This is a genomic window from Mycobacterium sp. ABE4_509 (assembly GCF_056160785.1).
This window is the reverse complement of record NZ_JBSWXU010000026.1, coordinates 1-48343: the sequence shown is the minus strand read 5'-3', so window position 1 is coordinate 48343 and position 48343 is coordinate 1. Positions and strand designations below refer to the sequence as shown.

42 protein-coding genes and 1 tRNA gene are annotated in these 48343 nt (G+C 65.7%); 18 read left to right on the top strand and 25 right to left on the bottom strand.

Translation table 11 applies throughout. From position 1 onward, the window contains the following. Both ACXAID_RS08590 and ACXAID_RS08585 read left to right on the top strand, forming a co-directional pair. A partial coding sequence (locus ACXAID_RS08590; RefSeq protein ID WP_475021774.1) for a DUF2339 domain-containing protein occupies positions 1–684 on the top strand: 684 nt, incomplete at its 5' end. A 38-nt stretch (positions 685–722) separates the two neighbouring features. Beyond that, on the top strand, positions 723–1220 hold the full coding sequence (locus ACXAID_RS08585; RefSeq protein WP_475021773.1) for a Dps family protein: 498 nt from the start codon (positions 723–725) through the stop codon (positions 1218–1220). On the opposite strand, the gene ACXAID_RS08580 is transcribed toward ACXAID_RS08585, so the two are convergent. Further along, positions 1195–2460 carry an adenylate/guanylate cyclase domain-containing protein gene (locus ACXAID_RS08580; RefSeq protein ID WP_475021779.1) on the bottom strand — a complete coding sequence of 422 codons (1266 nt, stop codon included), beginning with the start codon at positions 2458–2460 and terminating at the stop codon, positions 1195–1197. The two genes, ACXAID_RS08585 and ACXAID_RS08580, sit on opposite strands and share 26 nt — an antisense overlap. Positions 2461–2602: 142 nt before the next feature. Here ACXAID_RS08580 and ACXAID_RS08575 point away from each other — a divergent pair, with 142 nt between their 5' ends. Continuing rightward, positions 2603–2782, top strand: coding sequence for a hypothetical protein (locus tag ACXAID_RS08575; protein WP_475021772.1), 180 nt, complete (start codon positions 2603–2605; stop codon positions 2780–2782). Positions 2783–2799: 17 nt separating this feature from the next. Here the strand turns inward: ACXAID_RS08575 and ACXAID_RS08570 are convergent, their stop codons facing one another. Beyond that, positions 2800–3879 carry a PE-PPE domain-containing protein gene (locus ACXAID_RS08570; RefSeq protein WP_475021771.1) on the bottom strand — a complete coding sequence of 360 codons (1080 nt, stop codon included), beginning with the start codon at positions 3877–3879 and terminating at the stop codon, positions 2800–2802. 531 nt (positions 3880–4410) lie between these two features. Further along, positions 4411–5406 (bottom strand): AraC family transcriptional regulator, encoded by a 996-nt coding sequence (locus tag ACXAID_RS08565; RefSeq protein WP_475021770.1) that lies wholly within the window; start codon positions 5404–5406, stop codon positions 4411–4413. Positions 5407–5704: 298 nt separating this feature from the next. Here ACXAID_RS08565 and ACXAID_RS08560 point away from each other — a divergent pair, with 298 nt between their 5' ends. The 3 genes from ACXAID_RS08560 (at position 5705) to ACXAID_RS08550 (ending at position 7080) form a co-directional block, all read left to right on the top strand. Then, a complete protein-coding gene (locus ACXAID_RS08560; protein ID WP_475021769.1) occupies positions 5705–5938 on the top strand; it encodes a hypothetical protein in 234 nt (77 codons plus the stop codon). Positions 5939–6010: 72 nt separating this feature from the next. Continuing rightward, positions 6011–6304 (top strand): hypothetical protein, encoded by a 294-nt coding sequence (locus tag ACXAID_RS08555; protein ID WP_475021778.1) that lies wholly within the window; start codon positions 6011–6013, stop codon positions 6302–6304. 482 nt (positions 6305–6786) lie between these two features. Further along, positions 6787–7080, top strand: a complete 294-nt coding sequence (locus ACXAID_RS08550; protein ID WP_475021768.1) for a hypothetical protein — start codon at positions 6787–6789, stop codon at positions 7078–7080. Positions 7081–7409: 329 nt separating this feature from the next. Here ACXAID_RS08550 and ACXAID_RS08545 read toward each other — a convergent pair whose 3' ends face one another. The 5 genes from ACXAID_RS08545 to ACXAID_RS08525 are packed head-to-tail and all read right to left on the bottom strand — an operon-like array spanning position 7410 to position 15717. Beyond that, a complete protein-coding gene (locus ACXAID_RS08545; RefSeq protein ID WP_475021767.1) occupies positions 7410–8399 on the bottom strand; it encodes a DUF4917 family protein in 990 nt (329 codons plus the stop codon). A gap of 10 nt (positions 8400–8409) precedes the next feature. After that, positions 8410–11508, bottom strand: coding sequence for a type I restriction endonuclease subunit R (locus ACXAID_RS08540; protein WP_475021766.1), 3099 nt, complete (start codon positions 11506–11508; stop codon positions 8410–8412). Next, positions 11505–12401: a GIY-YIG nuclease family protein gene (locus tag ACXAID_RS08535; RefSeq protein ID WP_475021765.1), complete on the bottom strand. Its 897-nt coding sequence runs from the start codon at positions 12399–12401 to the stop codon at positions 11505–11507. The genes ACXAID_RS08540 and ACXAID_RS08535 overlap by 4 nt, the downstream gene beginning before the upstream one ends. Positions 12402–12403: 2 nt before the next feature. Continuing rightward, a complete protein-coding gene (locus ACXAID_RS08530; protein ID WP_475021764.1) occupies positions 12404–13744 on the bottom strand; it encodes a restriction endonuclease subunit S in 1341 nt (446 codons plus the stop codon). Further along, the gene (locus ACXAID_RS08525) at positions 13741–15717 is read right to left on the bottom strand and encodes a type I restriction-modification system subunit M (RefSeq protein ID WP_475021762.1); all 1977 of its coding nucleotides are present in this window, start codon (positions 15715–15717) and stop codon (positions 13741–13743) included. Before ACXAID_RS08525 ends, ACXAID_RS08530 begins: the two co-directional genes overlap by 4 nt. 176 nt (positions 15718–15893) lie before the next feature. Here ACXAID_RS08525 and ACXAID_RS08520 point away from each other — a divergent pair, with 176 nt between their 5' ends. Together ACXAID_RS08520 and ACXAID_RS08515 are read left to right on the top strand one after the other, a co-directional pair. Then, complete coding sequence (locus ACXAID_RS08520) at positions 15894–16538, top strand: DUF7255 family protein (RefSeq protein ID WP_475021761.1); 645 nt, start codon at positions 15894–15896, stop codon at positions 16536–16538. Between the two features lie 70 nt (positions 16539–16608). Next, the gene (locus ACXAID_RS08515; RefSeq protein ID WP_475021760.1) at positions 16609–17271 is read left to right on the top strand and encodes a hypothetical protein; all 663 of its coding nucleotides are present in this window, start codon (positions 16609–16611) and stop codon (positions 17269–17271) included. Positions 17272–17280: 9 nt separating this feature from the next. Here ACXAID_RS08515 and ACXAID_RS08510 read toward each other — a convergent pair whose 3' ends face one another. Further along, positions 17281–17556, bottom strand: coding sequence for a helix-turn-helix domain-containing protein (locus tag ACXAID_RS08510; protein WP_475021759.1), 276 nt, complete (start codon positions 17554–17556; stop codon positions 17281–17283). A gap of 19 nt (positions 17557–17575) precedes the next feature. Continuing rightward, a protein-coding gene (locus ACXAID_RS08505; RefSeq protein ID WP_475021758.1) for an IS3 family transposase occupies positions 17576–18738 on the bottom strand; the annotation gives its coding sequence in 2 pieces (ribosomal slippage) (positions 17576–18451 and positions 18454–18738; 1161 coding nt in all). A gap of 44 nt (positions 18739–18782) precedes the next feature. Between ACXAID_RS08505 and ACXAID_RS08500 the strand changes: the two genes are divergently transcribed. Continuing rightward, positions 18783–19946, top strand: coding sequence for a hypothetical protein (locus ACXAID_RS08500; RefSeq protein ID WP_475021757.1), 1164 nt, complete (start codon positions 18783–18785; stop codon positions 19944–19946). Positions 19947–19995: 49 nt separating this feature from the next. On the opposite strand, the gene ACXAID_RS08495 is transcribed toward ACXAID_RS08500, so the two are convergent. The 5 genes from ACXAID_RS08495 to ACXAID_RS08475 all read right to left on the bottom strand — a co-directional run bounded on the left by ACXAID_RS08495 (position 19996) and on the right by ACXAID_RS08475 (position 23745). Next, positions 19996–20628, bottom strand: a complete 633-nt coding sequence (locus tag ACXAID_RS08495) for a DUF6308 family protein (protein ID WP_475021756.1) — start codon at positions 20626–20628, stop codon at positions 19996–19998. A gap of 103 nt (positions 20629–20731) precedes the next feature. Further along, a complete protein-coding gene (locus tag ACXAID_RS08490) occupies positions 20732–21184 on the bottom strand; it encodes an LppA family lipoprotein (RefSeq protein ID WP_475021755.1) in 453 nt (150 codons plus the stop codon). Positions 21185–21272: 88 nt separating this feature from the next. Then, positions 21273–23081 (bottom strand): alpha/beta hydrolase, encoded by a 1809-nt coding sequence (locus tag ACXAID_RS08485; RefSeq protein ID WP_475021754.1) that lies wholly within the window; start codon positions 23079–23081, stop codon positions 21273–21275. After that, the gene (locus ACXAID_RS08480) at positions 23081–23380 is read right to left on the bottom strand and encodes a WXG100 family type VII secretion target (protein ID WP_475021753.1); all 300 of its coding nucleotides are present in this window, start codon (positions 23378–23380) and stop codon (positions 23081–23083) included. The genes ACXAID_RS08485 and ACXAID_RS08480 overlap by 1 nt, the downstream gene beginning before the upstream one ends. Before the next feature lie 291 nt (positions 23381–23671). Continuing rightward, a tRNA-Leu gene (locus ACXAID_RS08475) sits at positions 23672–23745 on the bottom strand. An 85-nt stretch (positions 23746–23830) separates the two neighbouring features. On the opposite strand from ACXAID_RS08475, the gene ACXAID_RS08470 reads away from it, so the two are divergent. Then, positions 23831–24460, top strand: coding sequence for an ANTAR domain-containing response regulator (locus ACXAID_RS08470; RefSeq protein ID WP_475021752.1), 630 nt, complete (start codon positions 23831–23833; stop codon positions 24458–24460). A gap of 169 nt (positions 24461–24629) precedes the next feature. Continuing rightward, positions 24630–25961 carry an ABC transporter substrate-binding protein gene (locus tag ACXAID_RS08465; RefSeq protein WP_475021751.1) on the top strand — a complete coding sequence of 444 codons (1332 nt, stop codon included), beginning with the start codon at positions 24630–24632 and terminating at the stop codon, positions 25959–25961. Between the two features lie 72 nt (positions 25962–26033). On the opposite strand, the gene ACXAID_RS08460 is transcribed toward ACXAID_RS08465, so the two are convergent. Genes ACXAID_RS08460 through ACXAID_RS08445 form a run of 4 tightly spaced genes read right to left on the bottom strand, consistent with a single transcriptional unit; the run spans position 26034 to position 30050 of the window. Then, positions 26034–26846, bottom strand: coding sequence for an ABC transporter ATP-binding protein (locus ACXAID_RS08460; RefSeq protein WP_475021750.1), 813 nt, complete (start codon positions 26844–26846; stop codon positions 26034–26036). Continuing rightward, positions 26843–27799: an ABC transporter ATP-binding protein gene (locus ACXAID_RS08455; RefSeq protein ID WP_475021749.1), complete on the bottom strand. Its 957-nt coding sequence runs from the start codon at positions 27797–27799 to the stop codon at positions 26843–26845. Before ACXAID_RS08455 ends, ACXAID_RS08460 begins: the two co-directional genes overlap by 4 nt. Further along, positions 27792–28781 (bottom strand): branched-chain amino acid ABC transporter permease, encoded by a 990-nt coding sequence (locus ACXAID_RS08450; RefSeq protein WP_475021748.1) that lies wholly within the window; start codon positions 28779–28781, stop codon positions 27792–27794. The genes ACXAID_RS08455 and ACXAID_RS08450 overlap by 8 nt, the downstream gene beginning before the upstream one ends. Before the next feature lie 6 nt (positions 28782–28787). Continuing rightward, positions 28788–30050 carry an ABC transporter permease subunit gene (locus ACXAID_RS08445; RefSeq protein WP_475021777.1) on the bottom strand — a complete coding sequence of 421 codons (1263 nt, stop codon included), beginning with the start codon at positions 30048–30050 and terminating at the stop codon, positions 28788–28790. Positions 30051–30537: 487 nt separating this feature from the next. Between ACXAID_RS08445 and ACXAID_RS08440 the strand changes: the two genes are divergently transcribed. Continuing rightward, positions 30538–31746, top strand: a complete 1209-nt coding sequence (locus tag ACXAID_RS08440) for a branched-chain amino acid ABC transporter substrate-binding protein (protein WP_475021747.1) — start codon at positions 30538–30540, stop codon at positions 31744–31746. A 12-nt stretch (positions 31747–31758) separates the two neighbouring features. On the opposite strand, the gene ACXAID_RS08435 is transcribed toward ACXAID_RS08440, so the two are convergent. The 3 genes from ACXAID_RS08435 to ACXAID_RS08425 all read right to left on the bottom strand — a co-directional run bounded on the left by ACXAID_RS08435 (position 31759) and on the right by ACXAID_RS08425 (position 35080). Beyond that, positions 31759–33279: an MFS transporter gene (locus ACXAID_RS08435; RefSeq protein WP_475021746.1), complete on the bottom strand. Its 1521-nt coding sequence runs from the start codon at positions 33277–33279 to the stop codon at positions 31759–31761. A 161-nt stretch (positions 33280–33440) separates the two neighbouring features. After that, a complete protein-coding gene (locus ACXAID_RS08430; protein ID WP_475021745.1) occupies positions 33441–34637 on the bottom strand; it encodes a lipid-transfer protein in 1197 nt (398 codons plus the stop codon). Further along, positions 34634–35080, bottom strand: a complete 447-nt coding sequence (locus ACXAID_RS08425; protein ID WP_475021744.1) for a Zn-ribbon domain-containing OB-fold protein — start codon at positions 35078–35080, stop codon at positions 34634–34636. Before ACXAID_RS08425 ends, ACXAID_RS08430 begins: the two co-directional genes overlap by 4 nt. A 190-nt stretch (positions 35081–35270) precedes the next feature. On the opposite strand from ACXAID_RS08425, the gene polA reads away from it, so the two are divergent. After that, positions 35271–37943, top strand: a complete 2673-nt coding sequence (polA, locus tag ACXAID_RS08420) for a DNA polymerase I (protein WP_475021776.1) — start codon at positions 35271–35273, stop codon at positions 37941–37943. 4 nt (positions 37944–37947) lie between these two features. Further along, positions 37948–39159: a threonine/serine exporter family protein gene (locus ACXAID_RS08415; protein WP_475021743.1), complete on the top strand. Its 1212-nt coding sequence runs from the start codon at positions 37948–37950 to the stop codon at positions 39157–39159. Between the two features lie 132 nt (positions 39160–39291). On the opposite strand, the gene ACXAID_RS08410 is transcribed toward ACXAID_RS08415, so the two are convergent. Then, entirely contained in the window at positions 39292–40497 is a 1206-nt protein-coding gene (locus tag ACXAID_RS08410) for a PrsW family intramembrane metalloprotease (RefSeq protein ID WP_475021742.1), read from the bottom strand. A gap of 178 nt (positions 40498–40675) precedes the next feature. Between ACXAID_RS08410 and rpsA the strand changes: the two genes are divergently transcribed. Both rpsA and coaE read left to right on the top strand, forming a co-directional pair. Continuing rightward, entirely contained in the window at positions 40676–42127 is a 1452-nt protein-coding gene (gene rpsA / locus ACXAID_RS08405) for a 30S ribosomal protein S1 (protein WP_475021741.1), read from the top strand. A 95-nt stretch (positions 42128–42222) separates the two neighbouring features. Then, positions 42223–43440 carry a dephospho-CoA kinase gene (coaE, locus tag ACXAID_RS08400; protein ID WP_475021740.1) on the top strand — a complete coding sequence of 406 codons (1218 nt, stop codon included), beginning with the start codon at positions 42223–42225 and terminating at the stop codon, positions 43438–43440. Here coaE and ACXAID_RS08395 read toward each other — a convergent pair. Together ACXAID_RS08395 and ACXAID_RS08390 are read right to left on the bottom strand one after the other, a co-directional pair. Further along, complete coding sequence (locus tag ACXAID_RS08395) at positions 43437–44021, bottom strand: hypothetical protein (RefSeq protein ID WP_475021739.1); 585 nt, start codon at positions 44019–44021, stop codon at positions 43437–43439. The genes coaE and ACXAID_RS08395 overlap by 4 nt on opposite strands. 142 nt (positions 44022–44163) lie before the next feature. After that, positions 44164–44670 carry a ribonuclease FAU-1 family protein gene (locus ACXAID_RS08390; protein WP_475021775.1) on the bottom strand — a complete coding sequence of 169 codons (507 nt, stop codon included), beginning with the start codon at positions 44668–44670 and terminating at the stop codon, positions 44164–44166. Between the two features lie 91 nt (positions 44671–44761). Between ACXAID_RS08390 and uvrB the strand changes: the two genes are divergently transcribed. Further along, entirely contained in the window at positions 44762–46921 is a 2160-nt protein-coding gene (gene uvrB, locus ACXAID_RS08385; RefSeq protein WP_475021738.1) for an excinuclease ABC subunit UvrB, read from the top strand. Positions 46922–46959: 38 nt separating this feature from the next. Further along, the coding region (locus ACXAID_RS08380) for an MFS transporter (RefSeq protein ID WP_475021737.1) at positions 46960–48343 on the top strand (1384 nt) is incomplete at its 3' end.

Sequence of the window (48343 nt, the reverse complement as noted above, 5' to 3'; positions counted from 1 at the left end):
TACACCGCCAACCCGGCTGTCACCGCACAGGCGCTGGCGACCATCAGCGAACTCAGCAACGGAAGGACCACCCTGGCGATCGGGGCCGGCGTCGCGCGCTGGGCCTCGCTCGGGTTCGCGATAGCGGGTGCGTTGGCCCATCTCAGTGCCGCGCCGCTGTTCGTACTGCTCGAGCCGGTCAAGACCAGTGCCGCGGCCGGGGCGTCGACGCTGGTCTCCAGCGTGTTGCTGGCCGCCGCCGCGGTGGCCATCACGTGGTCCTGGCGCAGCAGGGACCGCAGTGTGTGGCTGATCGCCGGCGTGGTGGTCGTTTACAGCGTGACCTCCTTCGCGGTCACGGCGGGGGTCATGATCGCCGGTGACCGCGGCGGTTTCTATGCCGGGCACATGGTCGCCACCATCTGCTGGATCGCTCTGGCGGCCGCACTGTTCGGCTACGCGGCCCGGGTGCCGCGCACGCAGCGTTCGGTGCCGATCGCCGGAGGTCTGGGGCTGGTCGCGGCGGCGGTGGCGAAACTGTTCCTGTTCGACCTCGGCACCCTCGACGGGTTCTTCCGGGTGGCGGTGTTCATCGTGGTCGGGCTGGTCCTGCTGGGCATGGGCGCCGGGTATGCGCGGCTGCTGGAGAAGCAGGACAGGCAGGACCAGCAGGGGGGCGACGGTGTGGCGACACCCACAGAGTAATCTGGACTCATTCCAGAAAGAAAGGTGTTGATCAAGACATGGGTACAACAGCGAATCTCCGTAGGACCGACTCCGACATCACCGGGTTTCAGGCCACCCCCGAGCTGTCTTCGGCTTTGCAGCGGGTACTGGTCGATCTGATCGAACTGCACCTGCAGGGCAAGCAGGCGCATTGGAACGTCGTCGGTACCAACTTCCGCGACCTGCACCTGCAGCTCGACGAGGTCGTCGACTTCGCCCGAGAGGCCAGCGACACCGTCGCCGAACGGATGCGTGCGCTCGATGCCGTGCCGGACGGCCGGTCCGACACCGTCGCAGCCGGAACCTCGTTGCCGGAGTTCCCGGCCTACGAACACAGCACCGGCGAGGTCGTCGACCTGATCAGCGGCCGCATCTACGCCACCGTGGACACCCTGCGGACCGTGCACGACAGCGTCGACGCCGCGGACCCCAGCACCGCCGACATCCTGCACCAGCTCATCGACGGACTGGAAAAGCTGGCCTGGCTGCTCAAGTCGGAGAACCGGAAGCTCTGAGCACGCCGGGCCGGTGGCCCACCAGGTACCAGGTGTGCATGGCGCCCTTGCCCTTGATGTCCACCATGCCCCGTTCCTCCAACACGAAAGTGTGCCGTAGCCGGTCATAGACGTTGTCGGGCACCTGAATCCGCCCTTCGACGTCGGTGGTCTCCATGCGGGAGGCCAGATTGACCGCATCGCCCCACACGTCGTAGAAGAACTTGCTGGCGCCCACGACTCCGGCGACGACGGGTCCGGTGGCCATCCCGATCCGCAACGGAACATCGCGCCCGCGTGGATCTTTCAGATCGGCGACGGCTTCGGCCATGTCGAGGGCGAGGGCGGCCAGCGCCTCCAGATGGTCGGGCCGTGGCGTCGGCACCCCGCTGACCACCATGTAGGAGTCGCCGCTCGTCTTGACCTTCTCCAGGCCGTGCCGGTCGACCAGCGCGTCCAGGTCGGTGTAGAGCAGGTCGAGGAACCGGACCAGGTCCGCCGGCGCAGTGTCGCTGGCCCGCGAGGTGTATCCGGCGATGTCGGCGAACAGGATTGACGCATCGTCGTACTTGTCGGCGATCACGCTGCGCGACGGGTCTTTGAGCCGCTCGGCGATGGAGGCCGGCAGAATGTTGGCCAGCAGCCGTTCGGAGCGCTCATGCTCGGCCTGCATGGCTGCCTCGGCACGTTCGATCTCGCGCAGCGTGTACCAGATCGTGGCAACGACCATCACCGCTGAAGCCACCACCGAGCTGATGAAGCCGGCCGTCAACGTCCACGGTGGGCCGAGCCCGCGATCGTAGGGGACGCTGAACTCCAGGATGATGGTCAGCGCCACCCCGGCCGCGGCGATCGCCGAGGCCAGGGCGATGCGCTCGATGCCCAGCACCAGCACCATCAGCGACGCCGAGACCAGGAAGTAGAACTGCAGTCCCGAGCCGGTGCCGGTGGTGTAGCAGATGAAGCCCACCGAGGCGTAGGCGAACACCGCGAACGTCAGCGGCGCGAGGAGCTCGCCCTTCGAACAGAGCCGGGGAATCGTCAGGAACACCATCGCGCAACCAACGTTGGCCACCCCGAGCCACCACAGCGTGCCGCCGAGGGTGAGCTGCAGGATCCCGAAGGCGCCGGCTACCGCGGCCGCGATCCAGCTGGCCATCGTCAGCACCCGAACCCGCCGGGCGAGCCGGTCGCTGCGGTGTCTGCTGGGCGACCACGTGCGCCCGGTCAGAGTGACCTCGGGTACGCATACCGGCCGCACACTGAGCACGGCCGGAGCTTAACGCTCGCAGGGCCCTGAGCTGGTCGTCTCGCTCAGATTGGGCTGCCGGCGACGGCTACCGATCGTGCGGATGCTGTGCGCTCGAGTCGCGCCGCGCAAAATTCCTGGCAGGCTCGCTTGCATGGCGTTCACTGTTTACTTCAGGTCTGGAGAACCCCAGTCGTTCGATGACGACCATCGCTTCTCGGTCGTCGACGGCGGTGCCCTGCAAGTCGACAAGGCCGCCGGCGGCATCACGCTCTTCAGCCCGCAGTACTGGATGTCCGTGCAAGCCAGCCCGCCGGTGAACGGCTACACCTGATCAGCGCCCGGAGGGTGTCAGTCGTCAGCACCGTCGCTGTCGCCGGCCGCCTCGCTGTCGCCGTCACCACCGGAATCCCGGTCCCCTCCGTCCCCGCTACCGGGGGTTTCTGATCCGGTGGCGCGGTCGCCCTCGTCACCGGCCCCGCCCGCCGCGTCCTCTCCCTCCACGGTCTGGTCGTCGCCGAGGCTCTCTGCGGAATCGTCGAGGGATTCGGCGGCCTCCTCGTCGTCGCTGACGGTGCTGACCTCGTCGGCGGGTTCGGCTTCGGCGGTGCCGGGGTCGGTGGGTTCGTCCGGCTCAACGGCGATTTCGTTGGCATCGGTGTCGGCATCCTCCGGCGACACCGTCGTGGTGCCGCCGGCGCGGCGCGACGGCTGGGCGGCGGGCCCGGATCCGACCGATTCGACCGATGCGGCCGAGACAGCCGTTCCGGTCGTGCTCGCATCATCGTCGGCGGGGACGCCGAAGCGGGCGTCGGCCTCCTCCTGGGTGGTCGGACGGTCGTAGGCGGCTTCGATGTTCTCGCGTATGCCGTCGTTGAGCATGTCGGCCAGCCAGCCGAATCCGATGTTGCGCAGCGAGTCGAGCATCGGCACCTCGGTCCGGGCGACCATCTTGTAGGTGATGCCGTTGTCCTGCCAGGTCACGACATTCCCGTCGGCCTCTTCGGCCGCCAGATCCATGGCGTCGTAGACATTGGGATGCACGACCAGCATTCCGTAGACGGCATTGGCGATCGCCAGCAGGTTGAAGCGGTCGGGCCAGTCCGCCCAGCCGTCGTACTGCGCCCAGAGTTCGGTGACGGCGAACCCGGTGTCGGTCGGAACGCGCGGAGCCCAGGGGACTCCGTAGGTGTTCTCCGGATCGCCGACGAACAGGAACGACGTCGTCACGGGGTCGACGGTTGTGGTGGGGGCGTAGTTGCGCAACCAGAATCCGCCGACCTGGGCGCCCTGCGAATAGCCGAAGACCAGTTTCTCGCCCGGGTCGTCGGCCAGCGCCGTGTTCAGGTTGGCCGCTCCCTCGGCGATGGAGCCGTTCTCGCCGAACACTCCTGCGGAGTGCGTGAAGTCCAGCGTTGCCGGTGTCGGCACCTTCACACACTGATAGACCTCGCACACCGCCCCGTCGAACAGGCTCGGTGTGGTGTCGGTTCCGCCCAGGGGCTCGACGGTGTAGGCGATCGCGGCACTCGCCGATGGTGTAGTCGCGGCCGGCAGGACGGCGAGGCCTGCTGCCAGAGCAACCGCGGCAATTTTGCGGTGGTGGCGCCCACAGCGATGTTCCATCGTCCCCCCTAACATACGCCTGGCGTTCGACGTGCCGCTGCAGATCAGAGTAGCGGGCGGAGGTCGTCGGCAGCGGCTGAATGATGCGAGAAGGTCGGTAGCTCAGCAAATGGTTGCGGGGTGAGTCGGATCCGCACCGGGGTGGCGGACAGGGCGGCCGGCCCCCCATGCCCGCGATGCCTGGCATCGCGGCGGCCGCCCTGTCCGCAGTCTGTGGCTCACATGGCCGGTATCGAGGACACGGCAGACCCGACCGGTGTTGACCCGGCCAGAAATCTAGTCAGCTGGATATTCGGTGGCGAGGACGTTTTCGTGCAGGCGCCGTGACCGAACCGCTCACGGGGGCGGTCGGTAGAAGCTCGGGGCATTGCCCGTCCAGCGCCGGAACGCCCGCCTGAAAGCGCTCGGTTCAGAGAATCCCAGTCGTGCGGACAGCGCGTCGACGCTCTCGCTCCCGCCGACCAGGCTGCTGATCGCCTGATCGCGCAGCACGTCATCTCTTATCGACCGGAACGACGAGCCATCCTCGCGCAGCAGCCGTCTCAGATGCTGATTGCTGATGCTCAGCTGGTTAGCCGCCGCGTCCACAGTCACCCGGCCCGGTGCTCCGCTGCCCTCGATGATTCGGCGCACCCGGTCGGTAGTGCTGCGCCGATACTGCTGACGAAAGAGAAGTTCGTTGGGGGAGCGGCGAATCAAATCATCGAGGGACTGCTCATCCTGGACCACCGGGGCTCGCAGGCAACGGGAGTCGAACACCATGCCGGCGGTGGCCGAGTCGAACTCGGGGGCCACGCCGTACACGGCCAGGTACTCCGCTGGAGCCGTTGGCTCGGCGCCGGTCAGCGTGACGGCCTCGAGTTCGATGGTGCGACCTATCAGCCAGCCGCCGAATCGGTGGATCACGGCCAGGACGAGTGCGGCGACCGGTGGCGCCAGCGCAGAACTGTCGCGGGCGGTGAGCGCAAGTCGTGTCATGCCGTCGTCGTCGACGATCGAGACATCGACACCGAAGGCGATCCGGCTGAACTCCACGGACCGGGTGAGCACCGCCGACAGATCGGACGCATGGATCAGTCCCAGCGTCATCATGCGAAACGTTCCGCGCGGCATCGGTTTCGGTCCCACACCCAGCAGTTCGTCGTCGGAGACGTCCCACAGGGCGCGGATCAGCCGAGCCGCTTGAGCTTCGGTGACCCGTGCGTCGTCCTCGGCTGCCAACTCGGAGGGGATGCCGGCGGTCTCGAGCAGCAGCGGCGCGTTATGCCCGCGGGTCTGCATCATGTCCAGCGCGGCGCGGACGAATTGGATTGCGACGGTACGGCCCCCCACGATCGAAAGATGGCACGGGGCGGGGGACTGGTCAAGAACCGCTTGGTCCGACTCGATGACGGAGTTCGACCGGCGGCGACGGCCAAGAGGAAGCCGCCGCCCCTATCGCGGTCGGGATGGCTATGCGCATCGCAAGCTGTCTACGCTGGCCGCCAGTCGGGGGTGCCCAGTTGAAACGCGTTGCCTACGACTCCCGCTCTGGCCTTCGAGAGGAGGCACACGACGCGTATTCGCCTTGTGGCGGTGGTGCCGTAAACGTTGCCTTTACAGCTAGAGGGTGTAAAGGTACTATTTACACGTGGAGATCGCGGACAGCGCCCGCAAGCACGGAATCGCGGACGCCGACGTGCTCCACGCTTGGCGCTATCAGATCCGGTACGTGGAGCTGGAGTACAAGGGCGATCCCCAGCTGCTGGTGATCGGCCCCGACCGCACCGGCAGGCTGCTGGAGCTGGTGGTGCCCACCGATGAGCCGCAGCGCATCATCCACGCCGATGTGTTGCGGTCGAAGTTCTACCGTTTCTTGACCTGATCGGCGGTGGGGCGGTGGCGAAAGAGGGCGGCATTGAAGCCGCCCCAGAGCGATGAAATCGCGGTGATGAACATGAGTGAAAAGACCAAGGCGGATTCGGCCGGCGACGAGATGGACGTGTGGCTCGATTCTGTGGAACCCGACGGGCCGGGGCGGGATGCGCAGCATGTGCGGCGCATCATCGCGGCGGCCGAGGCGGTCGAGCGCTCCGAGGTGGAGTTGCGGGCCGCGGTGGCGGCGGCGCGTGAGGCGGGCGACACGTGGGATGCGATCGGCGCCGCCCTGGGAGTGTCGCGGCAGGCGGCCTACCAGCGGTTCGGCCGCAGCCCCGCGTTCGTTGCGGGGGATTACACCAGCGCTCCGTAGCACCCCTGCAGGGGGTGCCCGTGTACATGTTCGCCGCCCGCCGGGGGTGTGCAGACTTTTGGACGCAGCCCTCGCCGCGGTGATGTAGCGGGGATCGCGGCGTCACTCGGCCAGTTGCCGGCCCACCAAGTCGTGTACACCGGATAGCGCGATGGCGAGTTAGCCACTGCGGCGTTCATCGCCGGCAGCGTGGTGGTGGCAGTTGTGGTGCCCTCGGTGAGATTCGAACTCACACTGTACGGGTTTTGAAATGGTTCGTACCGGCCTGAGCTGGCGTTCTACATTTGCACCAGTTTTGATGGGTTTGCCGGGTATGGGGTCTGGTGTGGGGTTCGTGGCGGCGTTCACGATCTCGGCGCTGATGCTGGTGGTGCTTCCATAGCCGGTAGTCGGATACCCCCGGCGTGTCGTTTGTTGCAGGTCCTCGACTGTCGCAGGGCAGACGTAGCGTTCTTGTCGGGGGGAGGAATTGGAGGACGCAAATGACACCACCGCAGTACGGCCAGAAGTTGGTGCGAGCTACCGAGGTCGAACGCGACGACCGAATCTTCCGCAAGGGCGTCGGCGGTGACTTGATGATGCTCGTGCTTGACCTCGGTTTCTCGGTCAGTGCGGGCCAGCAGACGATGACCTACACCGGACCCACCTATGCGCTCAACCCGAGCAAGGTGGGCGAGCAGATGTCGGGATCGGAGTTGGGCGAGGACACTTGGGTCATCCCTATGAGCGGCATGGTGCACAAGGTCGTCCCCATCGAAGAAGCTGAGTTCGGATAGCAGGTGAGTGTCAAATGTCATGGCTTGAAGAAGCCGTGATTCGGCGTGAATCACGGCGACGCCGATCTTCGACGGGTCGTTTCGGTCCCGCGCCAGCGTGAAGATGAACTGACGGTTGAACTCGTTGCGGGCGGGTCGCCATCGGCTCCACTTGACCCACTCATCCCAGGACCGTGTCAGGACATCGATCGGACGGTCTGTGCCGTTGAAGACTGCGCAGTGCAGTTTGCACTCCGCCGGATTCAGGTCACCGATAAGACTCCTGAGTGCGATTTGTGCCACGTCACCGATGGTGGGTGCACATATTTCGCCCTTGGCCCGAGCCCGATCTAATTTTCGTCATTTACCGACAGCGTCTCGTCGCCCAAAGGATGTGTTCGCGAATCGAAGAACCGCAAGTCGTGGCGCGGTAGTCGGGACCGGTAGCGGGCCATCGTGGCGACATTCTGACTGCCAGTACCGGGCCGGACTGAGATCGCAAATTTCCTTCTGGGACCTGCGTTCAACGCACTAATCACATGATCATCTTGATCACCGAAGCTCGCACCGAAGATAACTGTATCTGAGTGGTCCTCGATGAGTTGCCTCCGTGCAAACGACAGGTAATCCGAACGGCGGATCGCGGACATCTTCTGAGCCGAGGTACCCTCGCTCACGAACAGTGGACGGCGATTGGGTGCATTTTCGAGAGCGCTCGCTAGGTCTGCAAGAAGTCGGCCAACCGACCGCCGTGTCCACTTGCCCGTATAGCCCGTTGCTGAGTCTTGCCACAAATGCACGCCGCCATGGAGGAAATACAGCCCTGTTCGGGCGGGAGACAACTCGGAGTCAGCCTGGCTGAAAGTATTGTTGTGCGACCAAAAGAAGTCACCAAAGTCCGCCGTATGGCCGCCAGCCATGAAAGCCCAATAGGTTAGAAGGTCATAATTGAGTGTGAACACCGCTTGATAGGTGCGGAGTTCGTCCGATGTCTGCGATAAGGCTTCCCAAGGCAGCAGTTCCCACGGAACGTGCACTTGGCGCACAGCCGCTACGAGCTGTTGCTGCACATGGTGATATAGCCCCTTCACCATCGCAGTTGGTCGCCCTAGTGCGGCCAGCGTTCGCTCCGCGTGCCATAGAGCTTCCAGCACAACCTCGAAATTCACGGTTCCGAAGTCGTCAAATAGTGTGCGCGCAGACTGACTGAGATTGGCCTTCGCTAGGAGCCGACTGTAAGAGAAGTTTCGCCAAACGTTGATACTCATGCCGTTGCCGACCAACAAGGTCGGCCAAGTGGAACTGCTGTATTTGTCCCAGGTGCGAAGGTGGTCTGGCATTGCCACTAACCTACGCGGTCGCCTTCAATCCTTTGTAAATAATCGGCACCAGCTCCGCGAGCAGCTTCTGGGATAGATCGGGGTTGTTGATGATCTGAGTCGAGAGGTCCTCGGATGAGGCCATCGCGCCGATGACTGCTGAGATGAACTCGCTGTGCAGGTCGGGACTGGCCGAGAACTGAGCCAAGGTGTTGTGCTGGGCCTGCTGCTGCAGGGTTTCGCTTTCTTGGAGTCGATCCTTCACGTGGGTGACGACGTTGTTGACGCTGGACTCGGGGTGTTCACCGGAGAATAGGTCGTTGATCTTCTCGATTACCTCGGCCAAGGCCACCATCTCGGGGTCTTTGACGCTGCCGGTTCCGGCTTCGGTGGTGGGTTCGAGGGGCACACCACCGGCGAGCTTGCCGGATGTGATTCCTTGCTCGCGTTGAGCGATGTAGTCGAAGTCCACGGTCGACAGGTCGATCTCGTGCTGGAGCTGCTCGGCGGTGATCACCGGGGCCAGGTGGCGCAGGTAGATCGACAGCTTCTCCAGGGCGAGGTCTTCGTAGTTGATGATCTGGGACAAGAAGTCGTACTGGCGCAAGAAGGTGCCGACGTCCTTCCGGAACATGACCAGTTCATCAAGGGCGGCGTTGTCGTTGGCCTCGACTGCGGTGCGCTCACGGTCTCGGAAACGGTCTCGGGCCGGGGTCACCCACTTCGTGAGTGCGTTGTTGCCCTTATTGGCCAGATAGTCGGCAACGAGGCCCTCGACCTCGGCCTCGTAGTAGATTGCGGCGGCGTCGAGCTTGGCCATCGTTTCGTGCACGATGTTGGGGTCGGTGACATCACTGAGGGTGGTGGCCTCGTAGTAGGGCTCGAAGGCCTCGACGATCTCTTCGGCGCTGTTGGCGAAGTCCAGCACAAAGGTCTCGTCCTTGCCCGGCGCGACCCGGTTGAGCCGCGACAGGGTCTGCACTGCCGCCACCCCGGACAGGCGCTTGTCGACGTACATGGCGACCAGCAGTGGCTGGTCGAAGCCGGTCTGGAACTTGTTGGCGACCAGCATCACCTGGTACTCGTCGGTGGCGAAGGCATCGCGCAGGTCGCGGCCCTTCAAGCCCGGATTCAATGTCGTTTCGGTGGCCTTGTCGATGCCGGAGTCGGGGTCGCTGACCTCCCCGGAGAACGCCACCAGCGCCGCCACGTCGTCATAGCCCTGTTCGGCGACGTACTTGTCGAAGGCCAGCTTGTAGCGCACCGCCGCCTTGCGCGAAGAGGTGACCACCATGGCCTTGGCCTTTCCGTCGAGCCGCCAGCCGACGTTGGCGCGGAAGTGCTCGACGATGATCGCCACCTTCTGGGAGATGTTCGTCGGATGCAGCTTGACCCAGTTCATCACCGACTTGACCGCCGCCGACTTGTCCACCAGATCACCGTTGGCGCTGCCGGTGACCGCGACGGTGCCCGTGCTGGTGGATTCCGACTCGTAGGACTGCCCGTTATGGGTGAGGCGGAAAGCCGTCTTGTACGGGGTGTAGTTCTTCAGCACGTCGAGGATGAAGCCTTCTTCGATGGCCTGCTGCATCGAGTACAGGTGGAAGGGGTGCGGCTTGCCGCCTGCGCCTTTGTGGCCGAACAGCTCCAGGGTCTTGGCCTTCGGGGTGGCGGTGAACGCGAAGAACGAGATGTTGTTCGACTCTGCCCGTGCAGCGATCTCAGCGGCCAGAATGTCTTCGGCGTCTACGGTGCCTCCGTCTTCGAGATCGTCCAGCTCAGTGGCCGCCAGGGCAGCCTTTAGCCTCTTTGAGGCTTCCCCGGCCTGCGACGAGTGGGCCTCGTCGGCGATGACGGCGAAGTTCTTGCCCTTCAGCGAGGCCTGGGTGTGGATCAGGTCCAGGGCGTGGGGGAAGGTCTGGATGGTGACGATGATGATCTTGGTGCCGCCGCTGAGCGCGTCTGCCAGCTCCTGGGACTTCGATCCGCCCAGTCCGGCGATGTGCGCGACCACGCCGGGGGTGCGGTCGATCTGGCGGATCGCTTCCTGAAGTTGGGCATCGAGCACGTTGCGGTCGGTGATCACAATGACCGAATCGAACACCGGCTTGTTGACGTCGTCGTGGAGCACCGAGAGCCGATGCGCGAGCCAGGAGATGGAGTTCGTCTTGCCGGATCCGGCGCTGTGCTGGATCAGATAGCGGTGTCCCGGCCCCTGCGTGCTTGCCGCCTGGAGGAGTCGGGTGACCGCGTCCCACTGGTGATAGCGCGGGAACAGCATCGTCTGGGTGCGGACCTTCTTGTCCGAGACTGGGTCGATCTTGTCGGTGACCTGCAGGTGCAGGAACCGTCCGAGGATGTCGAGCCAGGTGTCGCGCTGCAGGATCTCGCGCCATAGGTAGTCCGTCGGTGACCCGTGCGCGCTGGGCGGGTTCCCGGCGTGGTGGTTGTCGCCCCGGTTGAATGGCAGAAAGAACGTGTCCTTGCCCGCCAGCTTGGTGGTCATCTGCACCTCGCTGTTGGACACCGCGAAGTGCACCACCGCCCGTGACCCGAACGCCAACAACGGCTCGCCCTTGGGTAGGCGGTGGTTCTTGTACTGCAGCACCGCATCGGTGATGTTCTGGGTGAAGTCGGTCTTCAACTCTGCTGTGGCCACCGGGATGCCGTTGACGAAGAACACCAGGTCGATGCTGTTGGCGTTCTGCGTCGAGTAATGCACCTGGCGCATCACCCGCAGCCGCACCGCGTCGTAACGCTTCTGTGTGGTCTCGTTCAACGAGGTGTTGGGTCGAAATTGGCACATCGTGAACTGGGCGTTGAGGTCCTTGATCCCACGTCGTAGCACCGACAACGTGCCGCCGTTGGCCTTTGGATCAGCCCCCAACTGCTTCACCAAAGTTGCAAGTACTCCAGCCCGCGCCTTGGCCAGAGCCTCGCCCGTCAGTTCCGGCTTGACCCGCTTGGCGAGCTGCTCAGGCTGCGTCGCCGCAAGCCAATCGAACACATCGTCCGGGAACAACGCCAGCTCCCGGTCATACCCCTCGTCCGTCGGCGAGTACAGCCAGCCATGCTCGGAGAGATACTGGCAGATCTCGGTCTCGAACGCCGACTCATGGTGCTGCGTCACTGCGGCTGCGCCTCGTTGCTGTTCGACGCTATGGCGAGCTGTTCGAGGTCACTAATGGACTGCCCCTGCTCATTGCGCCAACTGGTTCGCCCGTTGTTCTCTCCACCCACCAGAGCACATCCTGCCGCTGACGGAGAACCGAACAGGTGATCTTTGAGGAAGGCCAGTTCATGTTCGTTGACCTTGATCACCCCTTCTGCTTCCAGAGCTGCACGCTGCACAGCGATGCCAGGCCGGGCGGACTTGCGGATGTCGGGACGTCCCTTCGATCCGGCCATCACTAACAGCCCTTCTGGGGTCTGGAATCCCGTGGCCTCACATCCGGCTTCGCGGAAGAACAGGCTCTCCGGCTCGTCACTGGTCGACCTCGCCGGCGACGACGCAGCAGGTTTCACCGCTTCGAGCACGGGTGCGCCCAGCGTTGCTAACAGCACGGCGATGGTGTCGATGAACTCCTGACAATCGGCTTCGAGAGGCTCGGGGGTGAACGGGTTGGACGCCTGATTGCCGTTGACCAGGTTGTACCGCCCGGCGGCTCTGGCCCGCCCAAGTGACAACCATTCGAGGTAGGCCGCATGGGTGGAGGTCCACTCGTTGGTCAGCGATACCGCCACCATGGCCCTGGTCCAGAAGTCCTTCGTCGAGGTGTGCTTTTGTAGCCGCACGCCCACGTTTCCAGATTGGCCGATGTAGCACTGTGGCGGTTCATCCTCGTTCGAGCCGAACAAGTAGTAGACGCCGACCTGCCCAGACTCTGCACGCAACAAGAACTGCGGGAGCAGCGAGCGAGGCACCTCGAACACGCGGACGGTACGTGTCGTCAGATTGGCCACCCGCATCCCCGCAGGGTCGCCGGACGGCAGATAGATCTGAATGGTCTGTGCTCGTGTCACGACTAGGTCACCGCCCCCCGTACATCGATCTTGCCTGTTACCGCATCAGTGATGAGTGCGGCTCGGTACTCCTGAAGAACGTCGATGACACTGAGAGTTTTCTCGATCAGACCGTCGATGGTGCGAGTCCGTGTTGACAAGAAACTCACTATGGCGGCTTGTTCATCCAGCGGAGGCAGTGCAACCGCGACGTTTCGGAAGTCCGTCATTGCGAGGTTCTGCATGCTGGAGCTTGCTCCGACGCACAGGGCCGTGATCTGAGAGCGATAGACCTGCGTTTGCGTCCAGTAGTAGATGAATCGGGCCAATGCGCCCTTGAACCGGACCTGCCATAGCTTGTCGGAGAGGAAAAGATTCTTATGGCCCACCTCCGCATATCCAGCAGAACCAACTAGTTGCGGCGTGTTAGCACGGTTGACGATCAGCGAATTAGCGTTTACGGGACATGTGGTGCGATCAATCTCGTTCTGGTCAACAACGGTCTTGTTAGCTGCGGGGTTGAACCACCCGGCGGACACGCAGCTAGTTTTCAGGACCCCAATATCGTCGGCTCCGGCGGGCCAATCACCAGCGTTAACGCTCGTCCCTGACTCCGTCGAACTGATTACGTTCTTCAAACGAGAAGCTAGCCAGTGGCGTGGCATTTCGCCGAGCCATTCAACTCCTGAGCCGTTCATCTCGACGCTTACATCTATCCCTTTGGTCACGGCGTGGGTGATGGTGGCGGTGCGATCCTCGCGCAGGGTGGCGATGAGCTGCTCCTGCTTGGCGGTCAGCGCGTCGATCTTGGCGGTTTCCACATCCAGGAATCGCACGATAGATTTCTGTTCGTCGGTCGGCGGTAGGATGCATATGCAGCTGCCAAGCTCCTCAGAGTTTAGATGAGGCTGAGCGGCGCGGGTTCTGGCGATATGGATTTGCCCTTGCTTGAGGTAGCCCGATAGCAGCGCGTACTGAATGAACGCCGGGTCGGCCTTCTCAGTCCGTAGAACCATGTCGAATCCAGCTATTGATCCGGCGTAATCCTCGGTAATCCGTGCGGAGTCGCCTGTGTAAGCGCCACTACGCACAACGACGATGTCGCCAGTCTGCAGCCAGACAATTCTCTTTGCCGGAATGTCGTCAGGGTTCACGAACACGAGTCCTTCGGACGCGACGCGACCGGACGAGACATTGGTGGCCCGGATCAGCGGGGTACCGTCATCGACGTAGACCGGCGGCTCGCCGATCCCGTAACGGATTGCACCTAGACGCTTTATCGGGGTCGTGGACCAGTGATCGGGAATGGAAGGAAGCCCATTAACCCCGGAATCCCAATAACTTTCGTAGGAGGGCCACCTCATGCGCCGACCTCGGCGAGCATAGCCTGAATCTCACCGACGAGAACGCGAAGATCTTGCTGGATCTCGTCGAGAGGCCGGGGCGGGATGTAGCGGTAGAAGTGTCTGGTGAAGGGGATCTCGTAGCCGACCTTCGTCTTGTCGTGGTCGATCCAGGCCTCAGGGACGTGGGGCAGGACTTCGCGGGCGAAATAGTGCTCGATGTCCTCCGCCAGTGGGATGTTCTCGGTGTCCCGGAGGGCGGGGTCTGGTTCGGGGTCTCCCTTGGCACTCCTGATTATCACCGCGTCCCCGTCGTGCTCGCCGATAGTTGACCAGATCGCCTTGATCAGCGGAGCACCTGGTCTCGTCAGTCCGGCTCTGCCGAGCGCGTCCTTGAGTTCGGTGTTGAACTCGTCGCGGTCTTTCCACTCCCAGCCGATCAGCGTCGTGAGGGCACTCCGTAGGGCGGCCTTCTCGCCTTCCTTGAGCTTGGCCACGCTCTTCTGCGCCAGGACTTCCTCGACCTTCTCCTCGGTCGGAGTGAAGCGAAGCTGCAGGGGACGTTCGACCGTGATGGTGGAGTAGCCGAACTCCTCCCCCTTGAAGACTTTGGAGTGGGCGTCGTGCTCGTCGGTGGCGTTCTGGTTGCGGAAGCTGTCGTAGAGGCCGCAGATCCGCTCGATGTCCTTCGGGCGAAGCTCCTTGCGCTTGGAGCCAAGAGACTTACGCATCTTCCCGTACATATCGGCGGCGTTGATGAGCTGGATCTTGCCCTTGCGCTTGGTGGGTTTGTTGTTGTCCAGGACCCAGATGTAGGTGCTGATGCCGGTGTTGTAGAACATGTCGGTTGGCAGCGCGATGATCGCGTCGAGCAAGTCATTCTCGATAATCCACTGCCGGATGTTCGATTCCCCAGAGCCTGCGCCTCCGGTGAACAGCGGTGAACCGTTCAGCACGATGGCCAGGCGGCTGCCGCCTTCCCCGTTCTTGACGGGCTGCATCTTCGAGATCAGGTGCATCAGGAACAGCAGCGACCCGTCGGACACCCTGGGTAGACCGGGCCCGAACCGTCCGGCGAAGCCGCGCTGCTCGTACTCGTCGGTGACCGACTTCTGCTGGGTATTCCACGCCACCCCGAAAGGAGGGTTGGACAGCAGGAAGTCGAAGTGCTTCGTGCGGAACCCGTCATCGGTAAGGGTGTCGCCGAGGTAGATGTTGTCGACATCCTGGCCCTTGATGATCATGTCGGACTTACACATGGCGTACGAGCGCGGGTTGATGTCCTGCCCGTAGAGCACGGGTCGTGCTTTGGGGTTCATCTCGATCAGGTGGTCGTAGGCCGTCGAGAGCATGCCGCCGGTTCCGGCGGCTGGGTCGTAGATGGTGCGGACGGTGCCGGGTTTGGTCAGCACGTCGTCTTGGGTGTGGAACAGGATGTCGACCATCAGCGCGATGACCTCGCGGGGGGTGAAGTGGTCACCCGCCTGGGCGTTGTTGGATTCGGCGAACTTGCGGATCAGCTCTTCGAAGATGTAGCCCATGTCGTGGTTGCTGATCACCTTCGGGTGCAGGTCGACGGCGGCGAACTCCTTGACGATCAGGTAGAGCCGATCGGACTTGGCGAGGTCGCCGATGAGATCGATCATGCGGAACCCATCGAAGACGTCGCGCACGTTGGGCGACAGGTGCTCGATGTAGTCGATGAGGTTGTCAGCCACCCCCTCGGGGTCGCCCACCAGCGCCGCGAACGTCCACCGCGACGTGTTGTAGAACGGCAGCTTGAACTTGGCCTTCAGCATGACGGCGGGGTGCACCTTGCTCGCCTGAATCTTTTTGTACTCGGCGAGCACCTCGTCCTTTGTCGGTTCGAGGATGCAGTCCAGGCGGCGCAGGATGGTGAACGGCAAGATCACGTCGCCGTACTGGTTGGGCTGATACGGCCCCCGCAGCAGGTCAGCGATCTTCCAGATCAGATTCGCGTTGGTCTGCGCCATGTTCTCGATCTACTCCCCACATCCGATTCCGAGACCCCTGGAAGTTACCTCGCTCTGAAGAGCGCAGTCAGGGTTTACCTGGCTCGGTGCGCCGCGTGCTGAGGTCGATGTCCTTTTCGGAGTGCGGGCAGAGGGTGCGTCACGTCGACTGTCGGTCGAATGTGCAAACTGGGCGCATGGTCCGTACTGGTGCACGTGCCCAGGCGCTGCAGAGACTCCTGAACCGCGCCGGGCTGGTATCCGCCGCTTCAAATCCCGCAGCGCCACGGCTGGATGACCTGCCCGGCGAAGCCCAGGCCGAGGTCGTTGCGACGTATCGCGCCCTCGGTGGAACGGAACCGGTGCGGCCTCCCCGGCCTGGAGCCTGGGACCTGGCCTTTGAAGGAGGGCTGGTGGTCGAACTTGATGAGGAGCTGCACTTCAACCGCTATCGGTCGACGACCCTCGAAACACTCTGGGCAGCGAACCTGCCGTGGTGCGACGACTACCGCCAATTCTGTCGGCTCTACGAGACCATGTGCCTCGATGCTGGCAAGTGGGGCAAGCGATGGACCACCCCCTCGTGCGAGTCGATGTTCGGGCCGCCCGGAGACGTAGGTGAGTTGGAGGGGCCGGGGGCTCCCAGATGGAAGCAACGCGCTCTCTATGACGCCCTGAAGGACATCGCTGCACTGACGTCCGGCGCAGTGCGGCTGGCCAGGCTGTCAGTGTGGGACAGTATCGGCGACATCAGACTGGGTGACGCTCTTGTGGTTGGCGCGCCGGTAGACTCCGGCAGGTTGCGCGATCTTGTCCATACGCGCACTGCGGCAGCGACATAAAGCCCCTCGAACTACCGACGCGGCTTGGCGAGCACATCCCTTCTCGGGGCGAGGTGACATGCTGAGCGTCATGGCAGTGATCGCGGTAGCCATCGCGGCGCTGGCGCTGGCTATCGCGGCCTGGAGCCTCGTCGTGATGATTCGCCAACTCAACGTTGCGAGGTCCTCGTCGGGTGGACGTGCCCTGCGGTTCCTCGCGGGCCGCACAGGCAAGCCCGTGCAACCAGTTCATTTCATCGGTCCTGGAAAGATCGCCGAAGTCCCCGAATATTCGGTGAGGGTGAGCGTCGGCGGGCCTGGCGTGTTCCATCACGTCGCCCTCCACGTTCTCGGTGTAGACGAGGATGCCGAAGGACGGCTACCGCAGCCCCCGGCAACCCGGATCACTATGACCGCTGCGGACGACCCGATTGAGTGGACTTTCTCGGTCCCCAGTTGGGAACATGCCGCCAACGGCTGGGCTGTGCTCACATGGGTGCGCCCGTACCTCGAAGGAGTCGTGTCTGACGCGGTTGCTCAATGCCTCAATCACGACCACTCTTATCGGTGGCGTTGGTACGGGCCGCGCATTCAGCGGTTCCGCATCGCGATGCGAAATTGGGCGCGCAAGCACGAGCGGATGTCATGTAAGCGGCTTCGGAGTATGAAAATCTACGGGAGATGGCAACCAGTAGTACGAACCAACCCGCTCGCTGTCGAGGGCCCGGTCGGCCTTCCGCCGCCGTGTGAGTGAGCTTCTAAGTCAGAGCAATTCGCCCGCATCGGTCTGCAGATAGCGGTACAGGGTCGCCCGGCTGACACCCAGATACTTCGCGATGTCGCGCCCTATGTGGCCATCGGCCTTCATCCGTCTCGCGGTGGCGATGTGGTCGGCGTCGTCGACCTTTCTCGGCCTCCCGAACTTCGTGCCATTCGCCCGAGACACCGCCCGCTTCAACGCAGTGCGCTCCTTGATCAGCTCACGCTCGTACTCAGCCAGCGAGCCCAAGACACCGATCATCATCCGGGTCTGCTGCACGATCAGGTGACAGTTTCGGTCACGCGGCCTGACTGGCCGGTGTGGTCATGATTGCTTCGAATTCGATGGGGGTCAACCGCCCGAGTGCGCTTTGGCGGCGGCGCCGGTGATAGGTGCGTTCGATCCAGGTGACGATCGCGATGCGTAGTTGTGCGCGGGTGTCCCAGCGGCGGCGGTCGAGGACGTTTTTCTGCAGCAGGGCAAAGAAGCTCTCCATCGCCGCGTTGTCGCCGGCCGCGCCGACGCGGCCCATGGAGCCGACCATGTCGTGGCGGCCCAGGGCGGCGACGAATTTGCGGCTGCGGAACTGGCTGCCGCGATCGCTGTGCAGGATGCAGCCAGCCACCTCGCCGCGGCGTGCCACCGCGCTTTCGAGTGCCTGTGTGGCCAACCGGGACTTCATCCGGGACTGGATCGAGTACCCGACAATGCGGTTGGAGAACACGTCCTTGATCGCACACAGGTAGAGTTTGCCCTCGCCGGTGCGGTGCTCGGTGATATCGCTGAGCCACAAATGATTTGGTTCGTCAGCGGTGAAGTCACGCTCGACGAGATCGTCGTGCACCGGCGGCCCCGCTTTGCCGTTCTTGCCGCGCTTCTTGCCGAACACGCTCCACAGTCGATTCTGCGAGCAGATCCGCCAGGCGGTGCGCTCGGCCATGGGCTCACCGGCATCGCGGGCCTCTTCGACGAGGTAGCGGTACCCGAACTCAGGGTCCTCGCGGTGGGCGTCGAACAGGGCATTGGCGCGGTAGGCCTCGAGGTATTCGGCGTCGGTGATGGGGTTAGCCAGCCAGCGGTAGTAGGGCTGGCGGGCGAGCTTGAGGACCCGGCACGTCACCGCGACGGGGATCCCGTCGGCGGCGAGCTCTGTCACGAGCGGGTAGATCCTTTTCCCGGCAGATTGGCCTGCGACAGGTACGCCGCCGCCCGGCGCAGCACCTCGTTCTCCTGCTCCAGCAGCCGGTTGCGGCGACGCAGTTCCCGCAGCTCGGCCGACTCACTGGTGCTCTTGCCGGGTTTGGTGCCCTCGTCGATGTCGGCCTGGCGTATCCACTTGTGCAGCGTCATCGGGTGCACACCGAAATCGGTGGCGACCTGCTCGATCGTCACCCCGTCCCCGCGATTACGGGCCACGCGCACGACGTCGTCACGAAACTCACGTGGGTAGGGCCTTGCCATGGGGACATCCTTCCAGCCTGCCCACCCTGGGCAAGCCAACTCAGATGTCACCTATCCGTGCAGCAGACCCCCCGATCAATTTCACTATCGAACTCAATCAACTTGGCGAAGACCATGCAGTTCTACAACAGGAGATTCTGCGCACCCTTGGCTACGCACCTTCCGGCAGGTTGCACCTCCCAGGAGACGTCGTTCGCTCGGTGCGGATGGGTGGCCCGGACTTCATCGCAGGTGACTACCCGCCGGGAGCTGTCGAGTTCATTTCGCCGCCAACAGGTCCAGCCGTCGGCAAGCGCCTTGAGATACGCGCTTTCCACGCCGACGAAGAAATCGCCAGCTTCGAGGGGCGAATTACCCATGCAGCGCCGGGCATCGTTGGCGGGTCCGTCGAAGCGAGCTTCTGCAGTGGCCATCTTGACATTCGACTCCGAGTTCCGCATGGCACTGAAGTCGCCGAAAGTGCAGGCGCGGACTTCCCGGCACCGGGACTCGACATCAGGCTCAACTACAACCACGTTCGACCTTCGGTCGTGGAAGACGTGCTGTCCACGCGCCGTGTGATCTGCCTCGCCAACCGTCTGGAATTCGCGATCGAGGGCGACGTCATCACTAAGGTGCAGATCGACGGCCCCAGGACCGCTAGCGACTACGACAGTGACCTGCTCGCCATCGAGCAGTTCGCCTACGACCTCGATGTCGTCCAGCGCCACACCAACCGTTTCTTCGACATCCCCGACGAAATCCGTCCCGGAGACAGAGTCAATCTCCGCATCGCGAGGCTCCTAATCGAAGGCCACATCGTCGCTTCACCGCGCGCCCCCGTCTTCACCCTAGTAATGACCGGCATCGACACTCCACAAGTCCGTACAGGCCTAAGAGGGCCGCAGTCGATCGTTTGGCCTGCTGGGCAATACACGGTAGAGATAGCAGGCCGCCAGTTCACAATCGGCGATGTCTACGCACTCCACACTCAGGCAACCGCCATCAACGGCGACGAAGCGATCGCAGCTCTCGATGATGGGAACGCCGAGGGTTTCGAGGTCCACTTCCGCCCCGGTGACGACCCGTACTTCTACCTCACGCTCGCCGACGACACTCCCGAGGAGGTGCTAGGCCGCCAGGTTGCGCAATGGACGCTGTGGGATGTTGACCAGCCTGGCCTGCCAGATGACAACGACTGGTACTCGCTCGACAGCACCGCCAGGTGACTTGTCAGTAAAGCGGCGCGGTCGAAGGAGTCTGAGGGTCGGCCCGGCTCTACGACGTGGGCTGATGAGGACCGACCTGTGTTGCGTGCATCCAAAGCGCCACGTCGATGCGGCGAAGCAGGCTGACGCAGTCGGGCGCGGATCTGCACACCTCGGCGATCGCCCGCCGACGCTCGGTGTCGATCAACTGCTGGTACATGGAACGCCAGAAGCCATGCTTCGGCGGTGCCAGTAGTCCCCTGGCTTCTTTGTCGAGGATCGGGATCAGCCGAGGACGTTTGGCGGCCATCAGCTTGCCTGCGGTCACCCATCCCACACCATAAAGACTGTCGAGCCTGGTGTGCAGCTCAGCGGCGGGGCCACCCGCGTCGATCACCGCGTAGTCGAGGTCCCATAGGTCGGCATTCTTGGGCAGTTCACTCAGCAGCGAGCTGAATCGTTCGACCTCGGTGATGGTGAGCTTGGCCGCTGACTCGGGCGGCACTCTCACCGACAACGACTCGACCGCGAGTACGTCGGAGGGCTCGAACCGGTCGGGGCTTCCCATCGAGGCGAACCTCTCGAACCACCGTCCAGTGAACCGGTCTCCGTGCATTCCACTGAAGTACCGGGTCAGGTCGTGTTGAACCTGCGCCGCGTTGGCGGAGAACCACTCTCCCAAGTCAAATGCGAAGCGATTCATCGGGGTGTCTCTTGCTGGATGGGTACCCCAACCGATAAGTCGACCGGACGCGGGCAGCGCAGAACCTTGTGTTGACGGAGCAGATCGATAGTGTTGGGCCGCTTTACTTCTGTGGGAGTCGGCATCCGGTGCTTCCGCTGATGAGGGCTGCGGCTTGGGAGCCGAAGCGCAGGGTGGTACCGGTGTCGCTGGTGAACTGCAGGTCGTGGTCGTTGGGGGCGTCTTTGAAGACGGTCAGGTTGTTCGCGCCGATAGAGTGGGCGGCTGCTGCTGCGAGGTCGTAGGCCTGTTGCCAATGTCGTTGGGGGATGGGGGTGTCGGAGACGTAGTTGCGCAGGAGAATCTCTTGCCCGCCGGATTCCTCTAACGGGGTCAGGCATCGGCCCCGGCTGTCTTCGCGTCGCCACTCCCAGGACACCTCCGGAGCAATAGCAGTGATCTTCTGGCCTAGTTGGACAATTGCTGTTTCGACTTCGGTGCGGGTGTCTTCCAGTGATGGCAGGCTGGTCAGCGCATCGGCGGCCTGGCTGGCCTCGGGCTCGGACGGGTTGTTCATGTGACATCCTGAGGCGAATAGAGCGATGGCCACAATGCCTGGTAGAAGGCTGAGGTAGCGCGGCGGCGGTCGGGTCATGGTCGGGTGCTCACTTCTGCGGGATGGGTGTGGTGCCTGCGATGACGGCGGCGATGTTGTAGCCGGTGGTGTAGGGCTGGTTGGTAGCCCCGTCCCAGCGGGGGTATTCGCTGTGGCCGCTGGCTGCGCCGAGGATGCGCCCGTCGGGGACGGTAGTCGCGCCGGTGGCCAGGTGGGTGAAGCTGGGGTTGGTGGCCGGGTTGGGGCCGAATGCTCCTGCGCCGGAGGCGTCCATCCCGTTGAGCATGTTCTGGGCGAGGTCGTCGAGCGGGTGGGGTAGAAATGGGGCCACGGTGCGAGCGATGGGCGGCGCGTCATACACGTGCTGAATGGGGTCATCGGGGGTGTGCATCGCAAATACGTGCCCGTCGGGCAATCCGAGGTCTGCCGGGGTGGCGGCCTGGATGCCTGGTGAGCCGTAGAACAGGGCATTGTCGACGCCGTGGTCGCCGGGGACCTGCAGGGCCATGCCGGTGGTCAGTGAGCCGTAGGAGTGCCCGATCGCGGTGAGGTCCAGGGGACCTTGGTGGGTGGCGTTAAGCCCGTCGTAGAAGCGGGCCAGGTCCTGGGCTCCCGCTGCGGCAAAGTCGTCGTGGCCGACCGCCCAGCCTCCGGCCAGTGAGGTTCCGAGGTCTTCACCGCCGGGAATCTGAGGAGCGTCATAGCCGATCCAGGCAATCGTCGAGACGCTCTCATGGCCCCGACCCGCGAGGTCGAGCTGCTCCATTGCCTCGGCGCGGGCTCGTCGTGCTTCGTCGACCATGCTCTCGATGGACCCATGCACGGTGGTGTTCAGGCCAGGGGTCGTCACTGCGACGTGGTCGGCGAGGTCGGGGTTGCCGACCGCGATCGCCGCGTGGGCCTGGTCGCCGGTTTCGGTGTCGAGGAGTAGCAGCATCCGCTCGGGGTTGTCCCGGACCGCATTGTCGATCGCCTGCAGGTCGGAAAGATACTTCGCGGCGTCTTGTGCGGAGCTGTACTCACGTTTCCATTCTTGGTAGGTCTCCCGCAGGCCGAACACGCGACCGTTGCGCCCCAAGGGCGGGACATTCTGTCCGTTGGCCCAGTCGGGATGCTCGGCCTCCAGCGCCTGGACTCGGGCCTGGGCCGCCTGCGCTTGGGTCAGCTCGGTGGGCAGCCGTTCGCGGTTGTAGAAGTCACGGTCGACCGCGGGCATCCCGACGTTGTTGGAGATCATCGGATCACGCGCGACCAACGCATCGCGCTGCTCGGGGGTCAACTGCTCCCACCACTCGCGAAACCGCGTCGGGTCCTCGGGCACCGGCGCTGCCAGTGCGTCGGCCACAGACGGCGTATCACCGACGGGGCTTGCGTGCTCTCCGGCGGTCGTGATGGCCTGGGCCAGACCGGTGTCGGCAGCCTCGGCGGCGGCGAGCAGCTCCTTGATGCGGACTTCCAGATCAGCCTGTTGTAGCGCATACAGCGGGTCTCCGAACAACGCCTCGTTGGTCGGGGTGACCGTCCCGCTGATGGGGTCGATGCTGAAGCCCTGGGTATGGGCGTCGTCGTAGATGCGGTGCAGGGTGGACTTCAAGCCTTCGATCTCGTCGGCGCTGGAGTGCGCTGCCGCGGAGATTCGGGCCATCTCTTCGGCGTGGGCGGCCAGATAGGCAGTGAGCTTGTCCAGTGAGGCCCGTGCGGCATCGCCGCCGCTGCCGTGCCAGGACGCGATCAGCGGCAACCGGGCCAGACCGGCACGGACATCTTCGGCGCTGGCACCGCGCTTGCCCAACGCCGAGGCGACCTCCCGGATCGACGAGGCATCCCAACGCTCGATATCGGCCAGCGTGAGCGGCATCAGACCCGGGCGTCGAGCGAGCCCGCGCTATCGGTGTCGGTACTCGTGTAGCCCTGGGCGGCGGCACGGAAAGCTGCACCATGGGCCTCGATCTCACTGCTGATCCGCGTGGTCGCAAGCTGCCAGTCGATGACTCTGGCGTGCAACGCCGCCGCCGAAGCCCCCACCCAGCCTGACTGCGCGACCTCGATATCTGCATCAGCGCTGGCGTGAGCCGCCCGAAACTCGGCGTGATGCACATCCACGTGATCTGCTGAGACATGCAGATCGATCGGATCAACCCGAAGTGGTTTGGCCACCCCCGCCCCCCTTCCGCCCCCTGAAGCCATGCGCGGCGAATTCGCTGCGCACCTTCTCAAGATACCGGCCTGCACGAGACCTCCACCACGCCGATCTGCCGCCGTTGGCCCTGTTCGTGAAGGGTGGTACAGCACCGCGTGCCCATCTGGCCGTGCTTGTCCCTGGTGCACCGCACGGGGCCACCCGGATCAGCGGCCGGCCGGGTGTGGAAAGTGCTCACCATTGTGGGCTGGGCCAGCTTCTGCGGGCCGATAGCAGTGCAAGAACTGCGTCGAAATGCCATTTCCCGGTGCCCTCGGTGAGATTCGAACTCACACTGTACGGGTTTTGAATCCGTTTCCTCTGCCAGTTGGGATACGAGGGCGTCGTACCGTGCAGTTGCGCGGCCTTTCACCTTAGAGGATGCCCCGCGCTCGCTCATACGGCCCTGGACCGCCACAATATTGTCCATGTCATCGCCAACCGCGTCACCGACGGACGCAGTCACCTCTCGCCGGGTCCTCGTGGCTGAGGACGAAGCCCTGATCCGCCTCGACCTGGCCGAGATGTTGCGCGACGAGGGCTACGAGATCGTCGGTGAGGCGGGCGACGGCCAGGAGGCCGTCGATCTGGCCGAGTCGCTGCGTCCGGATCTGGTCATCATGGACGTCAAGATGCCCCGCCGCGACGGCATCGACGCCGCGTCCGAGATCGCCGCCAAACGGATCGCTCCGATCGTCATCCTCACTGCGTTCAGCCAGCGTGAACTGGTCGAACGGGCCCGCGATGCGGGCGCGATGGCCTACCTGGTCAAGCCGTTCAACATCTCGGACCTGATCCCGGCCATCGAGGTGGCCGTCAGCCGGTTCAGTGAGATCGCCGAGCTGGAGAAAGAGGTCGCCTCGCTGTCCGACCGCTTGGAGACGCGCAAACTGGTCGAACGCGCCAAGGGTCTGTTGCAGTCCAAACAGGGAATGTCGGAGCCGGAGGCCTTCAAGTGGATTCAGCGGGCCGCCATGGACCGCAGGACCACGATGAAGCGGGTTGCCGAGGTGGTCCTCGAGACGCTGGACCCGCCCGCGGAATCCGAATCGACCTGAAGCCACCCGCCGGGCGCTACCGTCCCGTTAATTTGTTTTCCGTGAGGTCACATGTTGGTCACGAGCCCTTTCCGGTGTCTCGTGTCGACCTCGTAGCCGTTAGCGTCGGGTCTGCGCCGCTGCGGCGTCGGTCCATCCACTCGGAAATGACACATCAGGAGGCTTGTCGATGAAGCATCGAACCCTCGCCCGCGCGTTGGCCACCGTGGGTATCGCCTCGCTCGCTCTGACCGCGTGCGGTAGCGATTCGAGCGAGGACACCACCGCGGGCGAGGAGACGACCACCGACGAATCCGCGGAGATCGTCAGCACCGACTGCGAACCACAGCAGGCGACTGCGGGAGCCGAACCGGTGACCACCCCGCTCAAGATCGGCACCCTGTTGCCCGAGACCGGCACGCTGGCGTTCCTCGGGCCGCCGGAGGTGGCCGGGGTCCAGGTGGCGGTCAACGAGATCAACGAGGCCGGCGGCGTGCTCGGCCAGCCGGTGCAGTTGATCACCGGCGACTCCGGCGACACCACCACCGACACCGCCAACATCACCGTCGACCGCCAGCTCGCCGACGGCGTGAGCGCGATCATCGGCGCGGCGTCTTCGGCGGTGTCGCTGAAGGTGATCGACAAGATCTCCAGCGCCGGCGTCGTGCAGTTCTCGCCGGCCAACACCTCCGATCAGTTCGTCTGCTACCAAGACGGCGGGATGTACTTCCGCACCGCACCCACCGATGTGCTGCAGGCCCAGGCTCTCGCCCAGCTGATAACCCAGGACGGCGCGCAGCGCGTGGCGATCATGGCCCTCAACGATCCCTACGGCACCGGGCTGGCCGCCAACACGGTCGCGGATCTGGAGGCGGCAGGAATCCCGTCGGATCAGATCACCAAGATCGTCTACGACCCCAACGCACAGTCCTTCAACGCCGAGGTCGACCAGGTTCGGGAGTTCAACCCGGATGCGGTCGCGGTCATCGGTTTCGAGGAGAGCGCCAAGATCCTGACTCGGATGCACGAGGTCGGAATCGGGCCGTCGGACGGGATGTTGGTCTACGGCACGGACGGCAACATGGGTAACGCGCTGGGTGAAGGCGTCGCGCCGGGGCTGCTCGAAGGTATGAAGGGCACCGCGCCGATGACCGAGATCAGCTCCGACTTCGAGAGCCGCCTCATGGCGGTCGATCCCGGGTTGATCGACTTCAACTACGCCGGTGAGTCCTACGACGCGGTGATGATCACCGCGTTGGCCGCCGAGCAGGCCGGATCCACGGCAGGTGTGGACATCGCGGCGAACATCATCGCGGTGACCCGCGACGGCACCAAGTGCTTCACCTTCGTGGAGTGCCGGGACCTTATCGTGGCCGGGGAGGACATCGACTTCGACGGCATCACCGGTGAGCTGACGTTCGCTCCGGCGGGGGAGCCGAGCGTCGGGTCCTACGGCAGCCTCGAGTTCGACGGCGACAACACGCTGCAGACCAACGAGTTCATCGTGGTGAGCCAGGCCTGAGCGAAGCGGCAAACTCGGCGCCGCTCGCACCTTCGGGTGCGGGCGGCGCCGGGCTTTTCGGTGCCGGCGCTGTCAGTGCTCCCGGCTGCCGGCCAGGGTGCCCAGGTAGAGTTCGATGACCTTCGGGTCGTTCATCAGTTTGCGGCCGGTGTCGGTGTAAGCGTTGGTGCCCTGGTCCAGCACATAACCGCGGTCGCAGATCTGCAGACAGCGTCGGGCGTTCTGTTCGACCATGATGATCGAGACGCCGGCGGCGTTGATCTGCTTGCAGCGGATGAAGACCTCGTCCTGGAACATGGGGGACAGGCCGGCAGAGGGTTCATCGAGCAGCAGCACCGACGGCTCCATCATCAGTGCTCTACCCATCGCCACCATCTGTCGTTCGCCGCCGGACAGGGCGCCGGCCTTGACTTTTCGGCGTTCCGAGAGCAGGGGGAACAGCTCGCTGACCCACTCGAATCGCTCGGCGAACTTCGACCGGCGCAGATAGACGCCCATCTCCAGGTTCTCTTCGATGGTCAACGAAGGGAACACGTTGCGGTTCTGTGGCACATACCCGACGCCCTTGGTGACCAGTACATGAGCCTGGGCGGAGGTGATCGTCTCGCCGCGCAGCGTCACCGATCCCGACCGGATGGGAATCAGTCCGAACAGCGCCTTGAGCAGAGTCGACTTGCCGGCGCCGTTGGGGCCGATGATCCCGACGATCTCCCCGTCGCGCAGGTAGAAGTCGCACTCGCGCAGGATGTCGACCTCGGGAAGGTAGCCGGCGACCAGACGGTCGGCTCTCAGCAGTGCGCCCTCGGCGAGACGGGCATGCTCCTCGGGGGTGGCCGCCAGCTCGGCCGGGGTGAGGTCGGCTGGCGGGTCGGGGGTTTCGCTCATGTGCGGTCGCCCTCGCTTTCGGCGTCGCTGAGGACCGCCCGTTCGATCTGTCGGGCGAGTTCTGCGGTGGCGCCGACGGGGTTGCCGTGTTCGTCGAATTCGAGCGGTTGGTCGTGGTGGCCACCGAGGTAGGCGTCGACGACGGCCTCGTTGTCGGCGAGTGCGTCGGGTGGGGATTCGGCGATGACGCTGCCCTGTGCCATCACCACGACCCAGTCGCTGATGTCGCGGATCACGTCCATGTCGTGTTCGACGAAGATCACCGTCATCCCTTCTTCGCGCAGGGATTTCACGTGCTCGAGCAGGTTCTGCGTCAGGGCCGGATTGACGCCGGCCATCGGCTCGTCGAGCATCACGACCTTGGGGTCGGTCATCAGTGCCCGGGCCATCTCGAGCAGCTTGCGTTGCCCGCCCGACAGCGAGCCGGCCATGTCGTCGGCTTTGGTGTCGAGTTTGAACCGGCGCAGCATCTGGTGTGCGCGTTCGGTGACCTCGGCTTCCTGGCCGCGCCAGAGCATCGGCACCAGCGAGGCCAGAATCCGCTCCCCGGTCTGGTGTTGTGCACCGAGTCGCACGTTGTCCAGCACCGACATCCGGGCCAGAGCCTTGGTGAGCTGGAAGGTGCGCACCACCCCGCGGCGGGCGACCTGATGGGGATTCAGCCTGCCCAGATTGGCCCCGTCGAGTTTCCAGCTGCCGGTGTCGGGTCGGTCGAAACCGGTCAGCAGATTGAACAGAGTCGTCTTGCCCGCCCCGTTCGGGCCGATCAGGCCGGTAATGGCGCCGCGCTGAATCTCGAGGTGTTCGACGTCGACGGCGGTGAGGCCACCGAAGTGCCGGGAGATGTTCTCCACCACCAGGATCGGGTCGGGTTTGGCCGCCCCCGGCACCGCGGGGGTGTCGGCGAACAGTGCTGCCCGATCGGCGGCGGACATGCGGGAGGCGTCAACCATCGAATTGCAGCTCCCGTTTTCGTCCGAGGAGTCCTTGGGGGCGGAACACCATGAGCAGTGCGATGAAGATCCCCAGCAGGATGAATCGGGTGGCGCCGACCTGCGCATCGGTGAGCGGAAGCATCGGGTCGGGGCCCGCGATGGCCTGGCGCAGAATCGCGTCCGGGATGGACAGCAGGAACCAGAACAGCATTGCGCCCACGACCGGACCGAACACCGTGGCCGCACCGCCGAGCAACAGAGCGCCGAACGCGTAGAAGGTCTGCGCGGTCGAGTAGAAGTCGGGGTGAATCGACTTGGTCTGCAGGGCGTTGAACACCCCACCCATCCCGCCGATGACGCCGCCGAGAACGAGGGCCTGCAGTTTGTAGACGAACACGTTCTTGCCCAGGGCGCGGGCGGCGTCCTCGTCCTCGCGGATGGCCCGCAGCACCCGGCCCCACGGGCTGCGTGAGAGCAGGTAGACGAAGGCGCACAGGAGGAGCACCAGTGTCCATCCCACGACCATCGCCCAGACGTCGTCGCCGACGAAGTTCACCCCCAGCAGGGTGTAGCTCTTGCTCGAGTCGAACGGGCTGAACTTGGTGAACGAATCGGCGAAACCGTAGAGCCCGTTCGTCGAACCGGTGACCGAATCCGAGGCCGTCGACCGGAAGATCAGCCGCAGCACCTCGGCTGCGGCGATCGTTGCGATCGCCAGGTAGTCGGCGCGCAGACGCAGTGTCGGGATGCCCAGCACGACCGCCAGTGCGCCGGCCGCCAGCAGTCCGACGAGTACCCCGACCCACAGCGGCTGCTGGTAGGTCACCGTCATGATGCCGACGCCGTACCCGCCGAGGAGAGCGAACCCGATCTGGCCGAAGTTCAACAGCCCGGTGTAGCCGAAGTGCAGGTTCAGCCCGATGGCCAGCAGTGCGTAGAAGATCGCCGACGGGCCGATCAGCTGAGCGAACGCGATCTGCAGCGCGGAGACGATGTCCACCGGTCCTCACCCGATCCTTTCGCGGGAGCCCAGGATGCCCTGGGGCCGCACGACGAGGATGACGATCAGGATGAGCAGACCGCCGACGTACTTGAGATCGGGGTCGATCACCAGCGTCGACAGCTGAACGAACAAGCCGACGACGAGGCATCCCAGCAGTGCGCCGTAGGCGGTGCCCAGGCCGCCGAGAATGATCCCGGCGAACATCAGCAGCAGGAGTTTGAATCCCATCTCCCACTGCACCCGCCCACCGAGTTCGGACAGCGCCAGCAGCACGCCGCCGAGCGCGGCCAGGCCGCCGCCGAGGCACCAGACGAACGTGATCACCCGTTCGACGTTGATTCCGGACGCGGCGGCGAGGTCCTTGTTGTCCGACACCGCGCGCATCGCCTTGCCGATCGGCGTCTTCTGCAGCATGACCGCGACGGCGAGGAGAACCACCAGGCTGATCACGATCACGAGCAGATTGGTGTCGGTGATGGCGATCGGGCCCCACCGGCGTTCGGCGCTGACCGTGAACTCGCCGAAAGCCTGTGTCCGGTCGGAGAACAACGCCAGGATCGTGTACCGCAGCGCGATCGCCAGCCCGATCGAGACGACCAGCTGGGGGATCAGCCCGACCCGGCGGCGCCGCAGTGGGCGCCACACACCCGCATTGTTGAGCCATCCGACACCGACGCCGGCGACGATGCCCAACGCTGCGGCTCCGATCAACGGAATCCCGAAGGTGACGTTGAACATCCAGGTGAAGACCGCGCCGAGGGTGACCAGCTCGCCGTGAGCGAAGTTCGTCAGACCGGTCGTGCCGAAGATCAGGCTCAGGCCGATGGCGGCGACGGCGATGACCAGTCCGAAACGCAGCCCGTCGATGGTGAGCCGGATGACGCGCTCATACAGTGGCGTCTCCATCGAGGTGCGCACCTCGCCGAACATGAACACCACCGCGTTGGTGCCGCCGGCCGCGACATCGCGGGTGACCGTGCCTTGCACGCTGACCTCGTCGGGAAGGCTGTCGCTGTCGACTTCGAAGGTGTAGGTCCCCGCCGGCAGCTCGACTTCCCAGAGACCGTTCTCACCGGAGGTCGCGGTGTCGACTTCCTCGCCTGATTCGTCGAGGACCCGCACCACCGCACCGGCGACGGGCTCCCCGGCATTGACCAGCCGGCCCGACGCCACGGCGGTTTCGGTGTCCTGGGCCGAGGCGATGCCTGAGCCGAGCAGCGCCGCCAGAAACAGAAAGGTGACCAAGAGCAGGCCCCGTGCAGGAATACCAGCGCGGCAGCCCACCAAGCCCACACCTCCGTTGCCGATCCCCAGCGCCCGGGCGCTCCTGTTCCCCGGCGACTGTATAGCCTCCCCGGTCAGTCGGCCGGGTTCTGCATTTACTGCGTGTATCGGTTCTGTTTCAACTGCCCCCGACGCCGAATGGCGCAATATTGTGGTTGCGTGTCAGTGCCGCCACTGTTTCGCCGGCATCGATGGGCGCAGGCTGAGGCCATGCTGATGTTGATCGTGTTCGTCGTGCTGATGGCGGCTCTCGCGGTTGCCGCACTGTTGGACAAGGTGCCCGATACACATCGAGAGGTCTGCCAGCACGGCGATTTCTCGTTCTGACCGCCTCCGCGGGAGATGTGGTTGCGGCGGGTGATCGCCAACGCGCGGCACAACCAATCAGACGCATACACCTCAGCCGTTGCTATGTTCTACGCGAGGCCACAGCCGATGCCACGGTGGTCTGCTCATCGGAGGTGAATGCGTGCGCTGTTCTGGGGTACAGAGCGCGCTTGCGGTCGGCTCGGCGACCCTCATCGCCATCGGTGCGGTGGGCTGCAGCGACCCGCTCCCCGGCCTGGGCTCGACGCCGGATCTGGAGATCGTCGCGCAGGTCGAGATCGGCAGCGACGGTGCCGAGGTCGCCCCGGCGGACCACCCACCCCCGGCCGACCCGGCCGGCGACGGCAACGCAGTGTGTCCGCCGCTGTCGATCGCGATGGCGGGGCCGCTCGACGGTGCGGATTCCGCCCTCGGTGCCGACATCAAGAACGGCATTCAGCTCGCCGTGGACAAGCACAACGCCGCCAATCAGGCCTGCCAGGTGCAGCTGAAACCCTTCGACACCCAGGGTGATCCGCAGCGGGTCGCCGACTTGGCCGGCGAGATCGTCGACGACGCCTACACCGTCGGGCTGGTCGGTCCCTCCGGTTCCGGTGCGGCCTTCGCGGTGGGCGACCAGTTCAGCAGGGCCGGGTTGGTCGCGACCACCCCGTCGGCGACCGCGGCTCAACTCAGTGCCCGCGGGTGGCGCACCTTCTTCCGCGGAGTGGCGAGCAACGCGGTGCAGGGGCCGGCGGTGGCGAACTACATGTCCGGCACGCTGGGCTACCGCAAGGTGTGTGTGGTCGACGACAGTTCCGACTACGGGCTCGGGTTGGCGTCGTTCGTGCGCGAAACGCTGGGGCCGATGGCCGATCCGGCCTGCAACATCGCAATCAGCGCCGGCGACCACGATTTCGCCGCGGTGGTCCCGCAGATCACCGGCGCAGCACCGGATGCGGTGTTCCTGGCCGGGTTCGCGCCGGAGGCGGCGCCGCTGATCCGGCAACTGCGTGATGCGGGATTCCAGGGCGCATTCGTCACTGTGGACGGTGCGCTCGCCGACGAGTTCGTCCAAGAGGCGCAGGCCGCGGCGAGCGATGCGGTGTTGTCCTGTCCGTGTGCGCCCGCCCCGGCCGAATTCATCGACGACTACCGCGACACCTTCGGTCAACCCCCCGGCCCCTACGCGGTCGAAGCCTATGACCTGGGAACGATCCTGCTCAAAGGGATCGACTCAGGTGCCATCACCCGCCCGGCGCTGCTGGAGTACGTCCACAACTATGACGGCCAGGGCATCGCACGGCGCTACTCGTGGAGCGCCGACGGTGAGTTGGCGGACCCGACGATCTGGATCTACCGGGTGCAGTGAGCTCGCGCGCGGTCAGGCGATGTCGGCGTCGGCCGCCCGCTGTACCCGCAGGTGCTCCTCGTGGCGGGGATCGCCGATCTTCTCCAGGCTCAGCCCCTTCGTCTCGATGGCGAAGACGACGGTGACCACCGCGCCCACCACGGAGGCGGCGACCAGACCGTAGAGGATGACCGAGGTGCCGAACTCGTCGAGCAGCACCGGGAACAGGAACGCGGTCAGCACGGCACCCACCTTGGCGAACGAGGCCGCGAAACCGGCTCCCCTGCCGCGGATTCTGGTGGGGAACACCTCGCCGGCCAGCAGGTAGGTCATCGAATTGGGGCCCAGGTTCGTCGCGAAGTAGAACAGCATGAAACCGGCGAACAGCAGCACCATGTTGTGGCCGCCGTCGGGCTGGATGGACAACCCCGCCAGCGTGAGCCCGACCGCGCACCCGATGAACCCGATGGTCTGCAACTTGATCCGCCCGACGGTGTCGACCAGGAAGATCGCGGCCAGAATGCCCAGCACGAACAGCGCGTTCATCAGCGCCGAGCCCTCGGCGGCGAGCATGTCGTTGTGGATCGTGTCGGACAGCGAATGGGATTCGGACTGGGCCCCGATCACCGCAACCAGGATGGTCGGGGTGAAGATCCCGATGCCGTACGTCGCCAGGTCCTGCAGGAACCAGGGCACCGACGCGAGGATGGTCGCCCGGCGGTGCCGTTTGGTGAACAGAGCAAGGAAGCTGCCCTCGGACTTCGAGTGCGTGGGTTCCGGCAGCCGGGACAGGCTCACCGACTTCGGATAGGCCGGCTTGCGGCTCAGCAGGCGAACGGTTTCGCGTTCGGCTTCGTCGGTGCGGCCTTTTGCGACGAGCCAGTGCGGGCTGTCGGTGATGAAGAACCGGCCGATGATCACCAGGATCGCCGGAATGATCGCGGTGGCGTACATCCAGCGCCAGTCGCTGACGCTGGCGCTCTCGTAGAGGACCACGAAGCCGACCAGCGCACCGGACAGCGCGCCGATCGCCTGAAATGCGAAGGCGCTCAGGACCAGCCGGCCGCGTTTCGACGTCGGAATGCTCTCCGAGATCACCATGTGCGCGGTGGGGTAGTCGCAGCCCAACGCCAGGCCGGTGCCGAACAGGAAGACCACCAGCAGGATCAGGTTCGGGGCCAGGGCGACACCGACCAGGAAGACGGCGAACAGGACCATCTCGACGATGAACATGCGCTTTCGGCCGAAGGTGTCGGCGAGCGAGCCCAAAGCGGTAGCGCCGACCAGGATTCCTGCCAGCGAAGCGGCGGTGACCACCCCTTTCTGGCCGGCGGTCAGGCTGAACTCGACGGTCAGCAGTGGCAGCGCCACGCCGGTCATGAAGATGATCATGCCCTCGAAGAACTTGCCTGCCGACGCCAAAGACCAGATCCGCCACTGCATGGCGGTCATCGGAGTCGATGAGGTCTTGGTGCCATCTGCCCACACCGGCTGCTCGTCGATGTACTCCTGAACAGTGCGGGGTACGGGCGGCTTGTTCTCCACGTCGGTCACCAGAAGATGATGACGGGGGTGACCCCGGTGTCTCTCCGCAGAGATACTGACTGCGGCGAAAATTTGCTAATCGTTCATCTGCTGGTGCACTGCCGGTGGGATTGAGCGCTCGAGCGCATCCCGTGGCGGCCCGCTCAGCTGCCTCGGGTTGTACGGTCCCCTCAGCGGGCGACCACGACCGAGGAGCCGTGTCCGAACAGGCCCTGGTTTGCGGTGATGCCGACGGTGGCGCCCTCGACCTGGCGCCCGGTGGCCTGGCCCTTGAGTTGCCAGGTCAATTCGCAGACCTGGGCGATGGCCTGGGCCGGGATGGCCTCACCGAAACTCGCCAAACCGCCGGACGGGTTGACCGGGATGCGACCGCCGACCGCGGTGGCCCCGCTGCGCAGCAGCTGCTCGGCCTCGCCCCGGGCGCACAGGCTCAGATGCTCGTACCAGTCGAGTTCCAATGCGGTGGACAGGTCGTAGACCTCGGCCAGGCTCAGGTCGTCGGGTCCGATGCCCGCCTCGCTGTAGGCGGCGTCGAGGATCTGGTCTTTGAACACGCGCTCCGGGGCGGCGACGACGGCGGTGGAGTCGGTGGCGATGTCGGGCAGCTCGGGCAGATGCTGGGGGTACTGCGGTGTCTGCAGGCTCACCGCGCGTACCGAGGGCACCCCGGCCACCGAGCCGAGATGCTTCTCGGCGAAGGACTTGCTCGCCACGATCAGCGCCGCCGCGCCGTCGGACGTCGCGCAGATGTCGAGCAGCCGAAGCGGATCGGACACCACCGGGCTGGCCAACACGTCCTCGACGGTGGCCTCCTTGCGGTAGCGCGCGTTCGGGTTGTCCAGGCCGTGGCGCGCGTTCTTCACCTTGACCGCAGCGAAGTCCTCGAGCGTGGCGCCGTAGAGATCCATCCGGCGTCGCGCCAGCAGCGCGAAGTAGACGGTGTTGGTGGCACCGATCAGGTGGAAACGCTGCCAGTCGGGGTCGTTGCGTCGCTCGCCGCCGACCGGGGCGAAGAAACCCTTGGGGGTGGTGTCGGCGCCGATCACCAGGGCGACGTCGCAGAACCCGGCCAGGATCTGGGCGCGTGCGCTCTGCAGCGCCTGGGAGCCGCTGGCGCACGCCGCGTAGCTCGAGGTCACCGGAATCCCGTTCCAGCCGAGCTTTTGGGCGAAGGTCGAGCCCGCCACGAATCCGGGATAACCGTTGCGGATGGTGTCCGCGCCGGCCACCAGCTGGATCTGGCGCCAGTCCAAGCCGGCTTCGGCCAGTGCCGCCCGGGCGGCGACCACACCGTACTCGGTGAAGTCACGGCCCCATTTGCCCCACGGGTGCATGCCCGCACCGAGGATGTAGACCGGTTCGCTCATTTCGCGACCTCCCAGGCGTGGGTACTGCGTTCGACACCGTCGTCGTCGGTGTAGAGCGTCATCGTGGTCAGCTCCATCTCCATGCCGACGGTCAGGTCGGCGGCCAGCGTGCCTTCGACGACCTTGCCCAGCACGATCAGGCCCTCGTCTTCGAGTTCGACGGCGGCGACTGCGAACGGTTCGAACGGATCCGGCGACGGATAGGGAGGCGGTGGGGCGTAGCGGTTCTCGGTGTAGCTCCACAGCTTGCCCCGCCGCGACAGTTTGACCAGCGTGAGCGTGTCGCTGTCGCAGCCGGGGTTGGGGCAGTTGTTCTCCCGGGGCGGGAACACGTAGGTGCCGCACAGCGTGCACCTGCCGCCGATCAGGTTGGTGATCCCCGACTCGTCGGTGGCGAACCAACCGTCGATCGCGGGCTCCGTCGAAGTCTCAGAAGCTGGCACGCGGTCAGCGTACCGATTTCGGCCGTGAAACTGAAACGTGTTCCAGTTTCACGGCGGTGTCGGGTGGGCGCCCCGGCGTGTCGGCGCCGATGCCTAAAGTGAAGCCGTGAGCCCCGCCAAGACCGCCTCGGAGTCCAAGCCCGCCGCAGGGGATGCCGGGGGCGCCGGCCAGCCCGAGAAGCCGACGCTGATGCTGTTGGACGGCAATTCGCTGGCATTCCGTGCCTTCTATGCGCTGCCCGCCGAGAACTTCAAGACCCAGGGTGGGCTCACCACCAACGCGGTGTACGGGTTCACCGCGATGCTGATCAATCTGCTGCGCGACGAACAGCCCAGCCACATCGCCGCGGCGTTCGACGTGTCCCGCCAGACGTTCCGCGCCGAGAAGTACCCGGAGTACAAGGCCAACCGCAGTGCCACACCCGACGAGTTCCGCGGGCAGATCGACATCACCAAAGAGGTCCTCGGAGCGCTCGGCATCACGGTGCTCGCCGAAGCGGGATTCGAGGCCGACGACGTGATCGCGACGCTGGCCACCCAGGCGCAGAGTGAGGGCTACCGGGTTCTGGTGGTCACCGGCGACCGCGACTCACTGCAATTGGTCACCGACGATCTCACGGTGTTGTATCCCCGCAAGGGGGTCAGCGAGTTGACCCGATTCACTCCCGCCGCGGTGGTGGAGAAGTACGGGCTCACGCCGGCCCAGTACCCGGACTTCGCGGCGCTGCGCGGCGACCCCAGCGACAACCTGCCCGGCATCCCCGGCGTGGGGGAGAAGACCGCGACCAAGTGGATCTCCGAATACGGCACGTTGCAGGGTCTGGTGGACAACGTCGACAAGGTCAAGGGCAAGGTGGGCGACTCGCTGCGGGCCAACCTGTCCAGCGTGGTGCTCAACCGCGAGCTCACCGATCTGGTCCGCGACGTACCGCTGGCCCAGACTCCTGACACGCTGCGCATGCAGCCATGGGACCGCGATCAGATCCACCGGCTCTTCGATGATCTGGAGTTCCGGGTGCTTCGGGACCGGCTGTTCGACACGCTGGCCTCGACCGATCCCGAGGTCGAGGAGGGTTTCGACGTCCGCGGCGGCGCATTGGAGCCGGGCACACTGGCCGGCTGGCTGGCCGAACACAGCCACGGCCGCCGGTTCGGACTGGCGGTCATCGGCAACCACCTGGCGTTCGACAGCGACACCACTGCGCTGGCCCTGGTCGCCCCCGACGGAGACGGCCGCTACCTCGACGTTGCGGCACTGAACCCCGACGACGAGGCGGCGCTGGCATCCTGGCTGGCCGACCCCGGGGTGCCGAAGGCGCTGCATGAGGCCAAGCTCGCCATGCACGACGTGCAGGGCCGCGGGTGGGCGTTGGCCGGGGTGACCTCCGACACCGCGCTGGCCGCCTACCTGGTGCGCCCCGGACAGCGCAGCTTCGCGCTCGACGATCTGTCGTTGCGCTACCTCAAGCGTGAGCTGCGTGCCGAAAGCCCTGAACAGCAGCAACTCTCGTTGCTCGACGATAGTGACGGCGTGGACGACCAAGCTGTGCAGACGGCCTTGCTGCGGGCCAGCGCAGTGATGGACCTGGCCGACGCGCTCGACGAAGAACTGGCCAGGATCGATTCCTCGGCGCTGCTGGGCAGCATGGAGCTGCCGGTGCAGCGGGTGCTCTCCGACCTCGAGACTGCCGGCATCGCCGTGGATCTGCAGCGCCTGTCCGAACTGCAGAGCGAGTTCGGTGACCAGATCAGGGACGCCGCCGAGGCGGCGTACTCGGTGATCGGCAAGCAGATCAACCTCGGCTCACCCAAGCAGCTGCAGGTGGTGCTCTTCGACGAACTGGAGATGCCCAAGACCAAGCGCACCAAGACCGGCTACACCACCGATGCCGATGCGCTGCAGACGTTGTTCGACAAGACCGGGCATCCGTTCCTGCAGCATCTGCTGGCCCACCGGGACGCCACCCGCCTGAAGGTCACCGTCGACGGGCTGCTCAACGCGGTCGCCTCCGACGGCCGCATCCACACGACGTTCAACCAGACCATCGCGGCCACCGGCCGGTTGTCGTCCACCGAACCCAACCTGCAGAACATCCCGATCCGCACCGAGGCCGGGCGCCGGATCCGGGACGCCTTCGTCGTGGGCTCCGGGGGCGGCGCGGCCTACGGCGAGTTGATGACCGCCGACTACAGCCAGATCGAGATGCGGATCATGGCGCATCTGTCGGGCGACGAGGGCCTGATCGAAGCGTTCAACACCGGTGAGGACCTCCACTCGTTCGTCGCGTCACGGGCCTTCTCGGTGCCGATCGAGGAGGTCACGGCCGAACTGCGCCGCCGGGTCAAGGCGATGTCGTACGGGCTGGCCTACGGTCTGAGCGCCTACGGCCTGTCCCAGCAGCTCAAGATCTCCACCGAAGAGGCCAAGGATCAGATGGAGCAGTACTTCGCCCGGTTCGGCGGGGTCCGCGACTATCTGCGCGACGTCGTCGATCAGGCCCGCAAGGACGGCTACACCTCCACGGTGTTCGGCCGGCGGCGGTATCTGCCCGAGCTCGACAGCAGCAACCGCAACGTGCGCGAAGCCGCGGAACGGGCGGCGCTCAACGCGCCCATCCAGGGCAGCGCCGCCGACATCATCAAGGTGGCGATGATCAACGTCGACCAAGCGGTCAAAGACGCCGGGCTGTCCTCGAGGATGCTGCTCCAGGTGCACGACGAGTTGGTGTTCGAGGTGGCCGACGGCGAACACGAGTCCCTCGAGGCCCTGGTGCGCGAGCACATGGGCAACGCCTATCCGCTGACCGTGCCGCTGGAGGTGTCGGTGGGGTTCGGGCGCAGCTGGGACTCGGCGGCGCACTGACCCGATGGCGGACGCCTCCCTGCAGATCCGGTTCCTGGCCCGCCTGGGGGCCGCCATGGCCGGCGCGAACTATCCGGTGACGTTCATCAGGCAGATGCTGGCCCGGGCGTCGGCTGCCTACGGCGTGCGCACCGAGATCGTCGCGCTGCCCAACAACGTCCAGATCGTCGGGGCGCCCGGCCCGTCCGCGACGCCGGTCACCTCGGCCAACGTCGAGTCCAGCCTGCGCTTCGACCAGACCTTTCCGTTGGCCACGCTGGTCTCCGAGGCGATGGACGGCCGGGTTTCGCCGACCGAGGGCGAACAGCGGCTCGAGCGCATCGCGGCGAGTCAGCGCCCATACCCGGCCTGGGTCACCGTGGCGGGATACGGCGTGTTCAGCGCAGGGCTGGCGCTGCTGATGGAACCCACCTTGATCAACCTGGCCGCAGCGGCTTTTCTCGGGCTGCTGGTCGGTCTGCTGCTGTCGGTCAGCGAACGACTGTCGGTGCTGGCTCTGCTGGCGCCGGTGCTCAGCGCAGTGCTGGTCGCCGGGCTGTGCATCGCCGGCGGGCAGTACCTGGGCCTCGACCACGTCGGGCTGCGCGCGCTCATCCCACCCTTGGCGGTGTTCCTGCCCGGGGTGGCGATCACGGTCTCGGTGATCGAACTGGCGGCCAACGACGTCATCTCCGGCGCCAGCCGGCTGATCGCGGGTTTCATGCAACTGGCGATGCTCGCGTTCGGGATCATCATCGCCAGCCAGATGTTCGGCCTAGAGGACGGCCAACTGACCGCACAGGCCATCAACAAGCTCGGTCCGTGGGCTCCGTGGGTCGGCGTCGCGGTTTTCGTGGCCGGAATCATGCTGTTCCTGGCTCCGCCGCTGTCGTTTCTGCCGTGGCTGGCGCTGCTGGCCTACATCGCCTACACCGCGCAGTACCTGGGCGACCTGTTGCTGGGCAGCTATGCCAGCGGCTTCTTCGGCGCCTTGGCGCTGACGCTGGCGGCGCTGCTGATCGCACGGCGCCGTGACTCCCCACCGGCGATCGCGATGGTGCTTCCCGGCTTCTGGCTGCTGGTGCCGGGATCGCTGGGGTTGATCGGTGTCGCCGAGCTGTTCGGCGCCGACGGGGACTCGGCACTGCCGGCCACCCTGATCTCGATGATCGCGATCGCTCTCGGTGTGCAGGCCGGCGTGGTGATCTGGCAGCTGTTGCGCCGCCGGCGCGCTTAGCGCCGCAGGTCGGCGATCGGCCGGGCGGGCCGGGGGCCCGGTTGATGGTGCAGGTACAGGATCAGATCGCGCGGTCCGGTGGGCAGCTCCCAGTGGAACGTGATGGCGGCCAGCCGCAGCGCGGTGGCGCGGCTATCTTGCGGATGGCTGAGAACCCGGCGCGCGGTAGCCGGCCATCTGGTGCAAGGCGGGTGAGGCGGCCCGAGCCGCGTACACCGCGTAGGTCTCGTCGGCGAGCAGTGCGGCGATCCGCTGGTCGGCGAAGCCGCGGTCGATCCGGTCGCGCACGAAGGCCAGTTCGGCGACCTGCTGGGCGAAGCGCTTGACCGACTGTCCCGCTGGTTTCCCACCGAACCGGGTCGCTTCGGCGATCGCGCGCTTACGGGTGGGGATCGAGCCCAGCCAGCTGGCCTCGTTGTCGGTGATGACACCGGCGTCGACCATCCCGGGCAGTTTGGTGGCCACCACCCGTTGTTCGCGGCGCCGCTGGTAGAGCGCAAGTACGACCGCACCGACGAAGACGGGCATCATCCAGAACACGTAGACGGCCAGGTAGCCGCCGGGGCCGAGCAGCGCCGATCCGTTCCACATCGCATGCAGGATCACCGCGCCGGCGTAGCCGGCCAGCAGGCAGCCCAGCTTGCCCAGGGGGCTGCGCCGGTGCAGGGCGAACCAGACTCCGAGGGCGAACATCGTGGTGAACAGCGAGTGCGCGAACGGCGACATGATCAGTCGCAGCGCTGCCGTGGCCAGGGAGTCCGCCAGTGACTCGCCGTCGGCGATGTAGAGGATGTCCTCCAGCCACGCGAAGCCGGCGCCGACCAGGCCGGCGTAGACCAGGCAATCGGTCAGCGAGTTCATCTCGTGGCGTCGGGCGCCGGTCATCATGATCAGCAGGAACAGGCCCTTGGCCAGTTCCTCGGTCACCGGCGCACCGACCACCAGCGTCAGCGCATTGACCGCCTCGTCCTCGCCGTAGGCCGCGCCGGGGAACACGGCGAACTCGAGCACCATCTGCAGCACCGCGGACATGATCACGGCTGCCGAGGTGCCCCACAGAAAGGCGAACAGCAGCAGCCGGGGAGGTTCGGGCTCCCAACGGTCCAGCCACAGGTAGGCCAGCACCACGACCGTCATCGCGACGCTGGACAGCACGAACCCGACTGCGGTGCCGGCGGGGTTGACCGCCGTCAGCAGGATGACCAGCAGTCCCGCCAGCGTTCCCAGCAGGATCAACACGCCGATCGGGGCCCCGGCGCTGCGGACCCGCCGCGCGAAAGGAGCGCCCGGGTGTACTACTGGAGGGTGAGGTCCGCCGCCGGCGCCGCTGAATGACACGTCAGCAGGTTAGCGGCCCTCACCGCTGCCGGTGGACCGGGTTTGTCCTGCGTGGACCCCGTCGAGTAACCTCGACCGGGTACCCGTGTGTACACCCATGCCGGGTGCGAAGCACGAACAACGCAGTTCAATAAGAAGCCAGTCCCTACGATCAAAGCTGTCCGGAGCAACCCACCACATGCCAAGTCCCTCCGTCACCTCGCCGCAAGTAGCCGTCAACGACATCGGCTCGAGCGAGGACTTTCTCGCCGCCATCGACAAAACCATCAAATACTTCAACGATGGCGACATCGTCGAAGGGACGATCGTCAAGGTTGACCGTGACGAAGTCCTGCTCGACATCGGTTACAAGACCGAAGGCGTCATCCCTTCCCGTGAGCTGTCCATCAAGCACGACGTCGACCCCAATGAGGTTGTGTCCGTCGGCGACGAGGTCGAAGCTCTGGTCCTCACCAAGGAGGACAAGGAAGGCCGACTGATCCTGTCCAAGAAGCGCGCACAGTACGAGCGCGCCTGGGGCACCATCGAAGAGCTCAAGGAAAAGGACGAGGCCGTCAAGGGCACCGTCATCGAGGTCGTCAAGGGCGGCCTGATCCTCGACATCGGCCTGCGCGGCTTCTTGCCCGCATCGCTGGTCGAGATGCGTCGTGTCCGCGATCTGCAGCCGTACATCGGCAAGGAGATCGAGGCCAAGATCATCGAGCTCGACAAGAACCGCAACAACGTCGTGCTGTCGCGGCGCGCCTGGCTGGAGCAGACCCAGTCCGAGGTGCGCAGCGAGTTCCTCAACCAGCTCACCAAGGGCGCCATCCGCAAGGGTGTGGTCTCTTCGATCGTCAACTTCGGCGCCTTCGTCGATCTGGGCGGTGTCGACGGCCTGGTGCACGTCTCCGAGCTGTCCTGGAAGCACATCGACCATCCGTCCGAGGTCGTGCAGGTCGGCGACGAGGTCACCGTCGAGGTCCTCGACGTCGACATGGATCGCGAGCGGGTTTCGCTGTCGCTGAAGGCAACCCAGGAAGATCCGTGGCGCCACTTCGCCCGCACCCACGCCATCGGCCAGATCGTGCCGGGCAAGGTCACCAAGCTGGTGCCGTTCGGCGCGTTCGTCCGCGTCGAGGAGGGCATCGAGGGCCTGGTGCACATCTCCGAGCTGTCCGAGCGCCACGTCGAGGTGCCCGATCAGGTTGTGCAGGTGGGCGACGACGCAATGGTCAAGGTCATCGACATCGACCTGGAGCGTCGCCGGATCTCGTTGAGCCTCAAGCAGGCCAACGAGGACTACAACAGCGAAGAGTTCGAGGCCTGGAAGTACGGCATGGCCGACAGCTACGACGACCAGGGCAACTACATCTTCCCTGAGGGCTTCGACGTCGACACCAACGAGTGGCTCGAGGGCTTCGAGAAGCAGCGTGACGAGTGGGAGGCCCGCTACGGCGAGGCCGAGCGCCGCTACAAGATGCACACCGCGCAGATGGAGAAGTTCGCTGCCGCGGAGGCCGAGGAGGCCGCCCGTCCCGCCGCCGCCAACGGCACCTCGCGCTCCGAGGAGCCGGCGGCCGCCGGTGGATCGCTGGCCAGTGACGCCCAGCTCGCCGCGCTGCGGGAGAAGCTGGCGGGCAACGCCTGATCTGGCCGCCTGATTAGTCCCGACCCGAAGGCCCCGGCTCGAAAGAGCCGGGGCCTTCGTCGTGGTCGCTGCCGGCCTGCTGACACACTGGTGCTGTGCTGCGTATTGGTTTGACCGGAGGAATCGGGGCGGGCAAGTCGACGGTGTCGGCCACCTTCAGTGACCTCGGCGGCATCGTCGTCGACGGTGACGTGATCGCCCGCGAGGTCGTCGCACCCGGCACCGAGGGGCTGGAGCGTCTCGTCGAGGCGTTCGGAGACGGCATCCTGGCAGGTGACGGAGCCCTGAACCGGCCCGCGCTGGCGGCGATCGCGTTCAGCGACGACGACAAGCGGGCGACCCTGAACGGCATCGTGCATCCGCTTGTGGCGCATCGGCGTTCGGAGCTGATCGAGGCCGCCCATCACGACGCCGTCATCGTCGAGGACATCCCGCTGCTGGTGGAGTCTCAGATGGCGCCGATGTTCCCGCTGGTGGTCATCGTGAACGCCGACCCCGAACTACGGGTCGAACGGCTCATCGAGTACCGCGGCTTCACCGAGCAGGACGCGCGGGCGCGCATCGCGGCTCAGGCCAGCGAGGAGCAGCGCCGGGCGGTGGCCGACGTGTGGCTGGACAACTCGGGCAGCGCCGGTGAACTCGTGCAGCAGGCCCGGGAACTGTGGCACGCCCGCATCCAGCCGTTCGCGCAGAACCTGCAGGCCGGCCGCCCGGCACATGGCGGGCCGGCCCTGGCGCCGGCGGACCCGAGCTGGCCCGAGCAGGCCAGCCGGATCCTGGCCCGGCTCCGGTTGACCTGTGGGCAGCACGCCCAGCGCATCGACCACATCGGGTCCACCGCGATCGCCGGGATGGACGCCAAGGACGTCATCGACATCCAGGTGACCGTCGGCTCGCTCGCCGCGGCGGACGACCTGGCCGAGGCACTGTTGGCGGCCGGCTACGTGTCCACTGCGGTCACCGACGATGTCGCCAAGCCCGATGCCCGCAGCACGGTGGCCGAATTCGACCACACCGACGCGCCCGGGTTGTGGGGCAAGAGGTTGTACTGCTCGGCCGACCCGGGCCGGCCGACGCACGTGCACGTCCGGGTGGCCGGGTGGCCGGGGCAGCAGTTCGCCCTGCTGTTCGTCGACTGGTTGGTGGCCAATCCCGGCGCCCAGGAGGATTACCGCGCGCTCAAACGCAGGGCGGCTGAGGGCGCCCATGCCGACAGCGGCGCGTACGCCACAGCGAAGGAGCCGTGGTTTCTCGACGCCTACCGCAGGGCGTGGGAGTGGGCTGACACGACCGGCTGGCGGCCGAGCGTTTAGGCGGGGCCCGGCGCGACGGGGACGCCGTCGGGGGCGTCACCGGTGGTCACGGCGTCGGCGGGGGGTAGCCCCTCGCCGTGCGGTGCCGGTTGCAGCGGAACGGCGTTGTCGATGCCGCCGACCGGGGCCTGGCAGGTCAGCGCCCCGAAATTGGGATCTTCGCGCTGCGGGGTCAGCCGGGGACCGATGAAGTCGTCGGCCTGGGCTACCACGGCGTCGTCGACGAGGATCTCGCAGTGCAGATTGGCCGAGTAGGGCCATTCGATCGAGACCCGGATATCGGCGACCTGGGAGGCGGGCAGCACCGCGTTGGCCTCGAACACCCGGCCCGGAACCATGGTGGGGTTGGCGGTGTGGAACTGGTCCCCGTCGGCGCGATAGGTGATGGTGGCGCCGCGGGACACCCCGTCCACCCGGGCCCGGTAGACGATGTTGTGCAGGACCTCCTGGGTCGGTGCGGCCGTCTGCTCGGTGGCGCCGGTGTCCGGCTGGGCCAGCGCGACTACGGGCGCGAGCTGCGCGGCGACGACGGCCACGGCGGCAGCGGCGGATACTCGCCAGGCGCGCATGGTGGACCTCATAGTTGCCGACACTACAACTGCCTCCCGGTGCTGAGCACGCCCATAGCGGGCGCCGGTCATCCTCATCATCAAGGTCATCGTCGCCACCCGGGGGCGCTGTTACCCGGAACCGGCCCTGCGCTGCCCGGCGGGCCGGGCTGCGTTACGCGTTGCGCCAGCTCAGTGTCATGCCGAGGGTGGCCAGCCATCGGTGCAGGTCATGGCCGTGGCCGGCGAGTGCGTCCACCGTGGCCAGCGCGGTGCGGATCGCCGATTCGGCGGTCTGGTGGCTGATCAGGCCCTCGGCGGTGGCGACCAGGAGTTCGTCGACATCGGTGATCTCCACCGCCTCGCCGGTGCGTACCACCAGGTCGAGGTAGTGGTCCTCGCTGTGCCAGCACTGCGGTCCGGGGGTGTACTCGCCGACATCGAGATAGAAGTCCTGGTCACGCTCGTGGCCGGGGTTGAAGTGGAACACCGTTGCGCGCAGGCCGAGGCTGGGCAGCAGCCAGGACTCCAGGTAGTGGAACTGGGCCCGGCCGGGGGTGGGACGAGCCATGTAGAGCCCCCACGGGGTGACGGTGTAGACGTCCACCGCCCGCACGATGCCTTTGGGATCGGTGTTGGTGCGGGCGGCGAGGTCGAAAGTCTCGTGCTTGGGAGGGTGGATGGTGATCAGGATAGGGGTTGCGGGCCGGCGAGTGGCCCCGCAGTGCCTGCGGGAACAGAACATGTCGGCCCCGGGTTCTACCCTGTTGATCATGGCTTTCGCGACCGAACACCCCGTGCTCGCGCACTCGGAGTACCGACCCGTCGACCAGTTGGTGCGGGCGGGCGGCCGTTTCGAGGTGGTCAGCGAATACGAGCCCGCCGGCGATCAGCCCGCGGCGATCGACGAGCTGGAGAAGCGGGTGCGTGGCGGGGAGCACGACGTGGTGCTGCTCGGCGCCACGGGTACCGGCAAGTCGGCGACCACGGCCTGGCTGATCGAGCGGTTGCAGCGCCCCACGCTGGTGATGGCCCCCAACAAGACGCTGGCCGCCCAGCTGGCCAACGAGTTGCGGGAGATGTTGCCGCACAACTCCGTCGAGTACTTCGTCTCTTACTACGACTACTACCAGCCCGAGGCCTACATCGCCCAGACCGACACCTACATCGAGAAGGACAGCTCGATCAACGACGACGTGGAGCGGCTGCGGCACTCGGCAACCTCCAGCCTGCTGTCGCGCCGCGACGTCGTCGTGGTCGCGTCGGTGTCCTGTATCTACGGGCTGGGCACGCCGCAGTCGTACATGGATCGCTCGGTGGAGCTCAAGGTCGGCGACGAGGTGCCCCGCGACGCGCTGCTGCGGCTGCTGGTCGACGTCCAGTACACCCGCAACGACGTGGCCTTCACCCGGGGCACCTTCCGGGTCCGCGGCGACACCGTCGAGATCATCCCGTCCTACGAGGAACTGGCCGTGCGCATCGAGTTCTTCGGCGACGAGGTGGAAGAGCTCTACTATCTGCACCCGCTGACCGGGGACATCATCCGCCGGGTCGACTCGTTGCGGATCTTCCCCGCCACTCACTACGTGGCCGGTCCGGAGCGCATGGCGCAGGCCATCTCGACCATCGAGGCCGAACTGGAGGAGCGGCTGGCCGAGTTGGAGGGGCAGGGCAAGCTGCTGGAGGCGCAGCGGCTGCGGATGCGGACGAACTACGACGTCGAGATGATGCGCCAGGTCGGCTTCTGCTCGGGTATCGAGAACTACTCGCGGCATATCGACGGGCGGCCCGCCGGGTCGGCACCGGCGACCCTGCTGGACTACTTTCCGGAGGACTTCCTGCTCGTCATCGACGAGTCCCACGTGACGGTGCCGCAGATCGGCGGCATGTACGAGGGGGACATGTCGCGCAAACGCAATCTGGTCGACTTCGGGTTCCGGCTGCCTTCGGCGGTCGACAACCGTCCACTGACCTGGGAGGAGTTCGCTGAGCGTATCGGTCAGACGGTGTACCTGTCGGCCACGCCGGGGCCCTATGAGCTCAGCCAGACCAGCGGTGAGTTCGTCGAGCAGGTCATCCGCCCGACCGGCCTGGTCGATCCGCAGGTGATCGTCAAGCCGACCAAGGGGCAGATCGACGACCTGATCGGTGAGATCCGCAAGCGCACTGAGCGTGACGAGCGCGTCCTGGTCACGACCCTGACCAAGAAGATGGCCGAAGACCTCACCGACTACCTGCTGGAGATGGGAATCAGGGTGCGCTACCTGCACTCCGAGGTCGACACGTTGCGTCGGGTGGAGCTGTTGCGCCAGCTGAGGCTGGGTGAATACGACGTGCTCGTGGGCATCAACCTGCTGCGGGAGGGCCTCGACCTGCCGGAGGTGTCGTTGGTGGCGATCCTCGACGCCGACAAGGAAGGCTTCCTTCGCTCACCGCGCAGCCTGATCCAGACCATCGGTCGCGCCGCCCGCAATGTCTCCGGCGAGGTGCACATGTATGCCGACACGATCACCGATTCGATGAAGGAAGCCATCGACGAGACCGAGCGCCGGCGTGCCAAGCAGATCGCCTACAACGAAGAGCACGGCATCGACCCCCAGCCGCTGCGCAAGAAGATCGCCGACATCCTCGACCAGGTGTACCGCGAAGCCGACGACTCCGAGTCGGTGGAGATCGGTGGTTCGGGCCGCAACGCCTCACGCGGCCGCCGCGCGCAGGGCGCGCCCGGGCGCGCGGTCAGTGCCGGGGTCGTCGAGGGCCGCGACACATCGAATATGCCGCGCGCCGAATTGGCCGACCTGATCAAGGATCTGACCGAACAGATGATGGCCGCCGCGCGTGATCTGCAGTTCGAGCTGGCGGCCCGCATCCGCGACGAGATCGCCGATCTGAAGAAGGAACTCCGGGGGATGGATGCGGCCGGCCTGAAGTGACTTGACCTCAACAGCGCTCGAGGTTCTACGGTCGCTCCGTGGACGGGACTGCGGCGGGTGTGCCGGTCGGGGTGTGGCGCGAACTGTTGGGGCGCCGCTACCTCGGGGCGGCCGCAGTGCTGGCCGGCGGTGTGGCGCTGTACGCGACCAACGAGTTCCTCACCATCAGTTTGATGCCCAGTGCGGTCGCCGAGATCGGTGGCCGGCGGTTCTACGCGTGGGTGACGACCGTCTACCTCGTCGGATCGGTGGTGGCCGCCACCACCGTCTCGACGGTGCTGCTGCGGGTCGGCCCGAGGCGGGCCTATCTCGCGGGTCTGACCGCCTTCGGCCTCGGCAGCCTGTGCTGCGCTGTCGCACCGAGCATGCCGGTGCTGCTCGCCGGTCGCGCCGTGCAGGGGGTGGCGGGCGGCCTGCTCGCCGGCCTCGGCTACGCGGTGATCAACACCGTGCTGCCGGCCACGCTGTGGACGAAGGCCTCGGCGCTGGTGTCGGCGATGTGGGGAGTCGGCACGCTGCTCGGTCCGGCCGCCGGCGGTCTGTTCGCCCAATACAGTTCGTGGCGCTGGGCTTTCGGCGCCATGCTGGCAATGGTGGTGGGGATGTCGGTACTGGTCCCGGTTGCGCTGCCGGCCGGCACCGGCCACCGCGGCGACGTGGCGGGGCTCGGCCGCCGAGGCATCCCGGTGTGGTCGCTGCTGCTGCTCGGTGGGGCCGCGTTGCTGGTGAGCATGGCGGGGGTGGCTCACGACTTCGGTGTCACCGTCGCGCTGGCGGTGGCGGGGCTCATCCTGGTGGCGGGGTTCCTGGCCGTGGATCGCCGGATGAGCGCGTCGGTGTTGCCGCCGAGCGCCTTCGGGCCGGGACCGGTCAAGTGGGTGTATCTCAGCCTGGGTGTCCTGATGTCGGCGACCCTGGTGGACATGTACGTGCCGTTGTTCGCTCAGCGGCTGGCCCACCTGGCCCCGGTGGCAGCGGGTTTCCTCGGCGCCGGTCTGGCGGTCGGTTGGACGGTCAGCGAGATCGGCAGCGCGTCGCTGCGCAGCGGCCGGGTGATTGTGCGGGTCGTCGCGGTGTCGCCGCTGGTGATGGCGACCGGTCTGATGCTCAACGCGCTGACTCAGCGCCAGGACGCCGCGTGGGGGCAGGTGGCGGCCTGGGCGCTCGGGCTGCTGATCAGCGGCGCCGGGGTGGGTCTTGCCTGGCCCCATCTGTCGGCATGGGCGATGAGCAAGGTCAACGATCCCGCTGAGGGGCCGGTGGCGGCGGCCGCCATCAACACCGTGCAGGTGATGTCGGCGGCGTTGGGGGCGGCGGTGGCCGGGGTGGTGGTCAACTCCACGGATGGCGGCGGGGCCACCGCCTCGAGGGCGTTGTTCGCGACGTTCGCGGCGCTCGTCGCGCTCGGCACCGTGGCGGCCG

Bases quoted from the DNA above. Each gene is read 5' to 3' on its own strand.
- ACXAID_RS08520 (WP_475021761.1), top strand. From the start codon at position 15,894: ATGGTCCGTACTGGTGCACGTGCCCAGGCGCTGCAGAGACTCCTGAAC.
- ACXAID_RS08495 (WP_475021756.1), bottom strand. From the start codon at position 20,628: ATGAATCGCTTCGCATTTGACTTGGGAGAGTGGTTCTCCGCCAACGCG.
- ACXAID_RS08490 (WP_475021755.1), bottom strand. From the start codon at position 21,184: ATGAACAACCCGTCCGAGCCCGAGGCCAGCCAGGCCGCCGATGCGCTG.
- ACXAID_RS08550 (WP_475021768.1), top strand. From the start codon at position 6,787: ATGACACCACCGCAGTACGGCCAGAAGTTGGTGCGAGCTACCGAGGTC.
- ACXAID_RS08555 (WP_475021778.1), top strand. From the start codon at position 6,011: ATGAGTGAAAAGACCAAGGCGGATTCGGCCGGCGACGAGATGGACGTG.
- ACXAID_RS08515 (WP_475021760.1), top strand. From the start codon at position 16,609: ATGGCAGTGATCGCGGTAGCCATCGCGGCGCTGGCGCTGGCTATCGCG.
- polA (WP_475021776.1), top strand. From the start codon at position 35,271: ATGCTGTTGGACGGCAATTCGCTGGCATTCCGTGCCTTCTATGCGCTG.
- ACXAID_RS08395 (WP_475021739.1), bottom strand. From the start codon at position 44,021: ATGAGGTCCACCATGCGCGCCTGGCGAGTATCCGCCGCTGCCGCCGTG.
- ACXAID_RS08525 (WP_475021762.1), bottom strand. From the start codon at position 15,717: ATGGCGCAGACCAACGCGAATCTGATCTGGAAGATCGCTGACCTGCTG.
- ACXAID_RS08575 (WP_475021772.1), top strand. From the start codon at position 2,603: ATGGCGTTCACTGTTTACTTCAGGTCTGGAGAACCCCAGTCGTTCGAT.
- ACXAID_RS08585 (WP_475021773.1), top strand. From the start codon at position 723: ATGGGTACAACAGCGAATCTCCGTAGGACCGACTCCGACATCACCGGG.
- ACXAID_RS08415 (WP_475021743.1), top strand. From the start codon at position 37,948: ATGGCGGACGCCTCCCTGCAGATCCGGTTCCTGGCCCGCCTGGGGGCC.
- rpsA (WP_475021741.1), top strand. From the start codon at position 40,676: ATGCCAAGTCCCTCCGTCACCTCGCCGCAAGTAGCCGTCAACGACATC.
- ACXAID_RS08430 (WP_475021745.1), bottom strand. From the start codon at position 34,637: ATGAGCGAACCGGTCTACATCCTCGGTGCGGGCATGCACCCGTGGGGC.
- ACXAID_RS08470 (WP_475021752.1), top strand. From the start codon at position 23,831: ATGTCATCGCCAACCGCGTCACCGACGGACGCAGTCACCTCTCGCCGG.
- ACXAID_RS08530 (WP_475021764.1), bottom strand. From the start codon at position 13,744: ATGAGGTGGCCCTCCTACGAAAGTTATTGGGATTCCGGGGTTAATGGG.
- ACXAID_RS08545 (WP_475021767.1), bottom strand. From the start codon at position 8,399: ATGCCAGACCACCTTCGCACCTGGGACAAATACAGCAGTTCCACTTGG.
- ACXAID_RS08500 (WP_475021757.1), top strand. From the start codon at position 18,783: ATGTCACCTATCCGTGCAGCAGACCCCCCGATCAATTTCACTATCGAA.
- ACXAID_RS08465 (WP_475021751.1), top strand. From the start codon at position 24,630: ATGAAGCATCGAACCCTCGCCCGCGCGTTGGCCACCGTGGGTATCGCC.
- uvrB (WP_475021738.1), top strand. From the start codon at position 44,762: ATGGCTTTCGCGACCGAACACCCCGTGCTCGCGCACTCGGAGTACCGA.
- ACXAID_RS08485 (WP_475021754.1), bottom strand. From the start codon at position 23,081: ATGCCGCTCACGCTGGCCGATATCGAGCGTTGGGATGCCTCGTCGATC.
- ACXAID_RS08460 (WP_475021750.1), bottom strand. From the start codon at position 26,846: ATGAGCGAAACCCCCGACCCGCCAGCCGACCTCACCCCGGCCGAGCTG.
- ACXAID_RS08455 (WP_475021749.1), bottom strand. From the start codon at position 27,799: ATGGTTGACGCCTCCCGCATGTCCGCCGCCGATCGGGCAGCACTGTTC.